The organism is Ruegeria sp. YKSF131 (assembly GCF_059612645.1).
On record NZ_JBXWQZ010000029.1, the window covers coordinates 1 to 50867 of the forward strand.

The 50867-nt window shown below is 58.9% G+C and carries 53 protein-coding genes; 20 read left to right on the forward strand and 33 right to left on the reverse strand.

Annotated elements, in window-relative coordinates; genetic code table 11:
- Positions 1-1526, forward strand: a 1526-nt coding sequence (locus tag AC2FLZ_RS12100; RefSeq protein ID WP_496882212.1) for an adenylate/guanylate cyclase domain-containing protein, incomplete at its 5' end; no start/stop codon positions are given.
- A gap of 196 nt (positions 1527-1722) precedes the next feature.
- A complete protein-coding gene (locus tag AC2FLZ_RS12105) occupies positions 1723-3441 on the forward strand; it encodes a bifunctional sulfate adenylyltransferase/adenylylsulfate kinase (RefSeq protein WP_480519148.1) in 1719 nt (572 codons plus the stop codon).
- Positions 3442-3542: 101 nt separating this feature from the next.
- Here AC2FLZ_RS12105 and AC2FLZ_RS12110 read toward each other — a convergent pair whose 3' ends face one another.
- From AC2FLZ_RS12110 to AC2FLZ_RS12120, 3 genes are all read right to left on the reverse strand, one after another.
- Positions 3543-4430 carry a PhzF family phenazine biosynthesis protein gene (locus AC2FLZ_RS12110; RefSeq protein WP_480519150.1) on the reverse strand — a complete coding sequence of 296 codons (888 nt, stop codon included), beginning with the start codon at positions 4428-4430 and terminating at the stop codon, positions 3543-3545.
- Between the two features lie 93 nt (positions 4431-4523).
- Positions 4524-4748 (reverse strand): DUF1150 family protein, encoded by a 225-nt coding sequence (locus AC2FLZ_RS12115; protein ID WP_209504776.1) that lies wholly within the window; start codon positions 4746-4748, stop codon positions 4524-4526.
- Between the two features lie 5 nt (positions 4749-4753).
- Positions 4754-5167, reverse strand: a complete 414-nt coding sequence (locus AC2FLZ_RS12120; RefSeq protein WP_058275530.1) for an Hsp20 family protein — start codon at positions 5165-5167, stop codon at positions 4754-4756.
- 163 nt (positions 5168-5330) lie between these two features.
- Here AC2FLZ_RS12120 and AC2FLZ_RS12125 point away from each other — a divergent pair, with 163 nt between their 5' ends.
- The 4 genes from AC2FLZ_RS12125 (at position 5331) to AC2FLZ_RS12140 (ending at position 7939) form a co-directional block, all read left to right on the forward strand.
- Positions 5331-5555: a YdcH family protein gene (locus tag AC2FLZ_RS12125; protein WP_209504778.1), complete on the forward strand. Its 225-nt coding sequence runs from the start codon at positions 5331-5333 to the stop codon at positions 5553-5555.
- A gap of 76 nt (positions 5556-5631) precedes the next feature.
- Positions 5632-6117 carry a 5-(carboxyamino)imidazole ribonucleotide mutase gene (gene purE, locus AC2FLZ_RS12130; RefSeq protein ID WP_209504779.1) on the forward strand — a complete coding sequence of 162 codons (486 nt, stop codon included), beginning with the start codon at positions 5632-5634 and terminating at the stop codon, positions 6115-6117.
- Positions 6114-6869: an NAD(P)-binding domain-containing protein gene (locus tag AC2FLZ_RS12135; protein ID WP_496716168.1), complete on the forward strand. Its 756-nt coding sequence runs from the start codon at positions 6114-6116 to the stop codon at positions 6867-6869. The genes purE and AC2FLZ_RS12135 overlap by 4 nt, the downstream gene beginning before the upstream one ends.
- 2 nt (positions 6870-6871) lie before the next feature.
- A complete protein-coding gene (locus AC2FLZ_RS12140; RefSeq protein ID WP_496882213.1) occupies positions 6872-7939 on the forward strand; it encodes a 5-(carboxyamino)imidazole ribonucleotide synthase in 1068 nt (355 codons plus the stop codon).
- A gap of 65 nt (positions 7940-8004) precedes the next feature.
- On the opposite strand, the gene AC2FLZ_RS12145 is transcribed toward AC2FLZ_RS12140, so the two are convergent.
- From AC2FLZ_RS12145 to AC2FLZ_RS12170, 6 genes are all read right to left on the reverse strand, one after another.
- Entirely contained in the window at positions 8005-9156 is a 1152-nt protein-coding gene (locus tag AC2FLZ_RS12145) for an alpha-D-ribose 1-methylphosphonate 5-triphosphate diphosphatase (protein ID WP_496882214.1), read from the reverse strand.
- A complete protein-coding gene (locus AC2FLZ_RS12150; protein WP_480553922.1) occupies positions 9153-9926 on the reverse strand; it encodes an alpha/beta fold hydrolase in 774 nt (257 codons plus the stop codon). The genes AC2FLZ_RS12145 and AC2FLZ_RS12150 overlap by 4 nt, the downstream gene beginning before the upstream one ends.
- A 29-nt stretch (positions 9927-9955) precedes the next feature.
- Positions 9956-10807: a DMT family transporter gene (locus AC2FLZ_RS12155; RefSeq protein ID WP_496882215.1), complete on the reverse strand. Its 852-nt coding sequence runs from the start codon at positions 10805-10807 to the stop codon at positions 9956-9958.
- A gap of 246 nt (positions 10808-11053) precedes the next feature.
- Complete coding sequence (groL, locus tag AC2FLZ_RS12160; protein WP_480475465.1) at positions 11054-12691, reverse strand: chaperonin GroEL; 1638 nt, start codon at positions 12689-12691, stop codon at positions 11054-11056.
- A 53-nt stretch (positions 12692-12744) separates the two neighbouring features.
- A complete protein-coding gene (groES, locus tag AC2FLZ_RS12165; RefSeq protein WP_209504786.1) occupies positions 12745-13032 on the reverse strand; it encodes a co-chaperone GroES in 288 nt (95 codons plus the stop codon).
- 152 nt (positions 13033-13184) lie between these two features.
- Positions 13185-13859, reverse strand: a complete 675-nt coding sequence (locus tag AC2FLZ_RS12170) for a DUF2161 domain-containing phosphodiesterase (protein ID WP_496715559.1) — start codon at positions 13857-13859, stop codon at positions 13185-13187.
- Between the two features lie 109 nt (positions 13860-13968).
- Here AC2FLZ_RS12170 and AC2FLZ_RS12175 point away from each other — a divergent pair, with 109 nt between their 5' ends.
- From AC2FLZ_RS12175 to AC2FLZ_RS12190, 4 genes are all read left to right on the forward strand, one after another.
- Entirely contained in the window at positions 13969-14949 is a 981-nt protein-coding gene (locus tag AC2FLZ_RS12175; RefSeq protein WP_496882216.1) for a TraB/GumN family protein, read from the forward strand.
- Between the two features lie 110 nt (positions 14950-15059).
- Positions 15060-15980, forward strand: a complete 921-nt coding sequence (locus tag AC2FLZ_RS12180) for a manganese-dependent inorganic pyrophosphatase (RefSeq protein WP_480475459.1) — start codon at positions 15060-15062, stop codon at positions 15978-15980.
- Positions 15981-16171: 191 nt separating this feature from the next.
- Positions 16172-17047, forward strand: coding sequence for a TIGR01459 family HAD-type hydrolase (locus AC2FLZ_RS12185; RefSeq protein WP_267362988.1), 876 nt, complete (start codon positions 16172-16174; stop codon positions 17045-17047).
- A gap of 101 nt (positions 17048-17148) precedes the next feature.
- Positions 17149-17592, forward strand: coding sequence for a MaoC family dehydratase (locus AC2FLZ_RS12190; protein WP_267362989.1), 444 nt, complete (start codon positions 17149-17151; stop codon positions 17590-17592).
- A gap of 74 nt (positions 17593-17666) precedes the next feature.
- On the opposite strand, the gene AC2FLZ_RS12195 is transcribed toward AC2FLZ_RS12190, so the two are convergent.
- The gene (locus AC2FLZ_RS12195; protein ID WP_496882217.1) at positions 17667-18656 is read right to left on the reverse strand and encodes a methylenetetrahydrofolate reductase; all 990 of its coding nucleotides are present in this window, start codon (positions 18654-18656) and stop codon (positions 17667-17669) included.
- The gene (locus tag AC2FLZ_RS12200) at positions 18653-19234 is read right to left on the reverse strand and encodes a methylenetetrahydrofolate reductase C-terminal domain-containing protein (RefSeq protein ID WP_480482268.1); all 582 of its coding nucleotides are present in this window, start codon (positions 19232-19234) and stop codon (positions 18653-18655) included. Before AC2FLZ_RS12200 ends, AC2FLZ_RS12195 begins: the two co-directional genes overlap by 4 nt.
- A gap of 261 nt (positions 19235-19495) precedes the next feature.
- Between AC2FLZ_RS12200 and AC2FLZ_RS12205 the strand changes: the two genes are divergently transcribed.
- Genes AC2FLZ_RS12205 through AC2FLZ_RS12215 form a run of 3 tightly spaced genes read left to right on the forward strand, consistent with a single transcriptional unit; the run spans position 19496 to position 21932 of the window.
- A complete protein-coding gene (locus AC2FLZ_RS12205) occupies positions 19496-20428 on the forward strand; it encodes a bifunctional riboflavin kinase/FAD synthetase (RefSeq protein WP_480519267.1) in 933 nt (310 codons plus the stop codon).
- On the forward strand, positions 20425-20898 hold the full coding sequence (locus AC2FLZ_RS12210) for a YcgN family cysteine cluster protein (RefSeq protein WP_480519167.1): 474 nt from the start codon (positions 20425-20427) through the stop codon (positions 20896-20898). Before AC2FLZ_RS12205 ends, AC2FLZ_RS12210 begins: the two co-directional genes overlap by 4 nt.
- On the forward strand, positions 20898-21932 hold the full coding sequence (locus AC2FLZ_RS12215; RefSeq protein WP_480605204.1) for a threonine aldolase family protein: 1035 nt from the start codon (positions 20898-20900) through the stop codon (positions 21930-21932). Before AC2FLZ_RS12210 ends, AC2FLZ_RS12215 begins: the two co-directional genes overlap by 1 nt.
- On the opposite strand, the gene AC2FLZ_RS12220 is transcribed toward AC2FLZ_RS12215, so the two are convergent.
- The gene (locus tag AC2FLZ_RS12220; protein WP_496882218.1) at positions 21919-22734 is read right to left on the reverse strand and encodes an alpha/beta fold hydrolase; all 816 of its coding nucleotides are present in this window, start codon (positions 22732-22734) and stop codon (positions 21919-21921) included. The genes AC2FLZ_RS12215 and AC2FLZ_RS12220 overlap by 14 nt on opposite strands.
- A gap of 14 nt (positions 22735-22748) precedes the next feature.
- Positions 22749-23351: a 2-hydroxychromene-2-carboxylate isomerase gene (locus tag AC2FLZ_RS12225; protein ID WP_480519173.1), complete on the reverse strand. Its 603-nt coding sequence runs from the start codon at positions 23349-23351 to the stop codon at positions 22749-22751.
- 107 nt (positions 23352-23458) lie between these two features.
- Here AC2FLZ_RS12225 and AC2FLZ_RS12230 point away from each other — a divergent pair, with 107 nt between their 5' ends.
- Both AC2FLZ_RS12230 and rpiB read left to right on the forward strand, forming a co-directional pair.
- Positions 23459-24478, forward strand: coding sequence for a ribose-phosphate pyrophosphokinase (locus tag AC2FLZ_RS12230; RefSeq protein WP_480553913.1), 1020 nt, complete (start codon positions 23459-23461; stop codon positions 24476-24478).
- 106 nt (positions 24479-24584) lie between these two features.
- The gene (rpiB, locus tag AC2FLZ_RS12235; protein ID WP_480487551.1) at positions 24585-25034 is read left to right on the forward strand and encodes a ribose 5-phosphate isomerase B; all 450 of its coding nucleotides are present in this window, start codon (positions 24585-24587) and stop codon (positions 25032-25034) included.
- Between the two features lie 28 nt (positions 25035-25062).
- Here the strand turns inward: rpiB and AC2FLZ_RS12240 are convergent, their stop codons facing one another.
- From AC2FLZ_RS12240 to AC2FLZ_RS12270, 7 genes are all read right to left on the reverse strand, one after another.
- Positions 25063-25413 (reverse strand): H-type lectin domain-containing protein, encoded by a 351-nt coding sequence (locus tag AC2FLZ_RS12240; RefSeq protein WP_480553912.1) that lies wholly within the window; start codon positions 25411-25413, stop codon positions 25063-25065.
- A gap of 113 nt (positions 25414-25526) precedes the next feature.
- A complete protein-coding gene (locus tag AC2FLZ_RS12245) occupies positions 25527-25937 on the reverse strand; it encodes a F0F1 ATP synthase subunit epsilon (protein ID WP_209504801.1) in 411 nt (136 codons plus the stop codon).
- A 12-nt stretch (positions 25938-25949) separates the two neighbouring features.
- Positions 25950-27374 carry a F0F1 ATP synthase subunit beta gene (atpD, locus tag AC2FLZ_RS12250; RefSeq protein ID WP_480475437.1) on the reverse strand — a complete coding sequence of 475 codons (1425 nt, stop codon included), beginning with the start codon at positions 27372-27374 and terminating at the stop codon, positions 25950-25952.
- A 20-nt stretch (positions 27375-27394) separates the two neighbouring features.
- On the reverse strand, positions 27395-28270 hold the full coding sequence (locus AC2FLZ_RS12255; RefSeq protein WP_480482282.1) for a F0F1 ATP synthase subunit gamma: 876 nt from the start codon (positions 28268-28270) through the stop codon (positions 27395-27397).
- 12 nt (positions 28271-28282) lie between these two features.
- A complete protein-coding gene (atpA, locus tag AC2FLZ_RS12260) occupies positions 28283-29821 on the reverse strand; it encodes a F0F1 ATP synthase subunit alpha (protein WP_480475432.1) in 1539 nt (512 codons plus the stop codon).
- Positions 29822-30382, reverse strand: coding sequence for a F0F1 ATP synthase subunit delta (locus AC2FLZ_RS12265; protein WP_480493594.1), 561 nt, complete (start codon positions 30380-30382; stop codon positions 29822-29824). It abuts the gene before it with no gap.
- A 302-nt stretch (positions 30383-30684) separates the two neighbouring features.
- Positions 30685-31419, reverse strand: a complete 735-nt coding sequence (locus tag AC2FLZ_RS12270) for a class I SAM-dependent methyltransferase (RefSeq protein ID WP_480622105.1) — start codon at positions 31417-31419, stop codon at positions 30685-30687.
- 61 nt (positions 31420-31480) lie between these two features.
- Between AC2FLZ_RS12270 and gloB the strand changes: the two genes are divergently transcribed.
- Complete coding sequence (gloB, locus tag AC2FLZ_RS12275; protein WP_480605199.1) at positions 31481-32248, forward strand: hydroxyacylglutathione hydrolase; 768 nt, start codon at positions 31481-31483, stop codon at positions 32246-32248.
- A 174-nt stretch (positions 32249-32422) separates the two neighbouring features.
- Complete coding sequence (clpA, locus tag AC2FLZ_RS12280; RefSeq protein WP_480622104.1) at positions 32423-34747, forward strand: ATP-dependent Clp protease ATP-binding subunit ClpA; 2325 nt, start codon at positions 32423-32425, stop codon at positions 34745-34747.
- Positions 34748-34991: 244 nt separating this feature from the next.
- On the opposite strand, the gene AC2FLZ_RS12285 is transcribed toward clpA, so the two are convergent.
- The 3 genes from AC2FLZ_RS12285 to AC2FLZ_RS12295 all read right to left on the reverse strand — a co-directional run bounded on the left by AC2FLZ_RS12285 (position 34992) and on the right by AC2FLZ_RS12295 (position 38516).
- Positions 34992-36734, reverse strand: coding sequence for a peptidoglycan -binding protein (locus AC2FLZ_RS12285; RefSeq protein ID WP_496882219.1), 1743 nt, complete (start codon positions 36732-36734; stop codon positions 34992-34994).
- 3 nt (positions 36735-36737) lie between these two features.
- Positions 36738-37916 carry a biopolymer transporter ExbB gene (locus tag AC2FLZ_RS12290; RefSeq protein ID WP_480482292.1) on the reverse strand — a complete coding sequence of 393 codons (1179 nt, stop codon included), beginning with the start codon at positions 37914-37916 and terminating at the stop codon, positions 36738-36740.
- A gap of 69 nt (positions 37917-37985) precedes the next feature.
- Positions 37986-38516 carry a gamma-glutamylcyclotransferase gene (locus AC2FLZ_RS12295; protein WP_267365629.1) on the reverse strand — a complete coding sequence of 177 codons (531 nt, stop codon included), beginning with the start codon at positions 38514-38516 and terminating at the stop codon, positions 37986-37988.
- 67 nt (positions 38517-38583) lie between these two features.
- On the opposite strand from AC2FLZ_RS12295, the gene AC2FLZ_RS12300 reads away from it, so the two are divergent.
- Entirely contained in the window at positions 38584-39585 is a 1002-nt protein-coding gene (locus AC2FLZ_RS12300) for a DUF2125 domain-containing protein (RefSeq protein ID WP_480553906.1), read from the forward strand.
- Here the strand turns inward: AC2FLZ_RS12300 and AC2FLZ_RS12305 are convergent.
- The 4 genes from AC2FLZ_RS12305 to AC2FLZ_RS12320 all read right to left on the reverse strand — a co-directional run bounded on the left by AC2FLZ_RS12305 (position 39582) and on the right by AC2FLZ_RS12320 (position 43912).
- Positions 39582-40433, reverse strand: coding sequence for an extensin-like domain-containing protein (locus AC2FLZ_RS12305; protein ID WP_480605191.1), 852 nt, complete (start codon positions 40431-40433; stop codon positions 39582-39584). The two genes, AC2FLZ_RS12300 and AC2FLZ_RS12305, sit on opposite strands and share 4 nt — an antisense overlap.
- Complete coding sequence (locus AC2FLZ_RS12310; RefSeq protein WP_496882220.1) at positions 40430-41350, reverse strand: prephenate/arogenate dehydrogenase family protein; 921 nt, start codon at positions 41348-41350, stop codon at positions 40430-40432. Before AC2FLZ_RS12310 ends, AC2FLZ_RS12305 begins: the two co-directional genes overlap by 4 nt.
- Positions 41347-42432: a histidinol-phosphate transaminase gene (gene hisC / locus AC2FLZ_RS12315; protein WP_496882221.1), complete on the reverse strand. Its 1086-nt coding sequence runs from the start codon at positions 42430-42432 to the stop codon at positions 41347-41349. The genes AC2FLZ_RS12310 and hisC overlap by 4 nt, the downstream gene beginning before the upstream one ends.
- Positions 42433-42496: 64 nt before the next feature.
- Complete coding sequence (locus AC2FLZ_RS12320; RefSeq protein ID WP_480870039.1) at positions 42497-43912, reverse strand: aminotransferase class V-fold PLP-dependent enzyme; 1416 nt, start codon at positions 43910-43912, stop codon at positions 42497-42499.
- Between the two features lie 102 nt (positions 43913-44014).
- Between AC2FLZ_RS12320 and AC2FLZ_RS12325 the strand changes: the two genes are divergently transcribed.
- The gene (locus AC2FLZ_RS12325) at positions 44015-44476 is read left to right on the forward strand and encodes an Lrp/AsnC family transcriptional regulator (protein WP_480475410.1); all 462 of its coding nucleotides are present in this window, start codon (positions 44015-44017) and stop codon (positions 44474-44476) included.
- Here the strand turns inward: AC2FLZ_RS12325 and AC2FLZ_RS12330 are convergent, their stop codons facing one another.
- Complete coding sequence (locus tag AC2FLZ_RS12330) at positions 44477-45349, reverse strand: LysR family transcriptional regulator (protein WP_496882222.1); 873 nt, start codon at positions 45347-45349, stop codon at positions 44477-44479. It lies immediately after the preceding gene.
- A gap of 93 nt (positions 45350-45442) precedes the next feature.
- Between AC2FLZ_RS12330 and AC2FLZ_RS12335 the strand changes: the two genes are divergently transcribed.
- Complete coding sequence (locus tag AC2FLZ_RS12335) at positions 45443-45724, forward strand: DUF1330 domain-containing protein (protein ID WP_480519196.1); 282 nt, start codon at positions 45443-45445, stop codon at positions 45722-45724.
- 58 nt (positions 45725-45782) lie between these two features.
- Here the strand turns inward: AC2FLZ_RS12335 and rpsD are convergent, their stop codons facing one another.
- The 5 genes from rpsD to AC2FLZ_RS12360 all read right to left on the reverse strand — a co-directional run bounded on the left by rpsD (position 45783) and on the right by AC2FLZ_RS12360 (position 50724).
- Positions 45783-46403 carry a 30S ribosomal protein S4 gene (gene rpsD, locus AC2FLZ_RS12340; protein WP_480519198.1) on the reverse strand — a complete coding sequence of 207 codons (621 nt, stop codon included), beginning with the start codon at positions 46401-46403 and terminating at the stop codon, positions 45783-45785.
- A 271-nt stretch (positions 46404-46674) separates the two neighbouring features.
- Positions 46675-47118 (reverse strand): hypothetical protein, encoded by a 444-nt coding sequence (locus AC2FLZ_RS12345; protein WP_496882223.1) that lies wholly within the window; start codon positions 47116-47118, stop codon positions 46675-46677.
- A gap of 504 nt (positions 47119-47622) precedes the next feature.
- Complete coding sequence (locus AC2FLZ_RS12350; protein WP_496882224.1) at positions 47623-49461, reverse strand: TniQ family protein; 1839 nt, start codon at positions 49459-49461, stop codon at positions 47623-47625.
- A 4-nt stretch (positions 49462-49465) separates the two neighbouring features.
- Positions 49466-50467, reverse strand: coding sequence for a TniB family NTP-binding protein (locus AC2FLZ_RS12355; protein WP_496882225.1), 1002 nt, complete (start codon positions 50465-50467; stop codon positions 49466-49468).
- Positions 50464-50724 (reverse strand): hypothetical protein, encoded by a 261-nt coding sequence (locus AC2FLZ_RS12360; protein WP_496882226.1) that lies wholly within the window; start codon positions 50722-50724, stop codon positions 50464-50466. Before AC2FLZ_RS12360 ends, AC2FLZ_RS12355 begins: the two co-directional genes overlap by 4 nt.
- Positions 50725-50867 lie beyond the last annotated feature (143 nt).

Sequence of the window (50867 nt, forward strand, 5' to 3'; positions counted from 1 at the left end):
ATATCCTTTTGAGCGTGCTGCTTTATGCGGCGCTGTTCACGCATGCCGGTCTGGCGCTGACCTCGATCGCGCAGCGCCGGACCCTGCGCATGCCGTTCAGCACGGCGTTGCAGGTGGTTCTGGGTCTGCTGATACCTTTGCAGCTGATCTCGCATGTCATCCAGACGCGGGTCGCGCACGAGATCTATGACGTCAATGACGAGATGGGGTATATCATCATCCTGATGTGGCCCAGCACCGTGATATGGATGCAAAGCGCGTTGTTGCTGATCGTCTGGGTGCATGGCTGTATCGGACTGCATATGTGGCTACGGCTGACGAAATGGTGGTCCAGCGCCGTACCCTATCTGATCGGTGTTGCCGTCTTCATCCCCATGTTCGCTTTGGCTGGTCTGCTGACCGAGGGTCGCCGCATTTGGATGGATTTCGCAGATGAGTTTTTGCGGGAACAATATATCGAGCATTACAACTGGCCCTCGCCCGAGGCGTTCCAGACCATGTTCACCGTCAAGGACAATGCCCTTCTGGCGTTCTGGCTGGCCTTGGCGGCCACGGGTCTTGTGTATATCGGGCGCAAGCTGTGGCGGCGCAGGCATTCGGTGCGGGTGAGTTACAGCAGCGGGCCCGAGGTAGATGCCGAAAAGGGTATGACCCTGCTTGAGATTTCGCAGGCACATGGTGTGCCCCACGCGGCCTTGTGCGGCGGGAAGGGGCGCTGCACCACGTGCCGCGTCATCGTCGAAGAGGGCGCCAGTGCCCTGCCCCCGCCCGGCAATGTCGAGGCCCGCAGTCTGGCCGCTGTCGGCGCCTCACCGCAGACACGGCTGGCCTGCCAGATCCGCCCGACGGAACCGACCACCGTTTTCCGCGTTTTTCAACCGGATGGCGGGCGCATCCGCGGGCATGCCAGTCAGGGGCAGGAACGGAAACTGGCCGTGCTGTTTCTGGACATGCGTGGATTTACCGCCCGCACGACCGGTCAGTTGCCCTATGACATCGTGTTCCTGCTGAACCGGTTCTTCGACGCCGTTGTTCCTGCCATCACCAAGGACGGCGGTGTCGTGGACAAGTATATGGGTGACGGGTTACTGGCGGTTTTCGAAAAACCCGATGCAGCAGCATCCACCAGCGCTGGGTTGAAAGCTGCGATAGATATCAGCCATGCCCTCGACCGGTTCAACGAACGGCTTGAGGCCGAGGGCAGCCCTGGCATTCGGATCGGAATGGGCTTGCACCTTGGGGATCTGGTGCTAGGTGAGATTGGCGCGCAGGGACATGCCGCAAGAACGATCATCGGCGACGCTGTCAATGTGGCCAGCCGACTGGAAAGCGAGACCAAGGCGTTGGGGGTCGAACTGCTGGTCTCGCAAGAAGTGTTGACGGCTGCGGGCATGGACCTGCCGCCGGAGGGTATCCGGATGTTCCAGCTGCGCGGCGTTGCCGATCCGATTCCCGCCCTGCCAGTCACTCGCGCGTCCGGGCTTGCGCCACACACGCAAAAACAGGAACAGTCATACTTTGCATGATCGGATTATCTACGCCCAGGGGAACCAGATCATCATTTTGATTTCAGAGTTGGAAATTCCTTCCAATCCGCGAGAAATCAGCGCATATCGTCCTTTGTTTCATTGACGCCAGTGGACTTCGCGCGACAGTCGGTGCAAATGCCCCGAAAACGCCCTTGAATCACTGGCAACACAACACTGCGATAAGAGTATTCAGATGACGATGTTAAGCAATCTGGCCCCCATTCCCGAACTTTATGTGTCGTACGACTCGGCCCAGAAACTGAAGGTTGAAGCCGCCGACCTGACCAGTTGGGATCTGAGCCCGCGCCAGATCTGTGATCTGGAACTGCTGATGAATGGCGGTTTCAATCCGCTCAAAGGTTTCCTGAGCGAAGCCGATTACGACAATGTCGTTGAAAACATGCGTCTGGCTGATGGCACCCTGTGGCCGATGCCCATCACGCTGGACGTCAGCGAAGATTTTGCGGACAAGATCGAACTGGGTCAGGATATCGCGCTGCGTGATCAGGAAGGCGTGATCCTGGGCACCATGACGGTGACCGACCGCTGGACCCCGAACAAGGCGCGCGAAGCTGAGAAGGTTTTTGGCGCCGATGACGATGCCCACCCGGCTGTGAACTATCTGCACAATGTGGCGGGCAAGGTCTATCTGGGTGGCCCTATTGTTGGCATCCAGCAGCCCGTTCACTATGACTTCCGCGGTCGCCGCGATACACCAAACGAGCTGCGCGCCTATTTCCGCAAACTGGGCTGGCGGCGGATCGTGGCCTTCCAAACCCGCAACCCGCTGCACCGTGCGCATCAGGAGCTGACTTTCCGCGCTGCCAAGGAAGCGCAGGCCAACCTGCTGATCCACCCGGTCGTCGGCATGACCAAGCCCGGCGACGTGGACCACTTTACCCGCGTGCGCTGCTATGAGGCGGTGCTGGACAAGTATCCCGCATCCACCACCTCGATGAGCCTGCTGAATCTGGCGATGCGCATGGCAGGCCCGCGCGAGGCGGTCTGGCACGGGCTGATCCGTGCCAACCATGGCTGCACCCATTTCATCGTGGGCCGCGATCACGCGGGCCCGGGCAAGAACTCGGCCGGTGAAGATTTCTATGGCCCCTATGACGCGCAGGATCTGTTCCGCCAGTTCCAGGATGAGATCGGCGTTGAGATGGTCGATTTCAAACACATGGTCTATGTGCAGGAACGCGCGCAATACGAGCCGAATGACGAGATTCTGGATAAGGACAATGTCACGATCCTGAACATCTCGGGCACCGAACTGCGCCGCCGTCTGGCCGAGGGCCTGGAAATCCCTGAATGGTTCAGCTTTCCCGAAGTTGTGGCCGAGCTGCGCAAGACCAAGCCGCCACGCAGCCAGCAGGGCTTTACCGTGTTCTTCACCGGCTTCTCGGGCTCGGGCAAATCCACCATCGCCAACGCGCTTATGGTCAAGCTGATGGAGATGGGGGGCCGTCCGGTCACGTTGCTGGATGGCGATATCGTGCGGAAAAACCTGTCATCCGAACTGGGTTTCTCGAAAGAGCATCGCGACCTGAACATCCGCCGGATCGGCTATGTGGCATCCGAGATCACCAAGAATGGTGGCATCGCCATCTGCGCCCCGATCGCACCTTATGCCACCACACGCCGCGCGGTGCGCGAAGAGATCGAACAGTTCGGTGCCTTCTGCGAAGTGCATGTTGCGACCACCATCGAAGAGTGTGAGCGGCGCGACCGCAAGGGTCTGTACAAGCTGGCCCGCGAGGGCAAGATCAAGGAATTCACCGGCATCTCGGACCCGTATGACGTGCCTCAGAACCCCGAACTGCGTGTCGAGACCGAGAATGTCGAGGTCGACAACTGCGCCCATCAGGTATTGCTGAAGCTGGAAAGCATGGGCCTGATCGCAGCCGGCTGAATCTGATGAATGAAACGAAGCGGCCTCCGGTTTACGGGGGCCGTTTTTGTTTTGACGAGGCTGAGGTGTTTGGCAACGTCGACGGGTGTGAGCCGGTTCGTCTATTGCGCGGTCTCTGGCAGGTCAACCTGCCCGCGCATCAGGATATGCCCCTGACCGGCAACCTTGATTCCTGTCATCGCGTCGGCGGGTCCAACGCGCGTGACAACGGCCTGACCGGGGCGGCCCATATCGTGCCCCTGTTCCGCAACGAAACTGTCTTTGGTCATTAGCCCGTATCTCCACAGATAGGCCGCCATGGCCCCGGTGGCGGACCCGGTAAACGGATCTTCGGGCGGGCTGGGCGGGGCCATAAGCAGGCGCGAGAACGTATCGCCCGCGTCGGTGGCCCCTTGGAGCGTCACGAGGAAAGGCTCGGCCATATCCGAGCCGGAATACCCTGCCGTCGCAGCCACTTTCCGCAGCGCGCCCTCGGACAGGCGGGCCGCGCGCAACGCGTCATGATCGCGCAGAACGGTGATACAGAAGGGCAAGCCGGTTGAAACCATCCGGGGTGGCGAGATGATGGCTTCTTGCGGCAGGCTGATCGCCTTTGCCACCAGATCGGCAGGCACATGCGCACCAAATTGCGGTGCGACCTGCGTCATTTCGATCTGGTCGCCCTGCAATCCGATCGAAACCAGACCCGCGCCGGTTTCCAGCGTCAGATTATCACCGGAGATCATACCGCGCGACCGCATCGCCGCTACGGTGGCAATCGTCGGGTGACCGGCGAAGGGAATTTCGCGGCTGGCCAGAAAATACCGGACGCGGATGTCGGCCACGTCGGACGGGCCGGTGAATGTGCATTCGACCAGAGAGGTTTCGCGCACATATGCCATGCAGACCTCGGCCGAGAGACCCGCGCCGCCATGGACCACGGCACAACCGTTGCCGCCAAATGCACGATTGGTGAAGGCGTCTACCCAGTCGAATTCAAACCAGCTCATGCAGTCGGCTCCGTTAAAGGTTAAAAGCGGCAGTTTCGCCGATGCGCATGTGTTGCGGGCAACGTTTCAGCCCCGCCCGGGCTAAGGGGCCGTTCAGTGAACGGCCACAGGTGACAGGTCGTGCTGACGGGCCAGAACGAAAGCCAGCTTGCGGTCGGCCACAAGCGCCAGCTGCTGCCCATCGGAATCGTGCACGGCATAAAGGTGATCCAGATCACCTGCCTGATCGCGCAGATCACGCGGCAGATCGGCAACGTCGACTGTTTTCACATAGACGATACGATCACCTTCGGTGTTGATTTCAATCGGTGTATTCATAGCTCTTACCCCTTCCGTATATTGATTGTCTGAACCACGGTTTCCGGCACGGCGCGGGTCAGATCCACATGCAGCAGACCGTTTTCCATAATCGCCTCGCCCACCTCGACCCCGTCGGCCAGCACGAACATGCGCTGAAACTGACGCGCCGCGATGCCACGGTGCAGGAAGATGCGCCCCTCGCTGTCGTCGCGCTGACGGCCCCGGATCACCAGTTGGCGATCCTCGATGGTGATCGACAGATCCTCTTCGGCGAACCCGGCCACGGCAAGGGTGATGCGATAGGAAAAGTCCGAGGTCTGTTCGATATTATAGGGCGGGTATCCTTCATTACCGGCCTTTGCAGACCGTTCCAGAAGGCGTTCCAGCTGCTCGAACCCCAAAAGATGCGGGTATGAGCCAAGAGTAAGTTTCGACACGTATTTTCGTCCTTTATTGTCAAAGCGACGTGGTGCGCGGTCCCGTTCCGGCAACCGCTTGTTATAGAATATGGGAAGAAACCAGGATGTCCACAAGGTCTGGCGCGATAACGTCTGACACACTATCTTGTTGGGCAAGCACCACAACAAGCCCGAGTCGCCAATGAACGCGCCCACCGACCTTTCGATGAAAACCGATGAAGTTCTGCGGGTTGAATTGGAGGTTTTCCGCCGCCAGCACCGCGACCTTGATGAAGCGATCGAGGCGCTGCATGAAAAAGGAACGGCTGATCAGTTGACCCTTCGGCGTCTGAAAAAGGAAAAACTGCGCCTGAAAGACTTCATCCGCCTGATCGAAGACCGCCTGACCCCCGATATCATTGCCTGAACACCCTGTACCGCATTGCCACAAAAGCGGATTTGGCTATAGTGCGCGCTCTTTCTGAGCGCGGGGACGTAAGCGGATGAGCGATGTGACAGTGGGGATCATCATGGGCAGCCAGTCGGACTGGCCCACGATGAAGGAAGCCGCAGATATTCTGGATGAACTGGGCATCGCTTATGAGGCGCGTATCGTTTCGGCCCATCGCACCCCGGACCGGTTGTGGGACTATGGCAAGACCGCCGTGTCGCGCGGGTTGCAGGTGATCATCGCGGGCGCAGGTGGCGCGGCACATCTGCCGGGCATGATGGCCTCGAAAACACGGGTACCGGTGATTGGCGTGCCTGTGCAGACGCGGGCCCTGTCGGGGGTGGATTCGCTGTATTCCATTGTGCAGATGCCCAAGGGATTTCCCGTGGCGACCATGGCAATTGGGTCCGCTGGCGGGGCCAATGCGGGCCTGATGGCGGCGGGCATTCTGGCCTTGCAGGATGAGGCCCTGGCCGCGCGGCTGGATGCCTGGCGCGAGGCCTTGTCAGCCTCGATCCCCGAGGAACCGCAGGGATGAGCAGAATCGGGTTTATCGGCACCGGGCATATCGCCGCGCCGATTGCGCGGCTGATGGCCGCCAAAGGGCATGAGATCAGCGTGACCGAACGCAACGCCGAGGTCTCGGCCGCCCTGAAGGCCGAACTGGGTGTGGCTATCGCGCCGCCGCAGGCGGTGATTGACACCTCGGACATCGTGTTTCTGTGCCTGCGCCCGCATATCGCGGCCGAGGTTCTGACTCCCCTGACCTTTCGCGCCGATCAGCAGGTCGTGTCGGTGATGGCGGCCGTTTCCGCCAAGGATTTGGCCAAGCTTTGCGCACCGGCGTCGGATTTCGTGCAGACCATCCCGCTGGGGTTCTTGCAGTCCGGTGGCTGCCCGATGGCGGCATTTGGAAATGACCGCTTGCTGGCCGAGCTGTTCGAGCCGGAAAACCCCGTGGTCAAGGTTGCGGATGAGGCGGCGCTGAACGCGCATTTTGCAATTTGTGCCATGGTTCCCGGCATTCTGGATTTGATGGCCACCGGGGCCAAATGGCTGGGTGACATGACCGGCGATGCGGACGAGGCCGAGTTCTATGCCACGCAGTTGATGGCTGGTTTTCTCGCCGCGATGGAGAAAGGCACAGCCGGGCGGTTGGCACAGGAGCGCGACGCTTTGGCGACCGAAGGTACTCTGAGCCTGCAGATGACGGGCACCCTGATCGAACAGGGCGCGCATGAGGCGCTGAGAGCGGCGCTTGGCGCAATTGGAAAACGTTTGGAGAATTGAAGATGGCGGAGATGCTCGCCCAAGGTGCGGTGATCGGGATTCTGGGTGGCGGCCAGCTGGGCCGGATGTTGTCGGTGGCGGCCTCTCGGCTGGGGTTTGTCAGCCACATCTACGAGCCGGGCGCAAACCCGCCTGCCGGACAGGTTGCGGATCGGGTAACGACAGCGGCCTATGACGATGTCGACGCCTTGACGGCTTTTGCCGATGCGGTGGACGTCATCACCTATGAGTTTGAGAACATCCCGACCGAGGCGCTGGATATTCTGGAAGCCCATCGCCCCATTAGCCCCGGGCGTGAGGCATTGAGGGTCAGTCAGGACCGCCTGACCGAGAAGACGTTCCTGCAGGGGCTTGGCCTGAAAACGGCCCCGTTTGCGGATATCACCAATCTGGATAGCCTGAATGCGGCTATCGAAGAAATCGGCACGCCTGCGATACTGAAGACCCGCCGCTTTGGCTATGACGGCAAAGGGCAGGCCAGATTGCGCAGCCCCGGGGATGCCGAGGCCGCGCTGGCCGACATGGCTGGCGCGCCTGCCGTTTTGGAGGGGTTCGTTGATTTTTCGCACGAAGTTTCGATCATTGCTGCGCGCGGGCTGGACGGTCAGGTGGCCTGTTTCGACCCGGGTGAGAATGTGCACCGGGATGGCATCCTGCACACCACCACCATCCCTGCGCGCCTGTCCCCCGCCCAGCGCACCGATGCCATCCTGCTTGCGGCCAATATTCTGAACACGTTGGAATATGTCGGTGTCATGGGGGTCGAACTGTTCGTTACACCTGGCGGGCTGATCGTGAACGAGATCGCGCCGCGCGTGCATAATTCGGGCCACTGGACGCAGAATGGCTGCGCCGTAGACCAGTTCGAACAGCACATCCGCGCGGTGGCGGGCTGGCCGTTGGGCGACGGGCAGCGCCACTCGGATGTGGTCATGGAGAACCTGATTGGCGACGATATGGACCGCGTGCCCGAGCTGGCGCGCGAACGGGACGTCGCACTGCATCTTTACGGCAAGGCCGAGATCAAGGCCGGTCGCAAGATGGGACATTTCAACCGGATCAAGCGGTAGAATATCGCGCTACGGCGCGATGCCTTCGGCGAGAGTATTTGGAAAAAGGTGAAGCCGGTCTGGTTTCACCCCACAAAGCGCGACGCGATATCCCCTGACATATAGCTGACGCGCCCGCCCGCCAGTGTCGCGGCGACCCGGTGAGTGGTTGCATTAAGGATTACCAGATCGGCGCGTTTGCCCGCGGCAAGCGTGCCCCGGTCCTGCAAGTCCAGCACCCGCGCAGGGCCGGATGAGATCAGCGCCCAGGCCCCTGCGAAATCCAGCAGCCCGGTTTTGGCCAGCATCAGCGCCGCGCGGCGTGGACTGGGATAATGGTAATCCGAGGCCAGCGCATCACAGAGCCCCATCGCGATCAGCTCTACCGCGCTGGCATTGCCCTTATGCGAGCCGCCGCGGACCACATTGGGCGAGCCGAGAATGATGTGATCCCCGGCAGCGCGCGCGGCCTCTGCGGCCTCAAGCGTTTCGGGAAACTCGGCAATGCACACCCCTTGGCCGCGCCACCAAGCGCGCGCCTCGGCAGTTGCGTCATCGTGGCTACCCAGACGCACGCCCATGTCCGCAAGGTCCGAACAGAGCGCTTCAAGCGCCGCCGGAACCTCAGCCTTGTGGGCGTGCATGTCGAGCAGCATCGCAAAATGTGCCTCCGGATTTCGCCCGGCCTTCAAGGCCTGCCCGGTCAGGCGCGGTGGTTTCTTACCCTGCGCCAAACGATCATGCGGCAGGTGATCATTGAAGACCACGTATGGCACCTGCCAATCGGCGATGCGACGGGCCAGCCCGTCGTAATCCGCGAGCATATTGGTCTCGAACCGCAGTTGCGGGATCAGATCGGTGACCGTGCTGCCCTTGACCGCTGCGATGGCCGCAAACACCTGCGCGGCAAAGTCCGGGCCGCGCACGCCGCCTTCCCAGCTGTAAAACTGCGCCAGCACGGCTGTGGTGATGCCGTTGGCGGCCAGTTCAGCCTCGACCGACAGAATGCCCTCGTTCATCTGTTTCATCGCGCCGCGACGTGGGGCTATATGGCGTTCGAATCCATCGCCGTGCAAATCGACAATACCTGGCAGAACTAGATAACCGGTCAGGTCAATCCGCCGCCCGGGCGCGTCATTCTGAACCACCCCATCTGCAATGGCGAGGTCTGTGCGTAACAGCCCTTCACCCGGCAACAGAACCTCTGCTCCGGTCAATGTCAGTTCCAATGCGGTCATTCTGATGGCTCCGCCCCCGGTTCCGAGCAGTTTTGCCCGATACAGATCTCGTCTATTACGTCCATCACACCGTCCAGCCAAGTGATCTGCGGATCAAACCGGCCAAATTCGATAAAGTGCAGGGCCTGCGCCATGACCTGCGGGTTGTTCATCATGAAGGTGTGGGTCACCGGCAAGACAAGATGATCGGCCATGCCTTCGACCTTGGTGGACTCGACCGACACCTTGCCATCGTCAGGGCCGTCGATCAGAGACGAAAACACGAGGTTCAATGACTGGTCACCTGCGATGACACCCAGTTCGAAATCCACGGGCGGCAGGCGGCTGGGAATACCATCCGGGCCCGTACCCAGTTGAAGACCGGCCGGACCGTTTAGGTATCCGAACACCTCCCACGCGCTGAGTTCATCGACCAGTTGGCTACCCTGATTGGGCGGCCCCAGCATGACGACACGGCCCATGTTTTCAGGGCTGTGGTCCTGCAACCAATACCGCAACAGGATGCCGCCCATCGAATGTGCGACAACATTGACGGTATCAGTACCGCAGGCTGCAAACGCTTGCGGGATGGTTTGTTCGGCCAGTTCGGGGATACCGATTTCGGTCGATGGGTAACCCGGGCGCACCACGGAATAGCCATTCGCTTTGAACAGTTGCTCCATCACGCTAAACGACGCCTCGGTCCGGGCAAGACCGTGCAGCAGAACAACGCATTTCGCGTTGGCCACGGCCGGAATAAGACAAAGAAGCAGAGCGATCAGAATTCTCATACCCGCCAGATAAAGCCTGTGCGCCTGCGTTAAAAGCCCTTCCCGCGTTGACGTCGCAGGACAGCCAGCGCGATACCGCCCAAAACCAGCGCCGCACCAACAAGCAGCCGCACACCCGCGCTTTCCCCCAACAGCACCACGCCGCCCACAATCGCGATCACCGGCACGCTGAGCTGAACGACTGCCGCCGTCGAAGGTGCCAGCCGGGGCAGGACGCGATACCACAAGGCGTATCCCAGACCAGATGTTACGCCACCCGAAAGGGCCGCGAGGAGATAGCCCATTCCGGTCATGTGCCACTCTGCCCCTGTGGCCATCAGGGCCAGCGCGGTCACCGGCAGCGCGACGATGAAATTCGCTGCCGTGCCCTGCAATGCGTCAGGCTCGGACCGTCCGGCCAGTGAATAGGCCGCCCAGCCGATCCCGGCGGCAATCATCAAAACGGTTCCGGTTGGATCGACCTGCACTGTTCCTGTGGGCCACAGGACACAGGCCAGACCACCCAGTGCAATCGCTGCCCCGGCCTGTTGCCGCCGGGTAGGTTTGGTCCCGGTAAGGGCGTTGGCGGCGAACATGGTGATCTGCACAACGGCAAAAAGGATAAGCGCGCCCAGCCCCGCATCCAACGTCAGATAGGCAATGGAAAACCCGATCATATACAGGGAAAGCGACCCGGCCCCGATGAACCGCCTGCAGGTGCGCAGCGGCAAATGTCCTCTGCGCAGCACAACCAGTGCGGCCAGAACCAGCGCCCCCGCCAGAACCCGGATAATGGCAAACCCCGCGGGATCACTGGATCCGCTGTCGATAGCCAGCCGGTTCAGAATGGAGTTCGCCGCAAAGGCGCACATGGTCAGGGCGGTCAGAAGGAACAGTCGCATTTCAACCACATACCGACTTGGCGGCAGGTTGGACACTCACAATTCGGGCACACGCGGAGCTGCCTTCATCTTTTCCAAAATACTCCCGCCAGAGGCGTGGCCGCATTGCGGCTATCAGGAACGAAACGGGGCCGCCAAAAGGCGACCCCGTCCGTTAGCACTTTGGCTTCCCCTCTCGACAGCTTGACCTTGCAGCCAAACGCCTGTCAGGGGTCGTCAGAATTCGCCGAGGCGAATTCGACGTGCTTACATCATGCCGCCCATGCCGCCCATGTCGGGCATGCCGCCAGCAGGTGCATCTTTTTGCGGTTTGTCTGCAACCATCGCTTCGGTAGTGACCAGCAGGCCGGCAACAGATGCCGCGTCTTCCAGAGCGGTACGAACAACTTTGGCCGGGTCGATCACGCCGAACGAGAACATGTCGCCATATTCTTCGGTCTGAGCGTTGAAACCAAAGGCCGGATCCGAAGACTCGCGCACTTTGCCTGCAACAACCGCGCCGTCAACGCCTGCGTTTTCGGCGATCTGGCGCAGCGGCGCTTCGATGGCCTTGCGCACGATGTTGATGCCTGCGTCCTGATCAGCGTTCGCGCCTTTCAGCGATTCCAGTGCTTTACCGGCCTGAACCAGAGCAACACCACCGCCTACAACGACGCCTTCCTGAACGGCTGCGCGTGTTGCGTTCAGAGCATCGTCCACACGGTCCTTACGCTCTTTCACTTCAACTTCGGTCATGCCGCCGACGCGGATAACGGCAACACCGCCTGCCAGTTTGGCAACGCGTTCCTGCAGCTTCTCACGGTCGTAATCCGACGAGGTTTCTTCGATCTGGGTGCGGATCTGGGCAACACGTGCTTCGATCTCGGCTTTCTCGCCAGCACCGTCGACGATGGTGGTTTCGTCTTTGCTGATCTCGATCTTCTTGGCGGTGCCCAGCATGTCCATGGTGACATTCTCAAGCTTCATGCCCAGATCTTCGCTGATCACCTGACCACCGGTCAGGATTGCGATGTCCTGCAGCATGGCTTTGCGGCGATCGCCGAAGCCCGGTGCCTTGACAGCAGCAATTTTCAGGCCGCCGCGCAGTTTGTTGACAACCAGAGTCGCCAGCGCTTCGCCTTCAACGTCTTCTGCAATGATCAGCAGCGGCTTTTGCGACTGGATCACCTGCTCGAGCAGCGGAACCATCGGCTGCAGCGAGGACAGTTTCTTTTCGTGCAGCAGGATCAGGCAGTCGTCAAGCTCGGCCACCATCTTGTCTGCGTTGGTGACGAAGTAAGGCGACAGGTAGCCACGATCGAACTGCATCCCTTCGACAACATCGGTCTCGGTTTCCAGACCTTTGTTTTCTTCGACGGTGATGACGCCTTCGTTGCCGACCTTCTGCATCGCGTCTGCGATCTGCTGGCCAATTTCAGCTTCGCCGTTGGCCGAGATGGTGCCAACCTGAGCAACTTCTGCCGAGTCTTTGACTTCACGCGAAGCAGCACGGATGCCTTCGACAACTTTGGCTGTTGCCAGGTCGATACCGCGCTTCAGGTCCATCGGGTTCAGGCCCGCTGCAACCTGCTTCAGGCCTTCTTTTACGATGGCCTGCGCCAGAACGGTCGCGGTGGTGGTGCCGTCACCGGCTTCGTCATTGGTGCGGCTGGCGACTTCTTTCACCATCTGCGCGCCCATGTTTTCGAACTTGTCTTCCAGTTCGATTTCCTTGGCAACCGAAACACCGTCTTTGGTGATGCGCGGTGCGCCGAAGGATTTGTCCAGTACCACGTTGCGGCCTTTGGGGCCCAGGGTCACTTTGACAGCATCCGCCAGGATGTTCACACCCCGGAGCATCTTGTTGCGGGCATCGGTGTCGAACTTGACGTCCTTTGCAGCCATGTCGTTTCTCCTTGAGAAAATGTGTTGAGTGGAAGATCAGAGAAAGCGCGGGCTTACTCGATGATCCCCATGATGTCGCTTTCTTTCATCATCAGCAGCTCTTCGCCGTCGACCTGAACCTCGGTGCCCGACCATTTGCCGAACAGGATCTTGTCGCCAGCCTTGACCGCCATTGCGATCAGCTCGCCGCTGTCCTTGCGCGCGCCTTCGCCGGTTGCGACGACTTGGCCTTCGCTGGGCTTTTCTTTTGCGCTGTCAGGAATGATCAGTCCGCCTGCGGTTTTTTCATCGCTTTCGGTACGGCGAACCAGCACACGGTCATGAAGCGGTTTCAATGCCATCTTTGCAGCTCCTTGGGCTCAAAGTTTTGTTTATCCTCCCCTCGCCTTTCGACGAGGCGTTAGCACTCGGTGTGTATGAGTGATAACGACGCATAGCTAGGGAGTCTAAAACGCCGAGTCAACAAGGTGTTTGGGATTTTTTTAACAACGCCTCAGTCAGCCTGTTCCCAGCTGTACGCCCAGTGTTTCAAGCCGTCTGTTCCCTCAGAGGTAAGAGCGTAGACACCTTTTTCAACCTTCTCGAACCACCCATAGTGATTTTCCCGCATCAACCGGGTGGCGACCGGAACACCCACAGATCTGGCAACCTCGGCCCCTTTGGCTGGGCCGTGTTCGGCCAGAAAGGCCGCGCATTTGAGCGCATCCTGACGGTAGGCCGTCACGATCCCGTGACGTGTCGCGCCCCCGGAATTGGGGTCGCCCTCCAGCCGGGCGAATTCGCGCAGCAGCCGCGCCGCCCTGGCCTTGTCCTTGCGCGGCACATATGGGCCCGGATCGCATTGCACCTCGACCGTGCCATCGGCACGTACGGTGATCAGACCCAGACCAAGCCTGCGGCACAGCGCCAGATTGTCCCTGAGCGCCCGCCGGGCCGTGCGCCCGGTGGGTTTGCTGACCCCGATATAGACCTGATCCGTGAGTTTCAGGCGGGTAATCGCCTGATGGAAAAGGGACAGCGTGAACCTGAGCTTGAGTTCGACAATCATAGGCGGCTCGTCTTCGCGCATGGCGACGATATCGGCTGCGCCCACTTCTCCTTTGACGGTGTATCCCTGACGCTCCAAAAGCGCCTTGATCGGGGGATAGAGGTCCTGCTCGCGGTTCATGGGCCTATGCTACGCAGATTGTTGAGGAATACCAGACGGGTTGCTTGAACATGGGCCGCAGGCATGGCTATGTCTGGGACACCTTGATGACACAACACCGGATAGGTTCATGCGCCTGCTGACGTTTCTCGCTTTTCTACTGGCCCCGATCACGGCTGCGGCTGCGTGCGATGGGCAGGACCTGCGCCCACTGCTGTCAGATGACGCGCGGGCCGAGTTGCAACGCGCCGTGGCGGACATCCCCTTTCCGGAAGGCAACCACTGGATTGCGCGCAAGGATGATACGGTTCTGCACATCGTTGGCACCCTGCACACTTATGACGAACGTATGGAAAAGGTGGTTGAACGCCTGTTTCCGGACCTGAGCCAGGCTGACGCATTCTATTTCGAAGTCACCCAGACTGACATGGATGCTTTCGAAAAGAACCTGGCCAATAATCTCAGCGCCGTAATGATCACTTCCGGGCCGACCCTGATCGACCTGATGGGAGATGAAGATTGGGCCGCATTCTCGACCGCGTTGCACCAGCGCGGCATTCCCGGCTGGATGGCTGCCAAAATGCGACCGTGGTTCTTGAGCATGATGCTGAGCATCCCGCCCTGCATGATGGAAGATCCGAACGGGACCTACGGCATGGACGCCCGCCTGAACGATCTGGCCGCAGAAAACGGCATTCCGCAATACTCGCTGGAACGTATCGACGACCTGATCGCCATGTTCGACAGCCACCCTCTGGAACAGCAGGTCGAGTCGCTGGTGCGGCTGTCCGGGGCGATGATGGGAAGCAACGATCAACTGGCCACCATGGCCAATGGATATCTGGAAGAAAAGCACGCCGAGATCATACAACTCGCCCGCCTGCAGGGGTTCGAGGAATCCGGGCTGAGCCGGGACGTCTTCGATGAGGAATGGAACGGGTTCGAGCAGCAAATGCTTGTCCAGCGGAATGCCCTGTGGATGGAGCATATTCTGGCCATCACGGATCAGACGGCAGTGATCGCGGTCGGCGCAGGTCATCTGAGTGACGATCACGGTTTGCTGAACCAGCTGGAGCAGTCCGGATACACGCTGACACGCGCCGCTTTCTAAGCTGGTTCAGCGGTTTTCAGACCAAGCGTCGCAGACGGGCTGCTGTGGCGTGACAAGGACGTTTGTCCGCCCTATAACGCGCGCAAATTTCCATTCCGCAGGACGCTGACATGACAACGCTCGTATTTGGTCACAAATCCCCCGACACCGATTCCACAGGCTCGCCGATCCTGTGGTCGTGGTACCTCAACGAAATCAAAGGTGTGCAGGCCGAGCCCGTGCTGTTGGGCGAGCCCAACACCGAAGCGGCGTTCATGCTGGACAACTGGGATCTGCCCAAACCACGCATCCTGGACGATCTGGCAGCGGACACTCCGGTGGTTATCGTCGACACCAACAACCCTGCCGAACTGCCCGCCAACGTCAATGACGCTGACATCCGCGCCATCATCGACCACCACAAGCTGGTCGGTGGTCTGGAAACCAAAGGCCCGATCGACATCACCGTGCGCCCGCTGGCCTGCACGGCCACCATCATGGTTGACCTGATGGGCGACGATGCAGCCAAGATGCCCGACGCCATCAAGGGCGCGGCACTGACCTGCATCCTGTCGGACACGCTGGAATTCCGCTCGCCCACCACCACGCCCCATGACCGCGAGGTTGCTGAGCGGCTGGCAGCCGAGCTGGAGCTGGATATCTCGGCTTACGCGGCAGACATGTTTGCGGCGAAATCGGATGTCTCGTCCTTCTCGGATGCCGAACTGATCCGCATGGACAGCAAGGAATACGAGGTCGATGGCACCAAATTCCGCGTTTCGGTTCTGGAAACCACTGCGCCGGGCGTCATTCTGGACCGCAAGGCAAGCCTGGCGGGTTCGATGGTGGATGTCGCCAAGGAAGACGGTGTCGATCAGGTGCTGCTGTTCGTCGTCGATATCCTAAACGAGGAAGCCACTCTGCTGGTGCCCAACGATCTGGTCAAAACCGTTGCCGAGAAAAGCTTTGGTGCATCCGTCGATGGCGACGCCGTGGTTCTGCCGGGCATCATGAGCCGTAAAAAGCAGATCATTCCGAACCTGAAGGTCTGAAGAAACACGCGGGGTCTGTCGTTCTGAGTAAAACAGGCCCCGCATTATTAGTCCTGAGTCTGCGCCTTTGGCATTGCGCTTGGGCAGACCTGTACCCGACAGATGAAATACAGGGCGGCCACCGATCGATTGGTGGCCAATCCCTTGCCAATCGGTCATAAGGCTCGTGCAGTTTCAGCTTGAGGCCACATATGACCCAGATCGTTCACGCGCTGTCCGAAATCTCTGCCCGCTACAAAGCGTTGTTTGTCGATCTGTGGGGGTGCGTTCACAACGGGATCACGGCCTATCCCGAAGCTGTCGCAGCCCTTCAAGCCTATCGCGCGGACGGGGGGCTTGTCGTGCTGGTCACGAACTCGCCCAAACCCCGTGCGGGTGTGGCCGAGCAACTGGTGCAGTTCAATGTTCCCGCAGATGCCTATGACACCATCGCCACCAGCGGCGATTCCGCACGGTCGGCGATGTTCCGTGGTGCAGTCGGGCACAAGGTTTACTTCATGGGGGAATGGCAGCGCGATGCGGGCTTTTTCGAGCCACTGAAACTGCTGCACCACCCGATCCATATCGAACGTGTCCCGCTGAGAGAGGCCGAGGGGATCGTCTGCTGTGGCCCCTTTGATCCGATGGCTGACCCGGACGTGAACCGCCCCGATTTCCTCTATGCCAAGCAGATGGGCATGAAGCTGCTATGCGCAAACCCCGATATTGTTGTCGATCGCGGCGAGGTACGAGAATGGTGTGCAGGCGCTTTGGCCAAGCTCTATACCGAGATGGGCGGCGAGAGCCTGTATTTCGGCAAACCGCACCCGCCGATCTACGATCTGGCGCGCCGCAGGTTGCAAGAACTGGGCCATGATATCCCGGACAGCGACATTCTGGTGATCGGCGACGGCCCCCATACGGACATTCTGGGGGGCATGGGTGAAGGCATTGATTCCCTGTTCATTTCGGGCGGGCTGGCGGCGGCCGAGACAAAAACGTCGCACCATCCGGATCACGAATCCCTAACAGCTTATATCGAAAGGGAAAAGATCAACCCGACCTACACAATCGGTCGATTGAGATAGCAAGAAAAGACTTGATTTTCTGCAACTGCGAAGTAATAAAGTTGCCAACCTAGGCCGGATAGTGGTTTTTTCTTTCTCGGTCGATTTCGAGTGAGGGCAACATGTTGGATAATCTTCCACGCGGAACGATCTGTATCGAAGACATCGAAATGGGCATGTCCCGCCACCTGCGCAAAGTGGTGACGGACGAAGATATCGAGATGTTCGCGCAGATCTCGACAGACCGGAATCCGGTGCATCTGGATGATGATTATGCCCGCGATACAATCTTCGAAGGGCGCATCGCGCACGGGATGCTGACAGCTGGGCTGATTTCGGCCGTGATTGGCGAACAACTGCCGGGCCATGGTACGGTCTATATGGGGCAGTCACTGAAGTTCCTGGCCCCCGTGCGCCCCGGTGACATGGTTTACGCCGAGGTCAAAGTCATCGACATCGACTTTTCCAAGCGTCGCGTCAAACTGGATTGCCATTGCTCGGTCGAGGGCAAGAAGGTGCTGATCGGTGAAGCCATGGTACTGGCCCCGTCGCGCAAGTTCGACTGATCGGCGAACACATCCATGCAAAAGGCGCCCGACCGGCGCCTTTTTGTTTGGACGCTGTTTTTTGCCTGTGCCTTTCAGGACGGGCGGGCGCGTTTTCGCCCTTTCAACGCACCGGATTCCAGAATGATCTCTGACACCACGTGTTCGCGCCTGTAGGCCATCACATGAACGCCGGACACCCCCGCGATATCGCGGATCTGCTGGATCAGTTCGATACAGATCTTCTTGCCCTCGTCAGCTGGCTTTACGGCTTTCTCCATCCGCTCGATGACCTGATCGGGGATGTGAATGCCGGGAACATTGCTGCGCATCCAGCGTGCCGCACGCGCTGACGCGATGGGGCCGACGCCCGCGATGATGAACACTTTCTTGTCCAGTCCCGCATCGCGCACCCGCGCCATGAATTTCTCGAACAGCGGAATGTCGTAGATGTAATTGGTCTGAATATACTCGGCCCCGGCCTCAACCTTCTTTGCCAGACGATCAGGTCGCCAGTCATAAGGTGGTATGCAGGGGTTTTCGGCAGCACCAAGGAACAGTTGCGGCGGGCGCGTGATCTTACGACCAGAAAGGAACATTCCCTGATCGCGCATCGTGCGGATCGTCCGCAGCAGGGTCAGGGAATCGAAATCGAAAACCGGTTTTGCCCCTGGCTGATCCCCGACGCCGACGCCGTCACCGGTCAGGCACAGCACGTTACTGACGCCCAACGCTGCAGCCCCCAGAACATCGCCCTGAATGGCAATCCGGTTCCGGTCGCGGCAGGAAATCTGATAGACCGGAGAATAACCCGCGCGCGTCAGCAAGGCACAAATCCCAATCGAGGACATATGGCAGTTCGCGCCCGAAGCATCGGTTGCATTGATCGCGTCAGCCACTTCGCCAAGCGGTTGGGCCGCCTGAAAAACATCCTCGGGATCGGCACTGTCGGGTGGGTTCAACTCGGCTGTGACTGCGAAACGGCCTGAACGGAGTACCTTTTCCAACCGGCTGTGCGACACATATCCTTGGGGAACCGGAACATAGCCAATCGGCTCCACCTCGTTGCGATGGGTATCACTCATTTCTTCAGTTCCCGGTTTATCGCGTTGGGTGGTTCGGCGGCCAGTGGTGCCGCAGAAGGTTCATTCTCGCGCGCTTCGGGGAATGCCTCGGCCAGCGCCAATCGGGCTGCATCCCGGGTCTCGCGCTCGTGCGCTGCAATCTCGCGGCTGACCCGCAACCAGGATGACGAGCCTTTCAACGTGTGCTCCACCGGTGGCAGAACTTCTTTTATCTTGTCGGCTCCGTGCCGCATGCGGCTGGCTCCGTTCCAGGCCAGGGCCCAGACGCATTTCATATCCGGCTTCACCTCGCAGAACTCGCCGGGACGTACGCCGCCACATGGGCCATTGCGCAATTGCTTTGGGCAGTTCATCGGGCAGGACATGCCGGTGGATGACAACACGCATTGCCCGCACATCTTGCAATCGAACAACAGGGTTTTGACGCCCTTCTCGACCAGTGCGATCGGGCGTTCGACGCGGTTATATCCGATCTTTGCAAATAGCGGGTCCATCGCGACCATGCCGCGTTCGACACATTTATAGATCCACTCGAAAGTGCGGGCATGACGAATCGCGAACAGTCGCATTCGGTACATGGGTCTGCCTCCTGTGCTGGGTTCGTTCGAACCTGGCCGGGCTTTGATCCGGTGCGCCTTAATCCAGGGGACCGGATTTTCAGTCTAAACCCAGAGTTTTTTTTGAATCAAGCGGTTGGAGGCGGCTGGCATGAAATACTTGGATTGGCCTCGTGCATTTTCCCGGCCAAGCGAAATGTTCAAGGCTCATTCAGAGGATCGCATTCTTGGAATTCAAACTGCCGCTTGAACAAATTGACTCGCGCCGCTACGCAATCGTCTATGCACATCATCCGGGATATCCAGTTCGTCCAGCCAGAAGATCGCGGCGCCAGCGTGGCAATCGGGAATTTCGACGGCGTTCATTTGGGGCATCAGTCGGTCATTGAACTGGCCCGTAATGCAGCGCCGGACGCGCCGCTGGGTGTGTTGACCTTCGAGCCGCATCCGCGGGAGTATTTTGCGCCTGACGCGCCTCCGTTCCGCCTGATGCGGGGCAATGCGCGAGCGCACCGGCTGGAGAAGCTGGGCGTAGAGAAGCTTTATGAACTGCCGTTCAACGCCGCGCTGGCCGGGCTTTCGCCAATGGAGTTTGCGCGCAACGTGATCTGCGACGGGCTGGGCCTGTCGCATGTCGTGGTGGGTGCCGATTTCTGCTTTGGCAAGGGCCGCAGTGGCACGGCGCAGGATCTGGTGAAGTTCGGGCAGGACATGGGGTTCGGTGTGACGATTGCGCCTTTGATGGAACGGTCGGAAAATGTTGTATCCTCAACCGCCATTCGCACCGCGCTGAGCGACGGCCGCCCACGGGACGCAGCCGCGATGCTGGGACACTGGCACCGGATCGAAGGCGAAGTGATCGGGGGCGAACAGCGCGGGCGCGAGCTGGGCTTTCCCACCGCGAACATGTCCATCGAAGGGCTGCATCCGCCAAAATTCGGTGTCTACGCCGTACTGGTGGATGTGTTGGATGGGCCGCATAAGGGCAGCTATCACGGTGCGGCCTCGATCGGGGTGCGCCCGATGTTTAACGGCCAGGTGCCCAATATCGAAACCTTCCTGTTCGACTTTTCGGGCGATCTGTACGGGGCGACCCTGTCGGTGGGTCTGATCGACTTTCTGCGCCCCGAGATGACATTCGACGGGCTGGAGAGTCTGATCACGCAGATGGATGCCGACTGCGAACAGGCCCGCGGTATATTGACCGCCCTATGAGTGTTGATCCGATTGAACGCGCGGGCCTGCCTGCCCGGTTTTGGGAGCGCAAACCCCTGCGCCAAATGAACCAGCGCGAGTGGGAGGCGTTGTGTGATGGCTGCGGCAAATGCTGCCTGAACAAGCTGGAAGATGAAGACACGGGCGAGGTGGCCCTGACCTGCGTCGCATGCCGCTTGCTGGATGATGAAAGCTGCCGCTGCGTACAATACGACATCCGGCATCAATTCGTGCCCGAATGCATCGTCATGACCCCCGACAATATCGACGAACATGCCTATTGGTTGCCGCAAACCTGCGCGTATCGGTTGCTGTGGGAAGGCAAACCGCTTTACGACTGGCACCCGTTGATATCTGGTACAGCGGACAGTGTGCACGCTGCCGGGATCTCGGTTCAGGGGCGCACGGTGTCTGAGTTTGAGACACCCATGGAAGAGTGGGAAGATTACATAATCGAGGAGCCAAGCTGATGCATTTCGCGTCTGACAATTCCGGGCCGGTTCATCCACAGGTCATGGCCAGGCTGGCCGAGGTCAATCAGGGCTATCAGATGGCCTATGGCGCGGATACGCTGATGAACGAGGTGCGCGACCGTATCCGCAGTATATTCGAGGCTCCGGGTGCTGCGGTCTATCTGGTGGCGACCGGGACAGCAGCGAATTCGCTCGCCCTTGCAACATTGTCAAAGCCTTGGGAAACGGTCTTCTGTTCCCCAGTCGCGCATATCCACGAGGACGAATGCAACGCACCGGAGTTTTACAGCGGCGCCAAGCTGACCCTGGTACCGGGCGGAGACAAGATGACCCCTGAGGCTTTGCGCGGGTCAATTCTGGGCGAGGAAACACGCGGTGTGCATGGGCCGCAGCGCGGACCCGTGTCGATCACACAAGTGACCGAGCGCGGATCGGTCTATTCGCTGGCAGAGTTGCAGGCCCTGTGCGAGGTCGCCAAGACGTACGGCCTGCCCGTGCATCTGGACGGCGCGCGCTTTACCAACGCGTTGGTTGCGCTGAACTGTTCCCCTGCGGATATGACATGGAAAGCAGGTGTAGATGCTGTCAGTTTTGGTGGCACCAAGAACGGTCTCATGGGTGTCGAGGCGGTTGTGTTCTTTGATGAAAGCAAAGCCTGGGAGTTTGAGCTGCGGCGCAAGCGCGGGGCGCATCTGTTTTCCAAACACCGCTATCTGTCCGCTCAGATGGCGGCCTATCTGGAAGACGACCTGTGGCTGAAGATGGCGCGTCAGGCCAATGACAACTGCGCCCGCTTGGCCGAGGGGTTGCGCGCCAAGGGGGCCGCATTTCTGCACGAACCGCAGGCCAATATGATCTTTGCCTCATTCCCACGCGCGAAGCACAAGCAACTGCACAAGGCAGGCGCGGTTTATCACCTTTGGGGTGCAGAGCTGGAAGGCGAGGATAACAACGAAAACCTCGCGTGCAGGCTGGTTTGCGACTGGTCCATCGGAGCGGCGGAGATCGATCAGTTTCTCAATCTGCTTTGACGCCTAACGGGGCGTTGGCCTGCCAGAACGCCCGCAGCAAAGCGCCGGTTTCATCAGGGTGTGAAATCGGCAGCATGTGCCCTGCGCCGTTGATGCGTTCATGGCGCGCATCAGGCAGGCGCCGTTGCAGCCCTGCGCAAATCGCGTGGATCACCGGCGGCGTCTCTGACCCGCTCAGCAACAGGGTCGGCATCGATGCGCGCCGGAGCCGATCCGGGTCAAGCAACCCTGCCTGATCGTCATAGAGCACAGGGTGTACAGCCGGAACCGCATCGATTCCACGCACCATATTTGCCCGCGTGCGCTCGGGCAAATCAGGCCATTTGGGGCTGATCTTCGTGCTCCACGCCCTGTTGAACAGGCGCGCGGCCAAAACCTTGTCACCAGACGCGAAGGCCGCACTGACTGGCTCGGAGTCCCGTTCGTGCTGTTCGAACAACAGCGGCGCATCCTGTTTCGCAACTGCAAAGAACACGGGTTCGATCAGGATCAGGCTGCGCACGCGCTCGGGATGTTCAATCGCCAACCTGAGTGCGATCATCGCCCCAAAGGAATGCCCGATCACATCCATGGGTTTCGTCAATTCAGCCAAGGCCGGTCTTGTCACTGCGTCAAAGAAATCAACCTGCCCGTCCCAATCCGGGCTGCGCCCATGCGACAGCATATCCGGGGCAACAAATGTCGCACAGCCATTCAGCGCACTGGCCAAACCTGACCAGGCACCGGAATGCGCAATCGTGCAATGGAGGGCGAGCAGTTTCCGCTCCCCCTCACCCAAGTGCCTGACGAAAACGGATTGCATCGTGGCCCTGACCGTCACCCGTTCATCTCGGCCAGATGCCGGTCCAGATCGTCCAGCCTGTCCTGACCCCAGAACCGCTGGTCGTCGGGCGTGATGTAGAACGGTGCGCCGAAGACACCCCGATCCACGGCTTCCTCGAGGTTGGCGGCATAGGTTTCTGCCCCCACCAGCAAGCCGCTGTCTGCCAGACCGGGATCAAACCCCGCTTGCGTCAGACATTCGCGGATGACATCGTCCTGTGCGATATCCTTTTCCTCGGCCCAGCAGGCGCGAAGGAAGCTATGACACAGCTTACCCACATCGCCCGAGCCGTCCTTGATCGCGGCAATAACCGCATAAGATGACGGGGCCATGTTGGTCGGCCAGTGCGCGGGTTTCAGATTGAACTCCATCCCCAGATTCTTCGATTGGCGCAGCAGCTCCTGTGCGCGGTACTCGATACGAGAGATATGCCGGTCTTTCGGAGGGGTCCCCCCGGTGCGCGCGAACAGGGCGATAATGTCCAGCGGCTTATAGTTGATCGTCGCGCCGTGTTTCGCCGCGATTTCTTCCAACCGCATCCCTGCCAGATAGGAATAGGGCGAGAGTGTCGCAAAAAAGTAGTCAATCTGGGTCATGTGCACTTTCTCCGCTGCGTTACCTTTGCGGGACGGTAAGGCCATGCTAAGCGGTGTCAACATCACGATTCTGTCACATTGCCATTGCTGCCCGGGGACCTCAGCCGATGCCGACACTTCACGAACCCAAGCTTATCGCTGGGAACGCCAACCTTCCGCTTGCCCAAGCCATCGCACGCCGCATGAGCCTGTACCGAGGCGTTGATCAGGGTCTGGTCGATGCGCGTGTCGAACGGTTCAACGACGGTGAGATTTTCGTGGAAGTGTTCGAAAATGTGCGCGGCGAGGATATGTTCATTATCCAACCGACCTCGAACCCGGCCAATGACAACCTGATGGAACTGCTGATCATCGCCGATGCGCTGCGCCGGTCGTCCGCGCAGCGGATCACCGCCGTGATCCCGTATTTCGGGTACGCCCGTCAGGACCGTCGCACCAAGGCCCGCACGCCCATCAGCGCCAAGTTGGTGGCCAACATGCTGACAGGGGCCGGGATCGAACGGATCCTGACCATGGACTTGCATGCGGCCCAGATTCAGGGCTTTTTCGATATGCCCGTGGACAACCTTTATGCCTCGCCCATCTTTGCGCTGGATGTGAGGCATCAGTTCAAGGGAAATCTGGATGAAATCATGGTCGTTTCACCTGACGTGGGCGGCGTGGCCCGCGCGCGTGAACTGGCCAAGCGGATCAACGCCCCTTTGTCGATCGTGGACAAGCGCCGCGAGAAAGCGGGCGAAGTGGCCGAGATGACCGTGATCGGGGATGTGAAGGACAAGATCTGCCTGATCGTGGACGACATGTGCGACACCGCCGGAACGCTGTGCAAGGCGGCGCAGGTGCTGCTGGATAACGGTGCGAAAGAGGTTCATTCCTACATCACGCATGGCGTCATGAGTGGCCCTGCAGTGGAACGGGTGACAAATTCGGTGATGAAGTCGCTGGTGCTGACCGATACGATCCAGCCAACCAAAGAGATATTGAGCGCCAAGAACATCCGGATTGTTCCGACTGCGCCAATCTTTACACAGGCGATCCTGAACATCTGGAACGGAACCAGCGTGTCATCCCTGTTCGAAGACAAGACGCTGACGCCGATCTACGAATCCATGTACCAGATGGATTGAGTTTGGACGGGTCGACAGAATGTGTCGTCCCTTTCTTTTTTGAACCACCGATTGCGCACAAGTCTGCCTCATGCGCGCGATCAGCGACACAAGCGGACCGATCTCCATGACTGGCAACAAACGCATTGTTCTTTCCAGCGACCACGCGGCAATCGAGCTGCGTCAGGCCGTGGCCAACCACATCGCGCAGCAAGGATGGGACGTGGTCGATATCGGCCCGACGACCCCGGAAAGCACCCATTACCCCAAACACGGCAAGGCCGCGGCACTGGCCGTAGCCTCGGGTGATTGCGGATTGGGGATAATCCTCTGCGGCACGGGTCAGGGCATCATGATGGCCGCAAACAAGGTGCCCGGCATTCGCTGCGGCGTCTGTTCGGACGCGTTTTCCGCCCGGATGATCCGCCAGCATAACAATGCCAATATGCTGTCGATTGGCGCGCGTGTTGTCGGCGAAGGACAGGCGCTGGATATTGTGGATGCGTTTCTGGGTGCCGAATTTGAAGGCGGCCGCCACGCCACACGGGTCGACATGATCGAAGCGCAGGACGACTGAGCTCCGCGCCTGTCCTGCAAGCCCAGGATCAGGAAATGTCCCAGTCGTCCGGGTGTGCCACCTCTCCAAACGCGGTCCAGCTGATCCGGATGCGGGCAATTCGCGTGTCGGACCAAGTCCGAAACACCGCTTCAAACCCTTCTGTGGTGACATTTTCTGCCTGAACCTCGGCGCGCAGGGCTGATGATGTGTCGACATCCCAAAGGGAAATCCCGATCTGAACCATGGGCGGGCTAAGAAACGTGTCCTTGAATTGGATGGGTTTCCGACGTTCGCGGGGGCCTTCGCCAGTCCACATGTCCCCGCCTTCGGCAAATTCCGAAAACAGAACACTTTCACCTTGATCGATGCCAATGGGATGGGTCAGAAATTTTTTCATGTTTTCATCATTATACTTGAATTTCCGCAACTTATCCCTGCTTTTTGGCAAAAGCACGACAAAAAAACGGCCCCGCAATCGCGAGGCCGTTCCAATTTTCACTGTTAAGCCAATTACAGGCTCATATGCGTCCCAAGCGCTTCCATGTCGGCCAGCAGCTTGGCGGCTTCGTCGACGATCGACATATCGTCGCCGCCCTTTGCCGCTTCGTGCGAGGCGCGTGCCTCGGCAATCAGCTCGTCCATATGCGAACGGGTGATTTCCGAAACCGGAACCGCCTTTTCGGCCAGAACCGACAGGCTGTCGCCGTTGATCTGGGCAAACCCGCCGGTGACCAGGTATTCGCTGGACCCTTCGGGTGCCTCAACCTTCAGCAGACCGGGGCGCAGCGTTGTGATGGTGGGGGCGTGATCGGGCATCGCCGTCATGTCCCCGTCTGCGCCGGGAATCTGGACCGCGGTGACCTCGAGCGAAGCTAAGCTCCGCTCGGGGCTGACGAGGTCGAAATGCATCGTGTTTGCCATCAGGGATACTCCTTAGGCGGCTGCTGCTGCCATTTTTTCGGCTTTGGCGATCACTTCGTCGATGCCGCCAACCATCAGGAAGGCTGCTTCGGGCAGGTGATCGTATTCGCCAGCCACAACGGCCTTGAACGACGAGATGGTGACATCCAGAGGAACCTGAACCCCCGGCGAGCCGGTGAAGACCTCGGCCACGTCGAACGGCTGTGACAGGAAGCGTTCGATCTTACGGGCACGGGCCACGGTCAGCTTGTCCTCTTCCGACAGTTCGTCCATGCCGAGGATGGCGATGATGTCCTGCAGCGACTTGTAGCGCTGGAGGATCTGCTGAACGTCGGTCGCAACCTTGTAGTGCTCTTCCCCGACGATGGCCGGGTCGAGCAGGCGCGAGGTCGAGTCGAGCGGGTCAACCGCAGGGTAGATACCCTTTTCCGAGATCGCACGGTTGAGAACGGTGGTCGCGTCGAGGTGCGCAAACGAAGTTGCCGGCGCGGGGTCGGTCAAGTCGTCCGCAGGCACGTAGATCGCCTGCACCGAAGTGATCGATCCGGCCTTTGTCGAGGTGATGCGTTCCTGCAGGGCACCCATGTCAGTGGCCAGTGTCGGCTGGTAGCCCACAGCGGACGGGATACGACCCAGCAGAGCCGACACTTCGGAACCCGCCTGCGTGAAGCGGAAGATGTTGTCGACGAAGAACAGAACGTCGGTACCAGACTGGTCGCGGAACTGCTCGGCCAGGGTCAGTCCGGTCAGAGCAACACGCGCACGCGCACCCGGAGGCTCGTTCATCTGACCGTAAACCAGGGCCACCTGGCTTTCCGACAGGTTGTCCGGCTTGATCACGTTCGATTCGATCATCTCGTGGTACAGGTCGTTGCCTTCACGGGTCCGTTCACCAACACCCGCAAACACCGAGAAGCCCGAGTGCACTTTTGCGATGTTGTTGATCAGTTCCATGATCAGAACAGTTTTACCAACGCCGGCGCCGCCAAACAGGCCAATCTTACCGCCTTTGGCGTAAGGGGCCAGCAGGTCAACCACCTTGATGCCGGTGACCAGAACTTCCGACTCGGTCGACTGTTCGGCAAAGGTCGGTGCGGGCTGGTGGATAGCGCGAACTTCGGTCGCCTCTACCGGACCTTTTTCGTCGATCGGCTCGCCGACGACGTTCAGGATGCGGCCCAGGGTGGCATTGCCAACCGGAACCGAGATCGGTGAACCGGTGTCGGTGACCACTTCGCCACGGACCAGACCTTCGGTCGCGTCCATCGCGATGGTGCGGACAGTGTTTTCACCCAGGTGCTGAGCAACTTCCAACACCAGGCGCTTGCCATTGTTGGTGGTTTCCAGCGCGTTCAGAATTTCAGGCAGCTGATCTTCGAAGTGCACGTCGACGACGGCCCCGATGATCTGTGTGACTTTGCCTTTTGCATTCGCCATGTTTCGTCTCCGGTTTGTCTCTACAGCGCCTCGGCGCCGGAAATAATTTCAATCAGCTCGTTGGTGATCACGGCCTGACGCGAGCGGTTGAACTGGATCGTCAGCTTGTCGATCATCTCACCCGCGTTGCGCGTCGCGTTGTCCATTGCGGACATCCGCGCGCCCTGTTCAGACGCTCCGTTTTCGAGCAGAGCCGAGAAGATCGCGGTCGCAACCCCCTTGGGCAGCAAGTCGGCCAGAATGGCCTCTTCGCTGGGCTCGTAGTCGAAGATGGCACCGCTGTCGTCACCTTCCGATTCCTCGAACGAGGCGGGGATGACCTGCTGTGCCGTCGGGATCTGGGTCACAACGTTGACGAACTTCGAATAGAAGATCGTGGCAACGTCGAACTCGCCCCCGTCGAAGCGGGACAGGATGTCCTTTGCGATGTCCTGCGCGTTGGAATAACCCAGACGCTTGACCTCACTCAGGTCCACATGCCCAACGAACAGATCGCCAAAATCACGCTTGAGCGCGTCACGGCCTTTCTTGCCGACGGTCAGGATCTTGACCGTCTTGCCCTTGCCGCGCAGCTCTTCCGCCTTCTGGCGGGCCAGCTTGGCGATGTTCGAGTTGAAGCCGCCACACAGGCCGCGTTCAGCTGTCAGCACAACCAGCAGATGGACATCATCACTGCCCGTACCACGGAGCAGCTTGGGGGCGCTGTCGCTGCCCCCAACCGACGCCGCCAGCCCCGCCATCACGGCATTGAACCGCTCGGCATAAGGGCGCGAGGCTTCGGCAGATTCCTGGGCGCGGCGCAGTTTTGCGGCCGCGACCATCTGCATGGCCTTGGTGATCTTGCGGGTCGATTTGACCGACTCGATCCTGTTTTTAAGGTCCTTCAGACTAGGCATCGGAACCTCCTATCAAGCGAAGGTCGCGGCGTATTCGTCGATCGCTGCTTTGAGTTTGTCGGACGCTTCACCTTTGATCTTTGGATCTTCGTCGGTGATCCACTTCAGCAGGTCTGCGTGCTTGCCGCGCAGATGCGCCAGCAGACCGGCCTCGTAGCGGCCAACGTCAGATACATCGATCTTGTCGAGATAGCCGTTGGTGCCAGCGAAGATGACGCAGACGATTTCCGCGTTGGTCAGCGGCGAGTACTGCGGCTGCTTCATCAGCTCGGTCAGGCGCGCACCACGGTTCAGAAGCTGCTGGGTTGCGGCGTCGAGGTCGGAACCAAACTGCGCAAAGGCCGCCATTTCGCGATACTGAGCCAGTTCCAGCTTGACCGGACCGGCAACCGATTTCATCGCGTCGGTCTGAGCCGACGAGCCCACACGCGAAACCGACAGACCGGTGTTCACAGCAGGACGGATGCCCTGATAGAACAGTTCGGTTTCCAGGAAGATCTGACCGTCGGTGATCGAGATCACGTTGGTCGGAATAAAGGCGGAAACGTCACCACCCTGGGTCTCGATAACCGGCAGAGCCGTCAGCGAACCAGCACCGAAGTCTTCGTTCAGCTTTGCCGAACGTTCCAGCAGGCGGGAGTGGAGGTAGAAAACGTCACCCGGATAGGCTTCGCGGCCCGGCGGGCGACGCAGCAACAGCGACATCTGACGATAGGACACGGCCTGTTTCGACAGGTCATCATAGATGATCAGCGCGTGACGGCCATTGTCACGGAAATATTCTGCCATCGCGGTTGCGGCATAGGGTGCCAGGAACTGCATCGGTGCCGGGTCGGACGCGGTTGCGGCGACAACGATCGAATATTCAATCGCACCGGATTCTTCCAGTTTCTTCACCAGCTGGGCAACGGTCGAACGCTTCTGACCGATCGCAACGTAAACGCAGTACAGTTTCTTCGACTCGTCGTCGCCCGCTGCTTCGTTATAGACTTTCTGGTTCAGGATGGTGTCCAGAGCCACGGCGGTTTTACCGGTCTGGCGGTCACCAATGATCAGCTCGCGCTGGCCACGGCCAATCGGGATCATCGCGTCAACCGATTTCAGGCCGGTTGCCATCGGTTCGTGCACCGATTTACGCGGAATGATACCGGGTGCTTTGACGTCTGCAACGCCGCGCTTGGTGGCATTGATCGGACCTTTGCCGTCCAGCGGGTTGCCCAGACCGTCAACAACACGGCCCAGCAGCTCGTCACCGATTGGAACGTCCACGATCGAGTTTGTGCGCTTGACGGTGTCACCTTCTTTGATGTCACGGTCAGAACCGAAGATAACGACACCGACGTTGTCGCTTTCCAAGTTCAGCGCCATCCCCATGATACCGCCGGGGAATTCGACCATCTCACCGGCTTGAACGTTGTCCAGGCCATATACACGGGCAATCCCGTCACCGACGCTCAGCACGCGACCGATCTCGGCCACTTCGGCTTCCTGACCAAAATTCTTGATCTGGTCCTTCAGGATTGCAGAAATCTCTGCAGCTTGGATTCCCATTTATCCGACCTCTTTCATTGCATTCTGTAGGGAGTTCAGCTTCGAACGGATCGAACTGTCGATCATTTTCGAGCCCACTTTGACGACAAGACCGCCGATGAGGCTTTCATCAACGGTCGCATTGATAGTTACGGTCTTGCCCACACGCTCGGACAGCGTCTTGGACAGTTTTTCCAGTTGTGTCTTGGTCAGCGCCTTGGCCGAGGCGACATCGGCGGTCACTTCGCCACGCTCATCAGCCAGCATGTCACGCAGCACCTGCACCAGTTGCGGCACAACAAACAGGCGGCGTTTCTGCGCCATCAGACCCAGCGTATTGCGCAGGATGGCGTTCAGGCCCATCTTGTCAGCAATTGCGGTGATCGCAGCTTCCTGCTGAGTACGCGAAACCAGCGGCGATGCGATCAGGTCGCGCAGGTCGGCACTGTCGCCCAGTGCTGCTGCCAGATCATTGATGCCGGATTCCAGACCCGCAAGGTCATTATTCTCTTTTGCGATCTCGAAGATCGCGGTGGCATAGCGCTCGGCGATGCCTGTGGAAATCGAAGCTGGTTCGGACACGTCCACCCTTCCGATATTTGAGGCCCCGATTTTGGGTAGCGGCCGCTACCTTGGGGCGTGAGGAAACCCCGGCCAGACGGTCGGGGATCAAAATCACCGGGGATGTAGCAGAGGTGAACCAACCAAGCAATACGCTATAGCGGTAACAGATTTATCCACAAAATGTTAATTTTCATACACTTACACCAAGTGCGACCGTTTGGACCGGTCGCGGCAGTTGAAAAATGTTACGAATATGCAGGTTTTTGCGATTCCTGTGACTTTTTTCTCGCGAATTTGTCACTTTGGGATGCACACGGTTGTCACGCTGGCTTTAGCAGACCATCAAGCGCCTTGATAGGCTTCCTGATGGCATCTTTGGTGACATTGCCCCGGGGCGGATGAATGTTCTTTGTGACCTCGACCATCAACACCCCGCCCGCCATGACAGTTGGAATGCGCTGGCCAGTTTTTTCGATCAGACTGCCCGACTTCAACCAGAACCGCCGGAAGGACGGCGGCATGTAAAGAGCCGAGCAATGCGCCTCGGGCAGGAAGTAGTGCGACCTGAGCTGATTTTCCAGCTGAGTGGCGGAATAGGGACGGCCAAAGCCAAATGGCGTTTTGTCCGTACGTGACCACAGACCCGCCCGGTTCGGAACAATGAACACGGCCCTGCCACCGGGGCCCAGAACGCGCCAGCATTCCTCGAGCAGCTGGTTTGGCCGCTCGGACGTCTCCAGCCCGTGCATCACCACAAGCTTGTCCACGTGACCGGTTTCAATGGGCCACCGGGTCTCTTCCGTCAGGACCGAGACATTGGGCATCCCCGCGGGCCAGGGCATCACACCTTGCGGGCCGGGCATCAGCCCGATGACCCGGCGCGCATCGGCCAGATAAGGGCGCAACAGCGGCACGGCAAAGCCAAAACCGGCAACTGTCTGACCTTTGGCTTCGGGCCAGAGCTCGGTCAGCCGCCCGCGAATAGCCGCCTGTGCCGCGCGCCCAAGGGTGCTGCGGTAGTAGAAGTTCCTCAGATCCTGCACATCAAGATGCATTGCGGACATCCGGTCAATCGGCTTAGCTGGGCGCAGTCTAGCAATGAAAGGGCAAAAGGCCATGCCTCTTGAAATCGTTACAATCCCGTGCCTCAGCGACAATTACGCCTTTCTGGCCCATGACAGCGGCAATGGCCAGACTGCGCTGATCGATGCCCCAGAAGCCACGCCGATTCTTGCGGCGCTGGAAGATCGGGGATGGGCGTTGTCACATGTGCTGCTGACCCATCATCACTGGGATCACGTTGAAGGGCTAGCCGAAATTCTGGCCAAACACCCTACAATGGTCATCGGTGCGGCCGCCGACGCGCACCGCCTGCCCCCGCTGGACCAGCAGGTTGCCGAAGGCGACAGCTTTGAGGTCGGTGGCGAACCAGTCGAGGTGATGGACGTTTCGGGGCACACGGTTGGTCATATCGCGTTTTATCTTCCGCAAAGCGCGGTCGTCTTTACCGCTGACAGCCTGATGGCCCTCGGATGTGGACGTCTGTTCGAAGGCAGCCCGGCGCAGATGTGGGCGTCGCTGAGCAAGCTGGCCGCTTTGCCGGACGACACTCTGGTCTGTTCGGGGCATGAATATACACAATCCAACGCAAAATTCGCCATTACCGTCGATCCCGAGAACGCTGCGTTGAAACAGCGAATTGCCGATATCGACCGCGCCCGCGCCGCTGGCGAAGCCACTGTTCCGTCGATTTTGGCGCTTGAAAAAGCCACCAACCCGTTCCTGAGGGCCACTGATCCGGCGATTCAGGCCCATCTTGGTATGGCAAACGCCGATCCTGCGGCGGTTTTCGCCGAAATCCGGGGTAGAAAAGACAGGTTCTGATGCTTATTTGCCCCTCTTCACGGCCACGGTCACAACAAATGTGACTGTCAAGTGAAAGAAAACCCTTGAAGCCGGGCCACGATCAACCAAACTCTAATAGTATGAGGACATGGTTGGGATGGGGTTCCGGCCGAAAGCCCGCCCCCTTCTGACCCAAGACAGAGGAGCACCCGCGTGCCTTCATTCTCGAGCACACTGGAACAAGCCATCCACGCGGCCCTTGCGGCTGCGAATGAACGGCGACACGAATTTGCAACGCTGGAGCATTTGCTGCTGGCGCTTCTGGAAGAACCCGATGCGGTGCGCGTCATGAAAGCGTGCAGCGTCGATCTGGACGAGTTGCGCAGCACTCTGGTTGAGTTCATAGACGAAGATCTTTCAAATCTGGTCACGGATATCGACGGGTCCGAAGCCGTACCGACGGCAGCGTTCCAGCGCGTCATTCAGCGCGCCGCAATCCATGTGCAAAGCTCGGGCAGGACCGAAGTGACCGGTGCCAATGTACTGGTCGCCATTTTTGCCGAGCGCGAAAGCAATGCCGCCTATTTCCTTCAGGAACAGGACATGACCCGGTACGACGCGGTCAATTTCATCGCCCATGGCGTGGCCAAAGACCCCGCTTATGGTGAAAGCCGGTCGGTATCCGGTGCGGATCAGGTGGAAGAAGAAGCTCAGACAGGATCCGGCGACACGGAACAAAAAGAAAGTGCGCTTGGGAAATACTGCATTGACCTGAACGCGAAATCGCGCGCGGGTGATGTCGATCCGCTGATCGGGCGCGCGGATGAGGTGGAACGCTGTATCCAGGTGCTGTGCCGCCGCCGCAAGAACAACCCGCTGCTGGTGGGCGATCCGGGCGTGGGCAAAACCGCCATTGCCGAAGGTCTGGCGCACAAGATCGTCGCCGGAGAAGCCCCAGATGTCTTGGCACACACCACCATCTATTCGCTGGATATGGGCGCACTGCTGGCCGGGACCCGTTATCGCGGCGATTTCGAAGAGCGCCTGAAGGCGGTTGTAACCGAGCTGGAAGAGCACCCCGACGCAGTGCTGTTCATCGACGAAATCCATACCGTGATCGGTGCCGGTGCAACCTCGGGCGGGGCGATGGATGCCTCGAACCTGCTGAAGCCTGCGTTGCAGGGCGGCAAGCTGCGCACCATGGGCTCGACCACCTACAAAGAGTTCCGACAGCATTTTGAAAAGGACCGAGCCCTGTCGCGCCGGTTCCAGAAGATCGATGTGAACGAACCTTCGGTTGAAGACAGCGTCAAGATCCTGCGCGGTCTGAAACCCTATTTTGAGAAACATCACGACATCAAATACACCGCTGATGCGATCAGAACCGCAGTCGAGCTGTCGGCACGTTACATCAACGACCGCAAGCTGCCCGACAAGGCCATCGACGTGATTGATGAGGCTGGCGCGGCGCAGCATCTGGTGGCGGAAAGCAAACGGCGCAAGACCATCGGGGTCAAAGAGATTGAGGCCGTGGTTGCCAAGATCGCCCGCATCCCGCCCAAGAACGTCACCAAGGACGATGCCGAGGTGCTGAAAGACCTCGAAGCCTCGCTGAAACGGGTGGTCTTTGGGCAGAATCTGGCGATCGAGGCGCTGGCCAGCGCAATCAAACTGGCGCGCGCCGGCCTGCGGGAGCCTGAAAAGCCCATCGGCAACTATCTGTTTGCCGGTCCGACCGGTGTGGGCAAGACCGAGGTGGCGAAACAGCTGGCGGATACGCTGGGCGTTGAACTGCTGCGTTTCGACATGTCGGAATACATGGAGAAACACGCGGTCAGCCGTCTGATCGGCGCACCTCCGGGCTATGTCGGGTTCGATCAGGGGGGTCTGCTGACCGACGGTGTCGACCAGCATCCGCATTGTGTGTTGCTGCTGGACGAGATTGAAAAGGCGCACCCGGACGTGTTCAACATCCTGTTGCAGGTGATGGACCATGGCGAGCTGACTGACCATAACGGTCGTACAGTGAACTTCCGCAACGTGGTGCTGATCATGACCTCGAACGCGGGGGCGCAAGAGCAGGCCAAGGCCGCGATCGGGTTCGGTCGTGACCGTCGAGAGGGCGAAGACACTGCCGCGATTGAACGCATGTTCACGCCGGAATTCCGCAACCGTCTGGATGCCGTGATCTCGTTCGCGCCGCTGCCGAAAGAGGTCATTTTGCAGGTGGTCGAGAAATTCGTCCTGCAACTGGAAGCCCAACTGCTGGATCGTGGTGTGACCATTGATCTGACACCCAAAGCCGCCGAATGGCTGGCGGACAAAGGGTATGACGACAAGATGGGTGCGCGCCCGCTGGGCCGTGTCATTCAGGAATACATCAAGAAACCGCTGGCCGAAGAGTTGCTGTTTGGCAAGCTGGCAAAAGGCGGTGTGGTCCGTGTCTCGGTCAAGAAGGGTGATCTGGATCTTGATATCCTTGGCCCGGATCAACCGCGCATTTCGGGTGACAAGCCTCCGCTTCTGACGGCAGACTGATCGCCCACCGCATCAAACAGAAAACCCGCCTACCAAGGCGGGTTTTCTTCGTTTCGCCCAACACAGACAAGGACTCATCCACTCGACCGGGGTCGCGTTAGCGTCTCGGTTATACTGCGTGTGAAACGCCTGTCTGACATGCGCCGCCTTGATTCTCCAACGGCTCTGGTCACTGTGGCCGGTATCGCCAATAACCGGTTGCGGGGCGGCGGCTTGTTTTCGTGGCTGCTGAGGGCCAGAGGCTTTACCTTTCGGTCAGCTTCAACTCGATCCGGCGGTTTTGCGCGTGTGCCTCCGGCGTATCAGCGGGGTTGACGGGCTGGAATTCGCCAAACCCGTTGGCTGCAAGGCGGTTGGGCGGAATGCCCAGCGCGTCAACCATATAGCGCACAACCGACAGCGCGCGACCCTGGCTGAGCTCCCAGTTGTCGCGATACCGGCCCGACCCCGCCAGAGGAACGTTGTCGGTGTGGCCGTCGACCCGGATCACCCAGTTCAGACCGGGCGGGATTTCAGCAGCGACACTGCGCAGGATGCTGGCCACCTTGGCGACCTCCTGCTGCCCTTCTTCGGACAGCACGGCGGACCCGGTCGGGAACAGAACCTCGGACGAGAACACGAACCGGTCGCCTTCGATGCGCACCCCTTCCTGACCGCCAAGGACATCCCGCAAACGACCAAAAAATTCCGAGCGATAGCGTTGCAGATCCTCGGCCTGTGCCGCCAATTCCTGGTTCTGCCCGGCCAGTGCCTCGGCCTCGGCCTCAAGACGCAGGCGTTCCGCTTCTTCCAGTAGACGTCGCCTGCGTTCTTCGGATGCGGCACGGGCCAGCGCTGCGTTCAGGTCCTGCCCTAATGTCTGAATCTGCACCTCGGCGGCGGCGTTGCGTTCTTCGAAATCGTCTAGCAGCGACTGCAAGGAGCCCAATTGCCCGCGCAAGGCGGCGATCTGCTGGTTCAGCAGTGCGGCTTCTCGCTGCGCTTCGACAGAGATTTCTTTTTCTTCCGAAAGCGTCGCATTGGCGAGGTCCAACAAGGCCTGCCGCTGCTCGGCCAGAGAGCGTTGCGCATCAGCATCCGCCTGCGCTTGCGTCTGCGCCTGCAAAGCGGCTTCAAGCTGGGCCCGCAGTTCATCCGGGTTCACGTCGCCAAACTGACGCTCCAACGCGGCACGCGCCGCCTGTGCTGCGGCCAGCAGGGTGAGTGTGTCTTCGGCCTCTTTGCGTTGCGCTTCCAGAGCAAGTGTCATGGCCGTCAGCTCGGCATCGGCATCCAGAAGGCGGTTACGCAACGCCTCGGCGGCGGCGGCTTCGGCCAGACGGGCGGCTTCTTCATCGCTGAGCTGCTGTTCAAGGGTGGTGATCTGGGCGTCCCGGTCGGCGCTGCCTTGCTCCAGATCCGCCACCAGCGCTTCCAGTGCTTCACGACGGGCAGCGGCCAAACGGGCGGCTTCGGTCTGTGCGTCGATTTCCTCGCGGCTTTGGGCAAGGGCCAGGCTCAACGCCTCTTGCTCGGTCAGCAGTTTCGCGCGCTGCGATTCAAGCACTGCAATATCACCCAGTGCCCGTTCCTGTTCGGCCAGCAGGGCTGCTACCTGCGCTTCAAAATTGGTGATCCGGGTCTGCGCCTGATCCAGAGCGGCAGCCTGGCGGTCGCGCTCGGTGGTCAGTGACGCGATCAGTGACTGGGCTCGCGCCAGATCGTCTTCAGCCTGAGACAGGGTGGTATTCAACGCCCCAAGGCGCGCCTGCAACCGGCTGTTTTCGCGTTCTTCCAGCCCCAGCGCACCCGCCAGCGCCGCGATTTCGTCAGCCAATGTGGTCAGTTCGTCTTCCTGACCCGAGATGGTTTCGCGCAGCACAAACTGGATCACCATGAAGATGGTCAGCACAAAGGTCAGCACCATCAACAGCCCCGTCATCGCGTCGACGAAACCGGGCCAGACCGAGCCCTGGAACCGTTGACCGGTGCGGCGGGACAGCGCCATGGGCTATTCTCCTTCCGGCGTGGTGCGTACCGCACCGCGCGGCAGGGTCAGCGCCTTGACCAGCAGTTCAATATCCTTGCGGAACTCATTCATGCTTTCCTGCCGGCCCGCCGAAATCTCTTCGAGGATACGCAGCAGCTGCACATCCATCGAGCGCAGGCGCATCCGGCTTTCGGCGTCGATACCTTCACCCGCACCGTGATCGCGCATGTGATCCAGCAGGGCTTCCTGACCCAGCGCCACGCGTTCCAGCGCCGCCGTAACACTTTCGGTATTGGCCTGACGGTTGTTCATCTCACCGATCACATCGACCAGCAAACCCAGCTTGGCGGAAACCTCGGCCCGGTCGCTTTCCTGCGCAGAGAACAGATCCTGCAAGGCATCCATCTGTTCGGACATGGCGTCCAGCACCGGCGTGAGCACGGCAATTTCGGCACCGCCTTCTTCTCCACCTGCGAAACCTAAGCGGGTGATCGAAGACAGCCATTCTTCAAGCTCGCGATAGAAGCGGTTCTGCCCGTGCCCTGCAAAAACTTCGAGCAAGCCGACGATCAGCGACCCGGCCAGACCCAACAGAGACGATCCGAACGCAACACCCATCCCCTGCAATTGCGCCTCGAGCCCGGTCATCAGGCGGTTGAAAACGGCCAGCCCTTCCTCGCCCTCCTGCGGGTTTAGGCTGCGGATGGTATCGACAATGGCCGGCACGGTTGTCGCCAGTCCAAAGAACGTACCCAAAAGACCCAGATAGATCAGCACGTTGGTGATATAGCGGGTGATTTCACGCTCTTCCTCGACCCGTTCGGCCACAGAATCCAGAATAGAGCGGGTCGAGGTCGAACTGATCTGCGACCGCGCACCCCGTTCGCGCAGCAATGAGGCCAGAGGTGCCAACAATTGCGGTGTGCGGGCGTCTTCACGAACAACACCGCCAACGAATGCCTCAATCCAGCGCACGGACCCGATCAGTTGTGTCACCTGATAGAAACAGGCAAACACGCCGATCAGGAACACCATCAGGATGAAGCCGTTCAGGTACGGGTTGGCGAAGAACACCGGCAACACATAGGGCAGCGCCAGAAACACACCCAGCCCGGACAGGCCGATCGCCATCAACATCAACAGAATCTGTCGCGTTGGATGCGAGAAATGGGGTCTCGCGCCCTGATGTGCCTGCGCCATGCGCGTGGTTCCCGGTATTTGCCTGCTCTGCGTCGAAACTAGCGAAATTCCACTGGTGACGCCAAGAGTTTATGCGGTAATACTGCGCACCCGTTGCGCCAACCACTCAAGATCGGGGTCGCGCAGGCCGATCTCGGCCAGATGTTCGGCAGTGTTGTAGAGGTATTCATCATTCGGGCCGCGTCCGCCAACCGCGTGGGCGATGATCCGGGCCTGATCCTCCAAAGGCATGCCGCCGCAGTATTGCACATGGTCGGCATCGATCACATAGGTCACGGCGTTGACGATGTCGCCATTTTCCAGATGCACATCCAGCATACGTTCGACATAGGCCGACGAGATCAGCTCGCGCTCGCGCAGTTCGTGCAGGGTGCGGTCTTCGTGACCGGTTTCAACCGCAAGGGCCAGACCGGTGCAGATCGCGTTTGCCTGTTCGTCCAGCGCCAGCACCAGACCCGGTTCTTCTTCGGTTCCCCGGTGGTGGATCGAGCTCATGCAGAAGGACCGGGCATAGCCATGCAGTGTCGCGCGTTCGCTGCGTGCGACCGGAAAGCCCGGATTCCACAGCAGCGATCCATAACCGAAAACCCACATCGTCATTGCACTGGTCCTTGCCCGTTTGGGCCTATAAACATCAATTCCGAGGCAGGAAAAAGGGCCAAAGCTCATGCGCCGTGTCATACGAGTAGTCATTTTTATCGGCATCCTGTGGAGCGCCTATTGGTTTGTCGCCGGATATGGCCTGCGCGTGGCAATCACTGGCTGGTTTGATCAACAACAGGCCCGTGGCTGGCTGGCTGATTTCTCGGACGTGACAACGGCAGGGTATCCGACCCACCACTTGACCCGCCTGAACAATCCCGCCCTTGCCGACCCGGTGAATGGCACAGCCTGGAGCGCGGACTGGATCGAATTTGAAAGCCCAGCGATCTGGCCCGGCCGGCAGGTGCTGCGGTTTGCCGAAACGCCCCAACGTCTGTCTTATTACGATCAGACGTCAACGATTGTCGCAGATGAGTTGATTGCCGAACTACAGTTGCAACCCGGCGTTTCGCTTGTGCTTGAGAAACTGGCGCTGACGGCAGGGGCTTGGTCGGTGACCGAAAACTCCACAGCACTGGCCGCTGGGGACACCCTAAGCCTGATCATGGCGCAAACATCCCAACCCGAAGCTTATGCCATTACCGCCCGCGCGGATGGGTTCACACCCGGTGACCGGTTGCGGGTCCTTATGAATTCGGCCGCGTCGCTGCCGCAGTCCTTCGAAACGCTGGAACTGGACATGGTCACCACGTTCAGCAAAGTCTGGGACAGGTCGGCGCTGGAACACAGCAGACCGCAGCCCGTGGCCATAGACCTGCGACTGGCCGAGATCAAATGGGGTGGGTTACGCCTGTTTGCGGCTGGTAAGCTGGATGTAGACTCACAGGGTGTTCCGAGCGGTGAGATCGCCGTCAAGGCCGAGAACTGGCGCGATATGATCGACATGGCAAACGCGGCAGGTGCCCTGCCCGATCAGGCGGTTGATCCTGTCACCCGTGCACTGAATTTTCTGGCAGGGTTGGGCGGCAACCCCAACGCGCTGGACCTGCAACTGAACTTCCGGGATGGTTTTGTAGCCCTGGGGCCGGTGCCGCTGGGCCCTGCCCCGCGGCTGATCCTGCGTTAACGGCAATACGCTCCGCTGCGGTAGCGTGCCGTATCCAGATGGAAATGATCGCGATGGTAGCCGTCCGAGTTCGGCCCCAATACCGTACCGAACGGGCCACACGCACCGCGCCAGATCTTCTGCAATTGCTTCTGTGACGGGTTCTTGCGCCATCCTTCCAGGACGGTCACGACCTCACCATCGGCCAACTTGAAGGCCGAAATATCGATGGCGCGTCCTTTGCCGTGCTCGGAAATCCGCGCGCCCTTGCGGTTGTTGCGAGTTCGGCACGCATAATGGGCTGCCACCTGCAATTCGACCACCGGGCCGCGACGTTTGAAGGTGGGTTTGACCGTTTTGTCGACCCATTTGTTCAGTGCAACTGCGGTGCCGCAATCCATCGTCGCCGGGCGGCTGAGTGCCACACCGGAAACAGAGGTGATCTGCACCGCATCTTTTACGCCACAGGCCGAGTTGTCGCTGCCGACCCTGCCGACGGGCTTGCCCTGAATGGCGATATCTCCGCAAACTGACCCTTTACGCAGCTTGCGCTTCTTGAAAAGCACCTGCTGTTCAAGCGATTCAGGTCTCAAGTAAGGCATCAGCGACGTGTCGGGCCCCAGCAGTGGCAATTCCGATGGTCGCGCCAGTGCAGCAGTGACCTGCGGTGAAACCGGACGTGAGATGGGGCGCAGATCGGTTATGGCCGCGACGGACACCGGGGCAACAGCGGACACAACCTGAACGTTGTGCTGGTCCAGAATCGGACGTGCGGGAGGAACCAGAGATCGTTCCAGAGGTGTTGCCTGTGTGGCCACGGCGCACAACGCCATGATCCCGATCAGAAATTGCCCCCGGTATAACCTCATGAACCTGCCTTTCCCCGCCCGAAATCCGGTGCGTCGGTGTCCTGCCCCGCATCGATGATGCCGCGACGAATAGCACGGGTATGGGTGAAGTAGTCAAACAAATGTTCCCCGTCCCCGGTCCGGATGGCACGTTGCAGCGCAAACAGCTCTTCCGTGAACCGGCCCAGGATTTCCAGCGTCGCGTCTTTGTTGGACAGGAACACATCGCGCCACATGGTCGGGTCGGATGCGGCGATGCGAGTGAAGTCCCGGAAACCCGCGGCCGAGTATTTGATCACTTCGCTATCGGTCACCCGGCGCAGATCGTCGGCCACGCCAACCATCGTGTAGGCGATCAGGTGCGGCGCATGGGACGTGACGGCCAGAACCAGATCGTGATGATCGGCGTCCATCTCATCGACATGGGAGCCCATACCTTCCCACAACGCCCGAAGGCGGGCGATTGCATCCGGGTCGGTTCCTTCGACGGGCACCAGCAGGCACCAGCGATTGTCGAACAATCTGGCAAAACCCGATTCCGGACCGGAATGTTCCGTCCCTGCCAAAGGATGCGCGGGAATGAAATGCACACCTTCGGGGATATGCGACTGAACTGCGTGAATGACATGCCGCTTGACTGACCCCACATCCGACAGGGTCGCGCCGGGCTTGAGCACGGGTGCGATGTCTTCTGCGACGGCCCCCATTGCCCCCACAGGCACGCAAAGAACGACAAGATCAGCACCTTCGACCGCTTCGCGCGCCGTGTCACAGACGCGGTCGCACAGCCCGATTCTGCGCGCGGTGTCACGTGTCGCCTCGGACCGGGCATAGCCGGTCACTTCCCCGGCCAAGCCCCCACGCTTGATCGCCCAGAACATGGAGGAGGCAATCAGGCCCAGCCCGATCAGCGCAACCCGGTCGTAAATCTGGCTCATGCTGCGCCCTCTTTGAATGCTGTAATCACCGCAACGACGCGGCGGCAGGCTTTCTCATCGCCCACGGTGATCCGCAGGGCATTCGGCAGGTTGTAGCCTGCAACCCGGCGGACAATCAAACCCTGCGTTTTCAGATAGTCATCACAGGCCTCGGCCTCGGCCCTATCGGCAAAACGCGCGAGGATGAAATTGGTACAGGACGGGTCCGAGGGTACGCCAATCTTGTCCAGCGCCTCTGCCAGCCACACTCGCAGGCGCGCATTTTCAGATTGGCAGAACGTCAGGAAATCGACGTCGCTGATCGCTGCTTCGGCTGCGGCCAGGGCTGTCAAAGACAGGTTGAAGGGCTGACGCACTCGGTTCAGAACATCGATAATCGATTGGTGCGCATACCCCCAGCCGACCCGCATCCCGCCCAGCCCGTACACTTTCGAGAATGTGCGGGTCATGATCACGTTCTCATATGCATCCACCAAAGACGCGCCGCCATCGAAACCGTCGACGAATTCGGCATAGGCACCGTCCAAGACCATCAGGCAGGTATCAGGCAGACCCTGCGCCAGATGGTCCAGCTCGTCGTTCGAGATCATGGTCGAGGTCGGGTTACCGGGGTTGGTCACAAACACGATCCGCGTCTGGCTGGTTACGGCGGCCAGAATGGCATCCACATCGACTTTGCGGTCGCGCTCGGCCACCATGACCGGTGCGGCACCTGCCATGCGGGCGATGATCGGGTACATGGAGAACCCGTGTTCGGTATAGATCACCTCATCCCCCGGCCCTGCATAGGCCTGAGCGATGAATTGCAGCACCTCGTCGCTGCCGACACCGCAGATGATCTGCGCAGGGTCCAGTCCGTGACGCGCGCCGATGGCCGCGCGCAAACTGGCGTGGTCGGTGTTGGGGTACCGATGCAAAGTGGCCGCGCTGTCGCGCACCGCCTCAATCGCCTTGGGGCTGGGGCCGAACGGGTTCTCGTTCGAGCTCAGCTTGATCACATGCTCAACACCCGCCACATGTGACTGGCCGCCCTGATAAAGCGCGATGTCCATAATGCCGGGTTGCGGGGTGATCTTGGTCATGAGAGGCTCCGTTGAATGGGCCCCTCATACCTGTCTCAACGGATTGAGAAAAGCGGCAATTCCATTATGCGGCCTTGAAGCGCGCAGTCGCCGGGTCGGCGTTGTAATACGGTACGAATTCCTCGGTACGGCGCGACAGGTCATTGACACTGTCGATGATGAACTGAACCGTTTCCTCGCTCATCAGGTACGAGAAATTCAGGCGTACCCAGCCGGGTTTTTTCATCTCTTCCCCCGCAGACAAGGCCGCGTGCAGCGCCTCGGACGCGGCGCGATCAATCCCCAGCAGGCGGTGGGCATAAGGCCCGGCGCAGGCACAGCCGCCGCGTGCCTGAATGCCGTAGACGTCGCTGAGCATCCGGGTAAACAGCTGCTGATGCACGGGCTGTCCCGCGTTGTCGCGCACAAGGAAAGAGAAGATCGGCAGGCGATGCGGGTTATTGACCCCAAGCAATGTCAGGTTCGGATTATCCTTCCACCCGTGCAGCGCCATCTGGTTGTACTGCGCCTCGCGCCTTGCGATTTCTTCCGTGCCGACGACATCCTTGACGATAAAGGCCAGCGCCGCGCGGATGTCGCCGATCACGTTGGGCGTTCCCGCCTCTTCCCGCGCAGACAGGTCCGCGTTGTAGTCATGCCGCCACGGTGACACGAAACTTACGGTGCCACCACCCGGCCAGCTGGGGCAGTTCCGTTTGGCTGCAGCCCGGTTTACGATCAGAACACCCGAGGCCCCCGGACCTCCCGGAAACTTGTGCGGGGAAACGACGATCGCATCCTTGCGCGCGTCCGCCGGCCCCATATCCATCGGCAGGTAAGGCCCGCCTCCGGCGTAATCCCAAATCGCCACGGCACCATGCGCCTTGAGCAACCGCGTCACCGGATCAGGGTCAGTGACAATTCCGGTTACATTGGACGCCGCCGAAAAGGAACCGATCAGAAGATCTGCGCCTGCATGGGTCAACAGCGCGGTTTCCAGCGCCCCCAGGTCAACACCGCCACCTTCGGCTTCGGGGATTTCAACCACAAGTGCCTTGCTTTCCCGCCACGGCAGGATGTTCGAGTGATGCTCGTAAGGACCAATCAAGACAACCGGTTGGTCGGCCTCTGCCACCCCGAGCAGGCTGACCAACCGGTTGAGCCCCGCAGTGGCACCAGACCCGGTGAAGATCACCGCATCCTCTTCCTGGGCACCAACAATGCGGGCTATTTCCGCCCGCGCCTCGCGGCGCAGATGTGTCATGTAAGATCCGCAGTAAGAGGCCTCGGTGTGGCTGTTCGCGTAAAACGGCAACACATGTTGCGCCACAAAGTCTTCGACTTGCCGCAAGGCGCGACCCGAAGCGACGTAATCCGCATAGACAAGCGGCACGTCCCCATGCAGACCCGGGATCAGAACATTCTCTCCGATCAGCCCATCGCGCAGGTTTGAATTGTGAGCGGTGGAACAGAGTTCCGCACGAAACTTGGACAGGGACATTGCATTGGCTCCTAACTGTCCGAGTAATGTGATTTATTATTCGCGCGAAAACTTCACCTTTCTTTGCGTGTATTTTTAATTTATTGTGTCATATGATCAAACATGGCACAAAAATTAGATCAAATTGACACACGACTTCTGAAAGAGCTGCAAAAGGACGCCACTCTGTCGCAACGGGAATTGGCGGATCGTGTGGGGCTTTCTCAGAACGCCTGCTGGCGCCGTCTGAAGGCTTTGAACGAAGATGGTGTCCTGATCGGTTCAACCGCCCGCATCGCACGCGAGAAATTGGGGCTGAGCCTTGTGGTCTTTGTCATGCTGCGCACGCGGCATCATTCGACCGAGTGGCTACAGGCCTTTCGCAGCCACGTTCTGACGATCCCCGAGGTCGTGGATTTTCATCGTATCGGCGGTGATTATGATTATCAGCTGAAAGTCGTCACACAGGATATGGCATCTTACGACAAGGTGTATCAACGGCTGATCGAAAAGGTCGAGCTGGACAGTGTCACGTCGTATTTCGCGATGGAAGCAATCGCCGAAGGACGACCATTGCCGATATGATCACGCCGTAAACAACGGGCGTTTTTGCTTGAAAAAGGGCACCGCGATGTCGCGGAATGCGACCAGTTTTGCCGAAGGCCAAACATCCGGATGCGCCACGATCCAGATATCTGCGTAGGGTTGCGGTGAAAGGACCGGAACCTGCACCAAGCCCCGGAGTGAGCGGCCCAGAAACACCGGCATACGCACAACGCCCAACCCTGATTGTGCAGCACCCGCCATCGCGACCATGTCATCAAAGCGCATATGTATCCGCGAGTTCGGATAGATTTTGTCGACGCCGTCCGGCAGGTTCGGCTGCTTTTCATAAAGCAACCAATCCACGGGCGCGTTCGGATCTTGCCGCATTCGCGCGGCCCTTTCAGGCGTGGCAAAACAAGCGCTGTGCTGTTGCGTCAGGCGCAGACCTTTCAACGTATCGCCGGGGTTGCGGCTGATCCGGATCGCAATGTCGGCTTCGCGTCGATTAAGGTCCAGAATCTCGTTTGCCGCGCGCACCTGCAAAGACACAGCAGGGTGCCTTTGAGCAAACTCGCCCAGCGCCGGGGACAGAACATGGGCAATTAACAGTTGCGGCGCGGTTAAGGTCAGTTGCCCTTTCAATCGGGCATCTCGCCCTGACAAACCACGCAGCATCGCGTGTTCTGCGCTTTCCATCCGGGCAGCATATGCAGCGACAAGGTGCGCTGCTTCTGTCGGCCGATACCCGTCGGTCAGCCTTTCGAACAGCACTTCACCTGTCGCAGCTTCGGCGCGCGCTATACGGCGCGCGACAGTTGTGTAGTTGACGCCAAGCTCTTGTGCCGCGGCGGACAGGGTGCGCCTTCGAACCACGGCAAGTACGGCCCGGTAATCATCCCAATGAATATCCATACATGCAAATTCGCACATCATTGATGCAAATACACGCGTTTTCGCAAAGCAGATCACACCCTAGCTTTTGCCCACACATCAAGGAGAAAAGCCATGATCTATGCCTACGCAAAACTCACTGTAAAGAATCCCAACGCTCTGGCCGCATATCGCGAACAGGCCGGGACTGCATTGGCCCGCCATGGCGGAAAAGTCGAACACGCCACCGCAGAAACAACCGCGCTGGACGGCGCGCCGGACTTGCCTGATGTTGCAGCCCTGCTTTCCTTTCCCAACCGGGACGCGGCGCTGGGATGGATCAACGACCCGGAACTAAAAGACATCCACGAGCTGCGTCGCAGCGCAGGCGCGTCAGATATCGTTCTGCTGGGCTGAAAATGAAAAGAGCCGCACCCAAAGGTGCGGCTCTGAATTCCGGATCGGAATGCGAAGATCAGTTCTTCGCGTAGAATTCGACGACCAGGTTCGGTTCCATAATGACCGGGTACGGCACATCGCTCAGGCCCGGTGCGCGAACGAACGTTGCGGTCATTTTCGAATGGTCGGCGTCGATGTAGTCAGGAACATCACGCTCGGCTAGGGCAACAGCTTCCAGAACAACAGCCAGTTGCTTGGACTTGTCACGCACTTCGATGACGTCGCCTTCTTTGACGCGGTAGCTGGGGATGTTGACACGCTTGCCGTTCACTTTGACGTGACCGTGGTTCACGAACTGACGCGCAGCGAAGACGGTCGGTACGAACTTGGCGCGATAGACGACGGCGTCCAGACGGCGCTCCAGCAGGCCGATCAGGTTTTCACCGGTGTCGCCTTTTACACGCTCGGCTTCGGCATAGATGCGGCGGAACTGCTTTTCGGTCAGGTCGCCGTAGTAGCCTTTCAGCTTCTGCTTGGCACGCAGCTGCAGACCGAAGTCTGACAGTTTGCCTTTGCGGCGCTGGCCGTGCTGGCCGGGGCCGTATTCACGACGGTTGACCGGGGATTTCGGACGACCCCAGATGTTTTCGCCCATCCGGCGGTCGATTTTGTACTTGGCAGACGTGCGTTTGGTCACGGCTGATCTCCTTCGTTAGGTCGATGCCCAAACGGGCAACTATGAAGGGCGTTGTCCTCTTGAGGTTTCCCTCATGACAGGCTTCCCCTTGCGGGGGCCACCAACACCAATGAAGCCGCGCTTATATCCGCAAAGCCAGCAGAGTCAACATGGCATTCAACGCAGTTTCGAATATAAGCAAAGATATGTTCGCCGCAGGCAGCACAGGCTCCTGCACGTACAGCGACGACCGCCGTCACACCGCTTTCGTCAAGAAAAATACAGGTCGCGTTCAGACCGGAAATGCAACGACGTTCCCGCCGCCTTCAACACCCGCCTTGTGCACCATCACAACCTCGGTCACGTCGACGATCCAGAATTCTTCATCCCGTGGCGGGCAAACGCCATCGAAAACGATGGTTGGTGCTGCATCATTAGTGTCGGCAACAAGGTTGGCTGAAAACCGCTGCGACCCATTGGTAAGTGTCAAAGCACCGGTCACGTGGCCGGAAACTTCCCGGACAATCGGAAAGCGGTTCTGCAAACGGGTTGCAGCGCCCCGCGCATATCCTATCTGTTCTATGCTGTTTTCGGCCTCAGCGCTCAGCACTATCGCCTGTCCGCGCCATGACCAAGCCGCGCCGACGGCCAGACAAGCCAGAGGCGCGTCCTCGAGTCCGTCAATTTCAGTTTGATCCCATGAAATGGCTACCTGACCGTTAACTCCGGCTCTCATCTGCCCACTCGCACTATTTAACATCCCGATATTCAATCATTGCTTATCAGCACAAAATCCGGCGGAAAAGAGACGGGAATGCAGCATTCACAAGAATGTTGCAGAAGTGAATCAAAAATATGTGTTCGACCTGAAATCAATACGCGCCTGCGAACAATCCCGTGTCTTGTTCGTTGCCGGCCGTCCGAACATCAACTGGCTGCGACTGATCAGGGTTCGAAATAGAAACCACCGCCCAGAAAAGCGATGGCCACGCTTGCGTGGCCAGACACTCAGTCTGTCGGGTCAAATTGATGAGCGCTGACTTGTACGGCAGCCCCTAAATAACCCTCATTCGCCAAGATGCCCGCCACGAAACCTTTGTATTTACTGGATCTTTATTTGCCCACGATCAAAACGGCGAACACTTTGCCCACTTTGCCAATACATTAAGACCCACAGAAAAATTTTTAGGGGCAAAAAAAGCCGCCTCAAAGGGCGGCTAAAAAACTGTTCCTAAACACCTTAGACATCTGTTGCCCAATAAAATTCAGCACCAACCTCCTTCGGATCCCAAACTGGAAACACCCCTCGCTCTGACAGCGCTTTTCGAGCCGCGGGAACAGTCATTGACATCCTCTCAGAAACCACTGAGAGCTTCTGAAACCTAAACTTGAAGCTCTCGACGCTGCGCGGATCAACCAGATCGCGCACTTGGCCCGCATGTCTAGCTTGCCCGCAGATTTTCAATGGAGGTTCCATGTCATCAGGCGATTTTCGCAAGAGAGCTTCGATAGAGCCTATCGGAAGACCAAGAACCCGCGCAGTATAGGAGATAGAGATTCCTGACAAACCCGACCGAACACCCAGTTTTCTTCCAACTTCATTCTTGTCGATCAGAACAGATTTATATCGCAACTCTTCATCGAGCAGTTCGATCTTGGTTAGATCTTGTCGGAGCAGCAATTCAACGATCCTGACAGAGTGCACCTTTAAGGACTTGGATGCGTCAACGATTCCGAGCATACCTTGAGAGGGCTTTGATACGCATTGCCCAAAAGCTCGAAGTTGATCCACAAACGTATTCAAGTCCTCCGCGTTGATGCCTTGCGTGACACTTCTTCGACCGTCCCGACGCCCTGCAATTGGCTTGAGAATGCCTGCCTCAATCAATTGAGCGACTTGGTGTCTTCCGCATCCAAGATACTCCGGAACCGAAGAAACAGGTATTGATCGCTGTATCTTTTTCAGCAGGTTTTCAGCGGAGAGCACTTCGATTGCGCTGATATCTCGAGCTGGATCGAAATCTGATGGCAATAAGCCTGCCATCTTTAGGGCGTTTTGCACAGTTTTGGGGTGAACGCCAAATTTCTGGCTTAGCGATACCACTGAATGACGGCGACGTTGGCGGACGGGCTCGCCAAATAAGTCGACGCCGACAGCAATAGGCATTGTATCCAGAATGTGTTCTCGAAATACTTCACGAAATGGTCCGACCGGTTTGCGGTACTTTTTGAATTGGATCCATTGATAGAGAACTCCAAATACACCCTGCGGACCTGCCTGGATCATGGAACACGATGCTCGAGACTGGATTAACTCAAGTCCCTCCCGAACGCCTTTCAAGCCTCTCCGGGTGAATTCGAAACCAGTACGCCCAGCCAAATCCAAATCCAACTGCGACAGGGTGGAAAGGTTCACACTTGAGCCGAATTCAATGCACGCACCGAGCATCTCTGTGGCACGCGACGCTAGATCAATCTTTTGGTTGTCCAACCACTCCGGACCCTCGACTCCCTCAAATCTGTTTTCAATGTAGGATTGTAGACCGGAAACCTCTCTGGGCGCTGCGCCGTCAACCATCTCAGTCAGCTGCGCCACAGCAGGCATATGCGCAGCCAAATCCAGGAAGAGTGTACCTGGGCCCTTCCCTCGTTCTCGCACCAAGGGAATGGAATGCTTGGGACAAGTTCTTATTGCTGAAAATGCCCAGTTGATACGCCCAACTGCCATTCCGAATGAACGCTTTTCATCGGAAATGTCATGTAGGATACACTTTGGGCAATAACTCACCCGGTTTCCAGCAACGAACTCAGAATGAAACTCTTCGCTCCGATGCTTGTAGTAACGAAGCGAAAGCTGCATGTATCCACCTTGCACAAGCCGATCCGGCGAAATGCCAGTTAGCTCATGCATCCGCTCGACCGCGTTGTCCCGGGTTCTGGCGAGGTCCTGGAGAGGCACACTCACAAACGATACAAACTCTTTCGCAGACATATCACACTGAACACGCGCGAACCGGCTGACCCATGAAACAAAGCTTTCACCGGGCAACATGGGTACAAATGGCGAAACATAGTTCAAAGCTTCACCCCCGCCCCACTTGCCGACGCTGACGACTGGTCCGCTCAGCCTCAAAATCCTCGACATCCCGGTCTAGATCCAAAGCAGCCCAATCGTCGATGACGAAGACATTTTCATCCCAAGCGCACCCTTCCTGAATACTCCAGGCTTCAGCGAAGTGCCTTGCAATCAAGCGCTCGCTGCCTTCGTAGAGGGCCTGTTCGATTGCGGCGAGAATGGTCTCGATGGATCGACCAAAGAGTCCGCGGCTACCATGAATTAATCTCCTCAGGGTATCGAGCTCAATTTCCGGCCTGATGCGAGCCATTTCACAATAGGTTTCGATCAAACCTTGAAGGTTCTCTTCGTCGTGTCCGATCAACAGGGGGCGGGGAAGGACTTTACGGAACCGCCGATCCACTTGTTGATCGTAGCGCGCAACTTCGAGCAGTCGTTCAGTGCCACTCAGGACGACAATCACAGCCCCATCACCTTGCATCAGTGACTTGAGAGTTTTGAGCATGTCATCGATTTCACACGCTGATCGAGACAAGAAAACATCCTGTGCTTCATCGATCCAGAGCACCACAATGCCCAATAGAGACAAGCGGTGCTTGACGATGCGCCAGATGTCCCAAGCAGGGGCACGTTCGGAAATGTTGGAGAAACCAAGTTCAGCGAGGATTGCCCGACCTAAACTCTTGAGGGTCGCTGGGCTGGGCACTTGAATCCGGATGTAGCTGGGCAGGTCGGCTCCAGGCGCCGCTTGCAACGCCTGGTGTTTGCTCAATACTCTCAAGACTGCGGTGGTCTTACCGTCGCCTGGTTTTGCGACAACCATCAATCCTTTGGCCTCAAGGCCACCGGCATAACGTTCCGGGAGAGCCAGCTTGCCACCGTTCTCGTCGCTCTGAAGCAAGCGATCAATCTCGCGTTCGATCTGCCGATGGCGGTTGTTTTTGAAATATTGGGCTCGCAGTGGCTGCATGATGGCCTGGGGATCGATTCTGGGGGAACTCCGGCTCATTTGTTGCCCTCCCCGTCAATCTCCCAATCGTCATATTGAACGCGATGCTGCATGCCATCAGCTTCCTTGGCTTCGGAAACCCAGTCAGGCTTCAACGGGATCACTGACATGCCAAACTGCTCGGAACCCGTTTCCAACTGCGGCTGAGAAGTCGTGACCTTAAAACCCACGAAAAGTTCTTTCTCCAGAGCGTCAACACGCTCATCTGAAAAGACTTGAGAAACCAGACCGAACTCGAGTGACTTTCTGAGGTTCATCGCATCAATCGCCTCGAGTGCGTTGGCGACGATTGTCTGACGTCAGCGCCAATGGGACAGTTTAGGTCGATTTGATAAGAGAGGGTTTCTGGCTCATCGTAACCGCCAAGGAGTGGAGATGAGAAAGAAACCCGGAACCAAGC

Coding starts and splice junctions, on each gene's coding strand:
- AC2FLZ_RS12135 (WP_496716168.1), top strand. CDS start 6,114: ATGAGCAGAATCGGGTTTATCGGCACCGGGCATATCGCCGCGCCGATT.
- AC2FLZ_RS12220 (WP_496882218.1), bottom strand. CDS start 22,734: ATGCAATCCGTTTTCGTCAGGCACTTGGGTGAGGGGGAGCGGAAACTG.
- AC2FLZ_RS12305 (WP_480605191.1), bottom strand. CDS start 40,433: ATGAGGTTATACCGGGGGCAATTTCTGATCGGGATCATGGCGTTGTGC.
- AC2FLZ_RS12330 (WP_496882222.1), bottom strand. CDS start 45,349: ATGGATATTCATTGGGATGATTACCGGGCCGTACTTGCCGTGGTTCGA.
- AC2FLZ_RS12175 (WP_496882216.1), top strand. CDS start 13,969: ATGCGCCTGCTGACGTTTCTCGCTTTTCTACTGGCCCCGATCACGGCT.
- AC2FLZ_RS12245 (WP_209504801.1), bottom strand. CDS start 25,937: ATGGCAAACACGATGCATTTCGACCTCGTCAGCCCCGAGCGGAGCTTA.
- AC2FLZ_RS12255 (WP_480482282.1), bottom strand. CDS start 28,270: ATGCCTAGTCTGAAGGACCTTAAAAACAGGATCGAGTCGGTCAAATCG.
- AC2FLZ_RS12200 (WP_480482268.1), bottom strand. CDS start 19,234: ATGTACCGAATGCGACTGTTCGCGATTCGTCATGCCCGCACTTTCGAG.
- AC2FLZ_RS12105 (WP_480519148.1), top strand. CDS start 1,723: ATGACGATGTTAAGCAATCTGGCCCCCATTCCCGAACTTTATGTGTCG.
- groES (WP_209504786.1), bottom strand. CDS start 13,032: ATGGCATTGAAACCGCTTCATGACCGTGTGCTGGTTCGCCGTACCGAA.
- AC2FLZ_RS12345 (WP_496882223.1), bottom strand. CDS start 47,118: ATGAGAGCCGGAGTTAACGGTCAGGTAGCCATTTCATGGGATCAAACT.
- AC2FLZ_RS12115 (WP_209504776.1), bottom strand. CDS start 4,748: ATGAATACACCGATTGAAATCAACACCGAAGGTGATCGTATCGTCTAT.
- AC2FLZ_RS12110 (WP_480519150.1), bottom strand. CDS start 4,430: ATGAGCTGGTTTGAATTCGACTGGGTAGACGCCTTCACCAATCGTGCA.
- AC2FLZ_RS12325 (WP_480475410.1), top strand. CDS start 44,015: ATGGCACAAAAATTAGATCAAATTGACACACGACTTCTGAAAGAGCTG.
- AC2FLZ_RS12225 (WP_480519173.1), bottom strand. CDS start 23,351: ATGACCCAGATTGACTACTTTTTTGCGACACTCTCGCCCTATTCCTAT.
- AC2FLZ_RS12310 (WP_496882220.1), bottom strand. CDS start 41,350: ATGAGCCAGATTTACGACCGGGTTGCGCTGATCGGGCTGGGCCTGATT.
- AC2FLZ_RS12215 (WP_480605204.1), top strand. CDS start 20,898: ATGCATTTCGCGTCTGACAATTCCGGGCCGGTTCATCCACAGGTCATG.
- AC2FLZ_RS12125 (WP_209504778.1), top strand. CDS start 5,331: ATGAACGCGCCCACCGACCTTTCGATGAAAACCGATGAAGTTCTGCGG.
- gloB (WP_480605199.1), top strand. CDS start 31,481: ATGCCTCTTGAAATCGTTACAATCCCGTGCCTCAGCGACAATTACGCC.
- AC2FLZ_RS12155 (WP_496882215.1), bottom strand. CDS start 10,807: ATGCGACTGTTCCTTCTGACCGCCCTGACCATGTGCGCCTTTGCGGCG.
- AC2FLZ_RS12210 (WP_480519167.1), top strand. CDS start 20,425: ATGAGTGTTGATCCGATTGAACGCGCGGGCCTGCCTGCCCGGTTTTGG.
- purE (WP_209504779.1), top strand. CDS start 5,632: ATGAGCGATGTGACAGTGGGGATCATCATGGGCAGCCAGTCGGACTGG.
- AC2FLZ_RS12300 (WP_480553906.1), top strand. CDS start 38,584: ATGCGCCGTGTCATACGAGTAGTCATTTTTATCGGCATCCTGTGGAGC.
- AC2FLZ_RS12335 (WP_480519196.1), top strand. CDS start 45,443: ATGATCTATGCCTACGCAAAACTCACTGTAAAGAATCCCAACGCTCTG.
- AC2FLZ_RS12285 (WP_496882219.1), bottom strand. CDS start 36,734: ATGGCGCTGTCCCGCCGCACCGGTCAACGGTTCCAGGGCTCGGTCTGG.
- AC2FLZ_RS12270 (WP_480622105.1), bottom strand. CDS start 31,419: ATGCATCTTGATGTGCAGGATCTGAGGAACTTCTACTACCGCAGCACC.
- hisC (WP_496882221.1), bottom strand. CDS start 42,432: ATGACCAAGATCACCCCGCAACCCGGCATTATGGACATCGCGCTTTAT.
- atpA (WP_480475432.1), bottom strand. CDS start 29,821: ATGGGAATCCAAGCTGCAGAGATTTCTGCAATCCTGAAGGACCAGATC.
- rpiB (WP_480487551.1), top strand. CDS start 24,585: ATGACTGGCAACAAACGCATTGTTCTTTCCAGCGACCACGCGGCAATC.
- AC2FLZ_RS12140 (WP_496882213.1), top strand. CDS start 6,872: ATGGCGGAGATGCTCGCCCAAGGTGCGGTGATCGGGATTCTGGGTGGC.
- AC2FLZ_RS12320 (WP_480870039.1), bottom strand. CDS start 43,912: ATGTCCCTGTCCAAGTTTCGTGCGGAACTCTGTTCCACCGCTCACAAT.
- atpD (WP_480475437.1), bottom strand. CDS start 27,374: ATGGCGAATGCAAAAGGCAAAGTCACACAGATCATCGGGGCCGTCGTC.
- AC2FLZ_RS12170 (WP_496715559.1), bottom strand. CDS start 13,859: ATGAACCGCGAGCAGGACCTCTATCCCCCGATCAAGGCGCTTTTGGAG.
- AC2FLZ_RS12205 (WP_480519267.1), top strand. CDS start 19,496: ATGCACATCATCCGGGATATCCAGTTCGTCCAGCCAGAAGATCGCGGC.
- AC2FLZ_RS12295 (WP_267365629.1), bottom strand. CDS start 38,516: ATGACGATGTGGGTTTTCGGTTATGGATCGCTGCTGTGGAATCCGGGC.
- AC2FLZ_RS12190 (WP_267362989.1), top strand. CDS start 17,149: ATGTTGGATAATCTTCCACGCGGAACGATCTGTATCGAAGACATCGAA.
- groL (WP_480475465.1), bottom strand. CDS start 12,691: ATGGCTGCAAAGGACGTCAAGTTCGACACCGATGCCCGCAACAAGATG.
- AC2FLZ_RS12290 (WP_480482292.1), bottom strand. CDS start 37,916: ATGGCGCAGGCACATCAGGGCGCGAGACCCCATTTCTCGCATCCAACG.
- AC2FLZ_RS12145 (WP_496882214.1), bottom strand. CDS start 9,156: ATGACCGCATTGGAACTGACATTGACCGGAGCAGAGGTTCTGTTGCCG.
- AC2FLZ_RS12185 (WP_267362988.1), top strand. CDS start 16,172: ATGACCCAGATCGTTCACGCGCTGTCCGAAATCTCTGCCCGCTACAAA.
- AC2FLZ_RS12195 (WP_496882217.1), bottom strand. CDS start 18,656: ATGAGTGATACCCATCGCAACGAGGTGGAGCCGATTGGCTATGTTCCG.
- AC2FLZ_RS12230 (WP_480553913.1), top strand. CDS start 23,459: ATGCCGACACTTCACGAACCCAAGCTTATCGCTGGGAACGCCAACCTT.
- AC2FLZ_RS12240 (WP_480553912.1), bottom strand. CDS start 25,413: ATGAAAAAATTTCTGACCCATCCCATTGGCATCGATCAAGGTGAAAGT.
- AC2FLZ_RS12150 (WP_480553922.1), bottom strand. CDS start 9,926: ATGAGAATTCTGATCGCTCTGCTTCTTTGTCTTATTCCGGCCGTGGCC.
- AC2FLZ_RS12355 (WP_496882225.1), bottom strand. CDS start 50,467: ATGAGCCGGAGTTCCCCCAGAATCGATCCCCAGGCCATCATGCAGCCA.
- AC2FLZ_RS12180 (WP_480475459.1), top strand. CDS start 15,060: ATGACAACGCTCGTATTTGGTCACAAATCCCCCGACACCGATTCCACA.
- AC2FLZ_RS12360 (WP_496882226.1), bottom strand. CDS start 50,724: ATGAACCTCAGAAAGTCACTCGAGTTCGGTCTGGTTTCTCAAGTCTTT.